The sequence below is a fragment of the Halobacteriovorax sp. HFRX-2_2 genome, assembly GCF_043196705.1.
Lineage (GTDB): Bacteria > Bdellovibrionota > Bacteriovoracia > Bacteriovoracales > Bacteriovoracaceae > Halobacteriovorax_A.
Map to the genome: position 1 here is coordinate 1,005,848 of NZ_JBEBMT010000002.1, position 57,178 is coordinate 1,063,025.

Annotated in this window: 57 protein-coding genes; 20 read left to right on the plus strand and 37 right to left on the minus strand. The window is 38.1% G+C overall.

The window, feature by feature from the left end; all coding sequences use genetic code 11:
* Window positions 1-31: 31 nt before the first annotated feature.
* Window positions 32-1,063 carry a small ribosomal subunit Rsm22 family protein gene (locus ABMA79_RS10150; RefSeq protein ID WP_393092350.1) on the plus strand — a complete coding sequence of 344 codons (1,032 nt, stop codon included), beginning with the start codon at window positions 32-34 and terminating at the stop codon, window positions 1,061-1,063.
* 43 nt (window positions 1,064-1,106) lie between these two features.
* On the opposite strand, the gene ABMA79_RS10155 is transcribed toward ABMA79_RS10150, so the two are convergent.
* Window positions 1,107-1,532 (minus strand): hypothetical protein, encoded by a 426-nt coding sequence (locus tag ABMA79_RS10155; RefSeq protein ID WP_392860119.1) that lies wholly within the window; start codon window positions 1,530-1,532, stop codon window positions 1,107-1,109.
* A 239-nt stretch (window positions 1,533-1,771) separates the two neighbouring features.
* Between ABMA79_RS10155 and ABMA79_RS10160 the strand changes: the two genes are divergently transcribed.
* Window positions 1,772-2,356: a hypothetical protein gene (locus tag ABMA79_RS10160; protein ID WP_393092353.1), complete on the plus strand. Its 585-nt coding sequence runs from the start codon at window positions 1,772-1,774 to the stop codon at window positions 2,354-2,356.
* Window positions 2,357-2,412: 56 nt separating this feature from the next.
* Here the strand turns inward: ABMA79_RS10160 and ABMA79_RS10165 are convergent, their stop codons facing one another.
* Together ABMA79_RS10165 and ABMA79_RS10170 are read right to left on the minus strand one after the other, a co-directional pair.
* Window positions 2,413-2,679 carry a type B 50S ribosomal protein L31 gene (locus ABMA79_RS10165; protein ID WP_392860122.1) on the minus strand — a complete coding sequence of 89 codons (267 nt, stop codon included), beginning with the start codon at window positions 2,677-2,679 and terminating at the stop codon, window positions 2,413-2,415.
* A 123-nt stretch (window positions 2,680-2,802) separates the two neighbouring features.
* The gene (locus ABMA79_RS10170) at window positions 2,803-3,099 is read right to left on the minus strand and encodes a hypothetical protein (RefSeq protein ID WP_392860124.1); all 297 of its coding nucleotides are present in this window, start codon (window positions 3,097-3,099) and stop codon (window positions 2,803-2,805) included.
* A 126-nt stretch (window positions 3,100-3,225) separates the two neighbouring features.
* Here ABMA79_RS10170 and rpmG point away from each other — a divergent pair, with 126 nt between their 5' ends.
* A complete protein-coding gene (gene rpmG, locus ABMA79_RS10175; RefSeq protein ID WP_021268365.1) occupies window positions 3,226-3,402 on the plus strand; it encodes a 50S ribosomal protein L33 in 177 nt (58 codons plus the stop codon).
* Window positions 3,403-3,463: 61 nt separating this feature from the next.
* Here the strand turns inward: rpmG and ABMA79_RS10180 are convergent, their stop codons facing one another.
* The 10 genes from ABMA79_RS10180 to ABMA79_RS10225 form a co-directional block, all read right to left on the minus strand.
* A complete protein-coding gene (locus tag ABMA79_RS10180) occupies window positions 3,464-3,964 on the minus strand; it encodes a hypothetical protein (RefSeq protein ID WP_392860126.1) in 501 nt (166 codons plus the stop codon).
* Window positions 3,965-3,980: 16 nt separating this feature from the next.
* Window positions 3,981-4,505, minus strand: a complete 525-nt coding sequence (locus ABMA79_RS10185) for a hypothetical protein (RefSeq protein ID WP_393092355.1) — start codon at window positions 4,503-4,505, stop codon at window positions 3,981-3,983.
* 123 nt (window positions 4,506-4,628) lie between these two features.
* A complete protein-coding gene (locus ABMA79_RS10190; protein WP_393092358.1) occupies window positions 4,629-5,570 on the minus strand; it encodes an ABC transporter ATP-binding protein in 942 nt (313 codons plus the stop codon).
* Window positions 5,571-5,586: 16 nt separating this feature from the next.
* Window positions 5,587-6,549, minus strand: a complete 963-nt coding sequence (locus ABMA79_RS10195) for an ABC transporter ATP-binding protein (protein ID WP_393092361.1) — start codon at window positions 6,547-6,549, stop codon at window positions 5,587-5,589.
* An 11-nt stretch (window positions 6,550-6,560) separates the two neighbouring features.
* On the minus strand, window positions 6,561-7,457 hold the full coding sequence (locus ABMA79_RS10200; protein WP_392860132.1) for an ABC transporter permease: 897 nt from the start codon (window positions 7,455-7,457) through the stop codon (window positions 6,561-6,563).
* Complete coding sequence (locus tag ABMA79_RS10205; RefSeq protein ID WP_393057769.1) at window positions 7,457-8,482, minus strand: ABC transporter permease; 1,026 nt, start codon at window positions 8,480-8,482, stop codon at window positions 7,457-7,459. The genes ABMA79_RS10200 and ABMA79_RS10205 overlap by 1 nt, the downstream gene beginning before the upstream one ends.
* 11 nt (window positions 8,483-8,493) lie before the next feature.
* Entirely contained in the window at window positions 8,494-10,095 is a 1,602-nt protein-coding gene (locus ABMA79_RS10210) for an ABC transporter substrate-binding protein (protein ID WP_393092364.1), read from the minus strand.
* Window positions 10,096-10,344: 249 nt separating this feature from the next.
* Window positions 10,345-11,586, minus strand: coding sequence for a hypothetical protein (locus tag ABMA79_RS10215; protein ID WP_393092366.1), 1,242 nt, complete (start codon window positions 11,584-11,586; stop codon window positions 10,345-10,347).
* Window positions 11,587-11,785: 199 nt separating this feature from the next.
* Window positions 11,786-12,895 (minus strand): alanine dehydrogenase, encoded by a 1,110-nt coding sequence (gene ald, locus ABMA79_RS10220; protein WP_392860138.1) that lies wholly within the window; start codon window positions 12,893-12,895, stop codon window positions 11,786-11,788.
* Window positions 12,896-12,980: 85 nt separating this feature from the next.
* Entirely contained in the window at window positions 12,981-13,769 is a 789-nt protein-coding gene (locus ABMA79_RS10225; protein WP_393092369.1) for an MBL fold metallo-hydrolase, read from the minus strand.
* Between the two features lie 66 nt (window positions 13,770-13,835).
* Here ABMA79_RS10225 and ABMA79_RS10230 point away from each other — a divergent pair, with 66 nt between their 5' ends.
* Together ABMA79_RS10230 and ABMA79_RS10235 are read left to right on the plus strand one after the other, a co-directional pair.
* Complete coding sequence (locus ABMA79_RS10230; RefSeq protein WP_392860141.1) at window positions 13,836-15,224, plus strand: M16 family metallopeptidase; 1,389 nt, start codon at window positions 13,836-13,838, stop codon at window positions 15,222-15,224.
* A 19-nt stretch (window positions 15,225-15,243) separates the two neighbouring features.
* Window positions 15,244-16,623: a M16 family metallopeptidase gene (locus ABMA79_RS10235; RefSeq protein WP_393092371.1), complete on the plus strand. Its 1,380-nt coding sequence runs from the start codon at window positions 15,244-15,246 to the stop codon at window positions 16,621-16,623.
* On the opposite strand, the gene ABMA79_RS10240 is transcribed toward ABMA79_RS10235, so the two are convergent.
* The gene (locus tag ABMA79_RS10240) at window positions 16,624-17,553 is read right to left on the minus strand and encodes a hypothetical protein (RefSeq protein WP_393092373.1); all 930 of its coding nucleotides are present in this window, start codon (window positions 17,551-17,553) and stop codon (window positions 16,624-16,626) included.
* 134 nt (window positions 17,554-17,687) lie between these two features.
* On the opposite strand from ABMA79_RS10240, the gene ABMA79_RS10245 reads away from it, so the two are divergent.
* Complete coding sequence (locus tag ABMA79_RS10245; protein WP_393092376.1) at window positions 17,688-18,290, plus strand: hypothetical protein; 603 nt, start codon at window positions 17,688-17,690, stop codon at window positions 18,288-18,290.
* Window positions 18,291-18,306: 16 nt separating this feature from the next.
* On the opposite strand, the gene ABMA79_RS10250 is transcribed toward ABMA79_RS10245, so the two are convergent.
* Genes ABMA79_RS10250 through ABMA79_RS10260 form a run of 3 tightly spaced genes read right to left on the minus strand, consistent with a single transcriptional unit; the run spans window position 18,307 to window position 20,465 of the window.
* Complete coding sequence (locus ABMA79_RS10250) at window positions 18,307-18,645, minus strand: polymer-forming cytoskeletal protein (RefSeq protein WP_021268087.1); 339 nt, start codon at window positions 18,643-18,645, stop codon at window positions 18,307-18,309.
* A 9-nt stretch (window positions 18,646-18,654) separates the two neighbouring features.
* Entirely contained in the window at window positions 18,655-19,392 is a 738-nt protein-coding gene (locus tag ABMA79_RS10255) for a hypothetical protein (RefSeq protein WP_392860146.1), read from the minus strand.
* 11 nt (window positions 19,393-19,403) lie between these two features.
* Window positions 19,404-20,465, minus strand: coding sequence for a L,D-transpeptidase family protein (locus tag ABMA79_RS10260; RefSeq protein ID WP_392860148.1), 1,062 nt, complete (start codon window positions 20,463-20,465; stop codon window positions 19,404-19,406).
* Window positions 20,466-20,691: 226 nt separating this feature from the next.
* On the opposite strand from ABMA79_RS10260, the gene ABMA79_RS10265 reads away from it, so the two are divergent.
* The 4 genes from ABMA79_RS10265 (at window position 20,692) to ABMA79_RS10280 (ending at window position 25,403) form a co-directional block, all read left to right on the plus strand.
* Window positions 20,692-22,350 carry a hypothetical protein gene (locus ABMA79_RS10265; RefSeq protein ID WP_393092379.1) on the plus strand — a complete coding sequence of 553 codons (1,659 nt, stop codon included), beginning with the start codon at window positions 20,692-20,694 and terminating at the stop codon, window positions 22,348-22,350.
* An 8-nt stretch (window positions 22,351-22,358) separates the two neighbouring features.
* Complete coding sequence (locus ABMA79_RS10270) at window positions 22,359-23,321, plus strand: GGDEF domain-containing protein (protein ID WP_392860150.1); 963 nt, start codon at window positions 22,359-22,361, stop codon at window positions 23,319-23,321.
* Window positions 23,322-23,323: 2 nt separating this feature from the next.
* A complete protein-coding gene (locus ABMA79_RS10275; RefSeq protein ID WP_392860152.1) occupies window positions 23,324-24,403 on the plus strand; it encodes a metallophosphoesterase in 1,080 nt (359 codons plus the stop codon).
* Window positions 24,404-24,794: 391 nt separating this feature from the next.
* Entirely contained in the window at window positions 24,795-25,403 is a 609-nt protein-coding gene (locus ABMA79_RS10280) for a sterol desaturase family protein (protein ID WP_392860154.1), read from the plus strand.
* A 1-nt stretch (window position 25,404) separates the two neighbouring features.
* Here the strand turns inward: ABMA79_RS10280 and ABMA79_RS10285 are convergent, their stop codons facing one another.
* From ABMA79_RS10285 to spt, 3 genes are read right to left on the minus strand one after another with little or no spacing between them, the layout of a single operon-like run.
* Window positions 25,405-26,379, minus strand: a complete 975-nt coding sequence (locus ABMA79_RS10285; protein ID WP_393092382.1) for an NAD-dependent epimerase/dehydratase family protein — start codon at window positions 26,377-26,379, stop codon at window positions 25,405-25,407.
* A complete protein-coding gene (locus ABMA79_RS10290; RefSeq protein WP_393057754.1) occupies window positions 26,379-27,506 on the minus strand; it encodes an N-acetyltransferase in 1,128 nt (375 codons plus the stop codon). The genes ABMA79_RS10285 and ABMA79_RS10290 overlap by 1 nt, the downstream gene beginning before the upstream one ends.
* 23 nt (window positions 27,507-27,529) lie before the next feature.
* Window positions 27,530-28,738, minus strand: a complete 1,209-nt coding sequence (gene spt / locus ABMA79_RS10295) for a serine palmitoyltransferase (protein ID WP_392860159.1) — start codon at window positions 28,736-28,738, stop codon at window positions 27,530-27,532.
* 122 nt (window positions 28,739-28,860) lie between these two features.
* On the opposite strand from spt, the gene ABMA79_RS10300 reads away from it, so the two are divergent.
* Window positions 28,861-29,814, plus strand: a complete 954-nt coding sequence (locus ABMA79_RS10300) for a hypothetical protein (protein ID WP_392860161.1) — start codon at window positions 28,861-28,863, stop codon at window positions 29,812-29,814.
* On the opposite strand, the gene ABMA79_RS10305 is transcribed toward ABMA79_RS10300, so the two are convergent.
* Window positions 29,780-30,511 carry a PilZ domain-containing protein gene (locus ABMA79_RS10305; RefSeq protein ID WP_392860162.1) on the minus strand — a complete coding sequence of 244 codons (732 nt, stop codon included), beginning with the start codon at window positions 30,509-30,511 and terminating at the stop codon, window positions 29,780-29,782. The two genes, ABMA79_RS10300 and ABMA79_RS10305, sit on opposite strands and share 35 nt — an antisense overlap.
* Before the next feature lie 139 nt (window positions 30,512-30,650).
* Here ABMA79_RS10305 and pepN point away from each other — a divergent pair, with 139 nt between their 5' ends.
* A complete protein-coding gene (gene pepN / locus ABMA79_RS10310; RefSeq protein ID WP_393092385.1) occupies window positions 30,651-33,266 on the plus strand; it encodes an aminopeptidase N in 2,616 nt (871 codons plus the stop codon).
* Between the two features lie 15 nt (window positions 33,267-33,281).
* Window positions 33,282-34,067, plus strand: coding sequence for a nitroreductase family protein (locus tag ABMA79_RS10315; protein ID WP_393057752.1), 786 nt, complete (start codon window positions 33,282-33,284; stop codon window positions 34,065-34,067).
* Between the two features lie 5 nt (window positions 34,068-34,072).
* Here the strand turns inward: ABMA79_RS10315 and ABMA79_RS10320 are convergent, their stop codons facing one another.
* The gene (locus ABMA79_RS10320) at window positions 34,073-34,264 is read right to left on the minus strand and encodes a hypothetical protein (RefSeq protein WP_393092387.1); all 192 of its coding nucleotides are present in this window, start codon (window positions 34,262-34,264) and stop codon (window positions 34,073-34,075) included.
* A gap of 83 nt (window positions 34,265-34,347) precedes the next feature.
* On the minus strand, window positions 34,348-34,878 hold the full coding sequence (locus tag ABMA79_RS10325; protein ID WP_393092390.1) for a hypothetical protein: 531 nt from the start codon (window positions 34,876-34,878) through the stop codon (window positions 34,348-34,350).
* A gap of 143 nt (window positions 34,879-35,021) precedes the next feature.
* Between ABMA79_RS10325 and ABMA79_RS10330 the strand changes: the two genes are divergently transcribed.
* Entirely contained in the window at window positions 35,022-35,534 is a 513-nt protein-coding gene (locus ABMA79_RS10330; protein WP_393092392.1) for a hypothetical protein, read from the plus strand.
* On the opposite strand, the gene ABMA79_RS10335 is transcribed toward ABMA79_RS10330, so the two are convergent.
* The 3 genes from ABMA79_RS10335 to fbaA all read right to left on the minus strand — a co-directional run bounded on the left by ABMA79_RS10335 (window position 35,521) and on the right by fbaA (window position 38,393).
* A complete protein-coding gene (locus tag ABMA79_RS10335; RefSeq protein ID WP_393092395.1) occupies window positions 35,521-36,291 on the minus strand; it encodes a sulfite exporter TauE/SafE family protein in 771 nt (256 codons plus the stop codon). The two genes, ABMA79_RS10330 and ABMA79_RS10335, sit on opposite strands and share 14 nt — an antisense overlap.
* Window positions 36,292-36,340: 49 nt before the next feature.
* Window positions 36,341-37,273, minus strand: coding sequence for a TIGR01777 family oxidoreductase (locus tag ABMA79_RS10340; RefSeq protein WP_393092397.1), 933 nt, complete (start codon window positions 37,271-37,273; stop codon window positions 36,341-36,343).
* Between the two features lie 94 nt (window positions 37,274-37,367).
* A complete protein-coding gene (gene fbaA / locus ABMA79_RS10345) occupies window positions 37,368-38,393 on the minus strand; it encodes a class II fructose-bisphosphate aldolase (protein WP_392860175.1) in 1,026 nt (341 codons plus the stop codon).
* Between the two features lie 58 nt (window positions 38,394-38,451).
* Between fbaA and adeD the strand changes: the two genes are divergently transcribed.
* The 3 genes from adeD (at window position 38,452) to ABMA79_RS10360 (ending at window position 42,857) form a co-directional block, all read left to right on the plus strand.
* The gene (gene adeD / locus ABMA79_RS10350; RefSeq protein ID WP_393092400.1) at window positions 38,452-40,215 is read left to right on the plus strand and encodes an adenine deaminase; all 1,764 of its coding nucleotides are present in this window, start codon (window positions 38,452-38,454) and stop codon (window positions 40,213-40,215) included.
* Window positions 40,202-40,708 (plus strand): hypothetical protein, encoded by a 507-nt coding sequence (locus tag ABMA79_RS10355; RefSeq protein WP_392860178.1) that lies wholly within the window; start codon window positions 40,202-40,204, stop codon window positions 40,706-40,708. The genes adeD and ABMA79_RS10355 overlap by 14 nt, the downstream gene beginning before the upstream one ends.
* 97 nt (window positions 40,709-40,805) lie before the next feature.
* Window positions 40,806-42,857: a thiamine pyrophosphate-dependent enzyme gene (locus ABMA79_RS10360; protein ID WP_393092403.1), complete on the plus strand. Its 2,052-nt coding sequence runs from the start codon at window positions 40,806-40,808 to the stop codon at window positions 42,855-42,857.
* 61 nt (window positions 42,858-42,918) lie between these two features.
* Here ABMA79_RS10360 and ABMA79_RS10365 read toward each other — a convergent pair whose 3' ends face one another.
* The 4 genes from ABMA79_RS10365 to ABMA79_RS10380 all read right to left on the minus strand — a co-directional run bounded on the left by ABMA79_RS10365 (window position 42,919) and on the right by ABMA79_RS10380 (window position 48,803).
* On the minus strand, window positions 42,919-45,192 hold the full coding sequence (locus tag ABMA79_RS10365) for a CHASE2 domain-containing protein (RefSeq protein WP_393092406.1): 2,274 nt from the start codon (window positions 45,190-45,192) through the stop codon (window positions 42,919-42,921).
* Between the two features lie 22 nt (window positions 45,193-45,214).
* The gene (locus ABMA79_RS10370; RefSeq protein ID WP_393092408.1) at window positions 45,215-46,795 is read right to left on the minus strand and encodes a hypothetical protein; all 1,581 of its coding nucleotides are present in this window, start codon (window positions 46,793-46,795) and stop codon (window positions 45,215-45,217) included.
* Window positions 46,796-46,930: 135 nt separating this feature from the next.
* Window positions 46,931-48,271 (minus strand): FecR domain-containing protein, encoded by a 1,341-nt coding sequence (locus tag ABMA79_RS10375; protein WP_393092411.1) that lies wholly within the window; start codon window positions 48,269-48,271, stop codon window positions 46,931-46,933.
* A gap of 172 nt (window positions 48,272-48,443) precedes the next feature.
* Window positions 48,444-48,803, minus strand: a complete 360-nt coding sequence (locus ABMA79_RS10380) for an ArsC/Spx/MgsR family protein (RefSeq protein WP_392860185.1) — start codon at window positions 48,801-48,803, stop codon at window positions 48,444-48,446.
* Between the two features lie 82 nt (window positions 48,804-48,885).
* Here ABMA79_RS10380 and hemF point away from each other — a divergent pair, with 82 nt between their 5' ends.
* Window positions 48,886-49,785, plus strand: a complete 900-nt coding sequence (gene hemF, locus ABMA79_RS10385; RefSeq protein ID WP_393092414.1) for an oxygen-dependent coproporphyrinogen oxidase — start codon at window positions 48,886-48,888, stop codon at window positions 49,783-49,785.
* Between the two features lie 3 nt (window positions 49,786-49,788).
* Here hemF and ABMA79_RS10390 read toward each other — a convergent pair whose 3' ends face one another.
* The gene (locus ABMA79_RS10390) at window positions 49,789-49,938 is read right to left on the minus strand and encodes a hypothetical protein (protein WP_158246941.1); all 150 of its coding nucleotides are present in this window, start codon (window positions 49,936-49,938) and stop codon (window positions 49,789-49,791) included.
* Between the two features lie 197 nt (window positions 49,939-50,135).
* On the opposite strand from ABMA79_RS10390, the gene ABMA79_RS10395 reads away from it, so the two are divergent.
* Entirely contained in the window at window positions 50,136-50,369 is a 234-nt protein-coding gene (locus ABMA79_RS10395; protein ID WP_392860187.1) for a hypothetical protein, read from the plus strand.
* 96 nt (window positions 50,370-50,465) lie between these two features.
* Window positions 50,466-51,104 (plus strand): hemolysin III family protein, encoded by a 639-nt coding sequence (locus tag ABMA79_RS10400; protein WP_393092417.1) that lies wholly within the window; start codon window positions 50,466-50,468, stop codon window positions 51,102-51,104.
* 218 nt (window positions 51,105-51,322) lie between these two features.
* Here the strand turns inward: ABMA79_RS10400 and ABMA79_RS10405 are convergent, their stop codons facing one another.
* From ABMA79_RS10405 to ABMA79_RS10430, 6 genes are read right to left on the minus strand one after another with little or no spacing between them, the layout of a single operon-like run.
* Complete coding sequence (locus tag ABMA79_RS10405; protein ID WP_103219034.1) at window positions 51,323-51,886, minus strand: NifU family protein; 564 nt, start codon at window positions 51,884-51,886, stop codon at window positions 51,323-51,325.
* 27 nt (window positions 51,887-51,913) lie between these two features.
* Window positions 51,914-53,134 carry an aminotransferase class V-fold PLP-dependent enzyme gene (locus ABMA79_RS10410; RefSeq protein WP_392860191.1) on the minus strand — a complete coding sequence of 407 codons (1,221 nt, stop codon included), beginning with the start codon at window positions 53,132-53,134 and terminating at the stop codon, window positions 51,914-51,916.
* The gene (gene sufD, locus ABMA79_RS10415) at window positions 53,134-54,375 is read right to left on the minus strand and encodes a Fe-S cluster assembly protein SufD (RefSeq protein WP_393092419.1); all 1,242 of its coding nucleotides are present in this window, start codon (window positions 54,373-54,375) and stop codon (window positions 53,134-53,136) included. The genes ABMA79_RS10410 and sufD overlap by 1 nt, the downstream gene beginning before the upstream one ends.
* A 15-nt stretch (window positions 54,376-54,390) precedes the next feature.
* Window positions 54,391-55,149, minus strand: coding sequence for a Fe-S cluster assembly ATPase SufC (gene sufC / locus ABMA79_RS10420; protein ID WP_021267803.1), 759 nt, complete (start codon window positions 55,147-55,149; stop codon window positions 54,391-54,393).
* Window positions 55,150-55,176: 27 nt separating this feature from the next.
* Complete coding sequence (gene sufB, locus ABMA79_RS10425; protein ID WP_393092421.1) at window positions 55,177-56,610, minus strand: Fe-S cluster assembly protein SufB; 1,434 nt, start codon at window positions 56,608-56,610, stop codon at window positions 55,177-55,179.
* Window positions 56,603-57,037, minus strand: coding sequence for an RrF2 family transcriptional regulator (locus tag ABMA79_RS10430; protein WP_392860195.1), 435 nt, complete (start codon window positions 57,035-57,037; stop codon window positions 56,603-56,605). The genes sufB and ABMA79_RS10430 overlap by 8 nt, the downstream gene beginning before the upstream one ends.
* Between the last annotated feature and the right edge of the window lie 141 nt (window positions 57,038-57,178).

The following is a 57,178-nucleotide window of genomic DNA, read 5'->3' on the forward strand; positions in this document are numbered from 1 at the left end:
GTTCTTGGGCCCTTTTTTTTAGGAAGTAGGAATGTTTGAATACGATAAAATTTTAAAGAGTCTTTTAAATCCAAATCTTAATAAGCAACAACTTGCAAAACTTATTGGGACTCAATCAACTCAATTTACAAGTGAGCGTACTAAGCTTAAGAATAATTACTCTGATGAAGATTTAATCAGCGCTTATACATCATTTTACTTTCCTACAAACGCTCTAAAACTTGAATTCTTAGTTGAGCATTTAAGTGAGCAAATGAAGGCAGAAATATCTAAAACTCATATCTTAGATATTGGAACTGGGCCTGGAACATATGCCTTTGCGGCCAGTGAGTTGTTTTCAGATGCTCTCTCATTTACGGGAGTTGATGAATCGAAGCTTATGATTGACCAGGCCAATAAACTAAACGATGAGTACTTTCAAAACTCTAAAATTAGTTTTTCACAGACTCTTCCAAATGTTGATGATGCCCCACGAACTCTTATCTTTGGAAACTCGATTAATGAGATGGGAATGCCGGCGGCCTTTAAAATCATTAAACGTTATAATCCTAAGTTCATTATCTGTATTGAGCCAGGAACAAAGGATGTTTTTAAGGACCTGCTAGCGCTTCGAAAGAAACTTCTTCTTATTGATTATAAAATTCAATATCCTTGCATGGGACAGGGGACTTGTCCTCTTGAAGGAATCGATGACTGGTGCCACCAGTCGATCAAAACATCCCTAGACTTCGAACTTGAGTCTCTTTCACAAGTTGCTAAATTAGACCGCAAGGTCATGCCTGCAACAATTCACTTCTATGCTCTTGAGCATGTTGAAGACAAGGCCGGACAAGCTAGAATCATTCGTCTTAAAAAGAATGTTAAGCATGCATTCCTTTGGGATGTTTGTGATGAAAATAATAAGTCACTTACTTTGGAAGTACCAAAGAAGCTCTTTAAAAAGAAAGTCGTTAAGCAACTAGAAGAAATCTCTTCTGGAATAAGTGTACGCTATACAATCGATAAAGTGCTAGAAAACGCTACCGTGCGAGTTAAGACTATTGAAGTTGAGGGTGTTGAGTAGAGGAACTGGAAGATCATCCAGTTTCTCTCAAAACTCTTTGAGCTTATTTACTTTTTAACTCTTTGACTTCGTAGATAATTTTTTCTTTATCCATTTTGAAGTGTGGCATCGTTAAAACTTTAGAGAGAACATCTTTAGCTAGTTTTCTCATCTCTTTCGTTTCGAGAATGGCCATAAGTCGATTTACTTCTTCTTCAGTGTAATTGGCCTTTATACGCTTTTTGATTTCTTCTTTGATATCAACGAAGCTTGTATTGTCATCAATAATCTTTTCGAGTTTCTTATTATCTAAACTCTTGGCAGACTTTTCTATCAATTGTCTTTTTACAAAATCCGCACGTTCTTTTGAGTCGTTGATTAAGTATTGTTCTTTGATAAGAATGTCGGCGATATAATTGATCTTATTATCAAGGTTTGCCAATGCCGAATTTGATAGTAGAAAAAATGAGAGAAATAAAATCTTACGCATAGAAGTCCTGTCTTTATATTTTTAAATTTTAACATGGAATAAATTTTTAACCATAAGTGTAACCAAAGTTTTTTTGTAGATGATTCCTTAAGCTTTGTTACGCAATCACTCAATTTTATATTATCTCCACTCTGATATGTTTAATGATATCAGTACGTTATGGATTTTCCTTCTCATCTTTTTATTTAGTCACGCCGAATAGTATTTGAGTGATTAACTAAGACAAAGGAGAGAGGGCCTTGAAGAAAATTATCATGTTACTTTTTATTCTAGCTACTATGACTAGTTGTGTGTCTGAGGATGATTTAGATACAGCACTAGCTTATTGTCCAACAGGTGAAGATATATCTGGCCCTGGATCAACGATAAATATTACATCTGGTCAGCGAGTTGCCCAGGAGTTATCGATGAACGGTATAATCGGCGCAACTGTTTATATGGACCGAATCAGGCTTTTTATGTCTTCTGAAAATTTAACTTCTGTAAGTGTTAAGGTTTATAAAGATACTGAAGTGCCACATTCTCATACCCCTGATGATGGAACTCTTGTGGGAAGTGCAACTTTAACTAGTGGGCTGGGGAGTGCTGATCCTGCAACGGAGCATGATCTTTATTTTTCTTCTCCCGTTCCTTTTCAAGTTGGGAAAACTTACTATCTTGTTGTTGATACTGCAGGAGGTGACTTTTCGATGTCTATTACGACTCCCGGGTATTTACCAACAAGTAGGATCAATATTTATAACGGGACAAATTGGACTTCACCATATGGTTATGATCCAAATATTTCATTTGATACGTACTACTCACACTGTACAGGTATCTAAAAAAAAAGCCTCGCATTGCGAGGCTTCTTTTATATTCGAAAAATTTAATTCGATAATTACTTTTTCTTCCCAAGTGAAGCGTAAGAAGTACCAAATTTCTTTCTGAACTTGTCAATACGACCTTCAGTATCAAGAACTTTAGTTTTCCCAGTATAGAATGGGTGAGAAAGGCTTGAGATATCAAGCTTTACGTATGGGTAAGTTTTCCCATCAAACTCTTCTTCTGAATCAGCTTTGATTGTTGATTTTACTACAAATTTAGTGTCTGCAGAGATGTCATGGAAAAGAACTTCTCTGTACTCTGGGTGAATACCTTTTTTCATTTTAAACCTCGTTATCTTTTGCATTGCTTGGTACAATGCTGATTTAGTATTAATTAGAGATTTGAGCAATTTCGCCCATATAGGACCATTTGTCAAGATCTAATGTAGTGCTTCCAGTACTTCCTAGTGAGCGCTACAAGAACCACAGCCTCCGCCAGACTTATCGGTAGGATCATTGAATTGCCAATGTCCATATTTTTCATTGATAAAGTCAATAGCGCTCTTTAAAGAGCTGAAATCTCGTTGGAATACCTCCATATCTTCACCGTCAACAACAGTAACTGAATAGAGGATGAGCTCTTTTATTTGCCCATCTACTTCCTGGACATCTCCAGTCATGCCAATGAATGACTTAAAGTGCTCGCTATTGAAGTGAGCAAAGTTCCAGTTCTTTAGATTTACAAGATTTTGTGTTTCCATGCTGTATTTTTAGCAGTTGGCCCTTGCCATGACAATGTATTTCTAGTAAGTTTCTAACCTACGAATTGTAATTTGTATCAATTAGAGAAAACAATTTTAAGGTTTTATATATTTTAGGAGGCAGTTATGGCAAAGGGGCCAAGAGTTATTATTACACTTGAGTGTACAGAAGCGAGAAAGAATGGACAAACTCCATCTCGTTACACAACGACTAAAAACAAAAAGACTCACCCAGAGAGACTTGAAGTTAAGAAGTACAATCCTTTCTTAAGAAAGCATACACTTCACAAAGAAATTAAGTAATTTGATCTTTCAAATTTACATATAAAAAAAGCCTCGCATTGCGAGGCTTTTTTTTTGCTTATTATTCAAACTGACATTCGTATTCGGCCGTTTCCAGTGACTTCTTTGAAAAGAATTTCTTTTTAAAGACATGGGCCTTCATTGAAGAAGGGTTATCAAGATTGAAGTCAACTTCTGTTGTGTAACCACGACTAGGATCTCTGAAAGAGAGGTGTGTCTCACCATTATCACTTACTAAAACCTTCGCTTTCTCAAACATTCTACCGTTTTCAAGAATTGTTGGGATAATACTTAGTCCCTCATAATTCTTTTCAGTATTCCAAAAAGACACTTTATAAGTTGTGTTCTTATAGTCTGAGTATTGATTCTTTATAATTCCAAAACAAGCGACTTCACCAAGTAGCATATTCTCTTCAAGAACGTATGACTTTGCTTTCACGCGATTACACTTAATTACATTTGAAATTTTGTTCTCTGGCCAGCTTGGGTCAAAGAGTGTCTCATTGGCACAGAAATTTGCAAATACAGAAGATGTTAGTGCTAGTAAAATAATTGCCTTCATATACTTATCCTTTTTCTTAAAGAGCTTTCTTTAGGTAGTTAACAACTTGATTTTGTGAAGGGGCCTTTACCGCCTTACTCTTTCTATTGTCGTTACGATGTCCACCAGTCATTGTGTAGAAAATAGATCCATCACAAAGAGCACCAGTCTCATTAAGCATCATAAGCTCATTAATAATTTCTTCTGTTGATACTTCAACACCTTTCTTTGCAAGCTTTGTTTGCAATTGTGCTGCTTGCTCTTGTTGAGATTCAGCACTATTAAAGAACTGAACATAACCTTTAAGCTTTTTCTGTTGTGATGTTAGGGCCAGTCCTACTAGTGGAAGGGCAAAGTATGCAGGAAATGCAGGAACACCGGCCAGGTATAGACCTATTGCTGTTACCGCATGGTAGGCCGACGTATTCTTTCTGAGTGATTTGATTAGCTTGTTATTATTATATGCAGTGATATCTGCTTGATATTGCTCAGAGCAAGTTGATGCTGCAGCAGTTGAGCATATTGTTGCAATAATTAGTGCTTTTGCGATGATTTTCTTCATCTGATCTCTCCTTCAAAATTTTTGTTTGAAGGCTTATATCAATTTTAGAGAGTAAATAAAAATCAGTTGAAAGAATTACAAAGAAGGCCCTCCAAAGGCCTGCAGGTGGAGGGCATAACATATCTATTTTTCAATAACTTCATGGCAGAAGACGTCTCTACTGTCGATGTGACGACACTTTGGAATTTTGCTCTTACAATGCTCTACTGCAAGAGGGCAGCGAGTATGGAAGTTACAGCCTGTCGGTGGATCAAGAGGTGAGGGAAGCTCCACATTCTTAAGTGGAGGGAATGTCTTAATCACTTCGTTTTCAACAGCATGAGCTGATTTTAAAAGTGTTTTCGTGTAAGGGTGTTGAGGAGTATTAAAAATAACGTCACTCTTTCCATACTCACAAACTTTTCCAAGGTACATGACTAGAACCTTATTTGCGATATAACGAACAACTGAAAGATCATGTGAAATAAAAATATAAGTGAGGTTAAACTCCTCTTGAAGATCTTTTAAGAGATTTAGAACTTGTGCCTGAACTGAAACATCAAGTGCCGATACTGGCTCATCAAGAATTAGAACTTTTGGTTTTAAGATAAGTGCTCTGGCTATTCCAATTCTTTGGCGCTGTCCTCCACTAAACATATGAGGGTACTTGTGAGCATGAGCTCGACGAAGGCCTACCGTTTCCATTAGTTCACAGGCGCGCTCAAAAGCTTCTTTCTTCGTTACCTTTTCATTAATAAGGAGTGGGTCTGCAATAATCTCCCATGCCTTCTTTCTTGGATTAAGTGATTCAAGAGGATTTTGAAAAACCATTTGGATGGACTTATATAATTCTTTTGATGAAAGAGTTGAGAAATCTTTTCCACCAATTGTAATACTCCCATCCGTTAACTGTTCAAGGGCCATGAGACATTTTGCAAGAGTTGATTTACCACAACCTGATTCTCCAACAATTCCAAGTGTCGTTCTTTCTTGTAGTGTGAAGCTAAGTCCATCAATGGCCTTGACGAATTTATCTCCAACTGGATAGTGCTTCTTTAAATTATTTACTGTAATCGTATTGATCATAATTTATACCTAATTCTTAATTTAATGGGTGAATACAACGAAGAGAACGATCACCGTGGATCACAAGCTTTGGTAATGTTTCACATTGTTGTGTCGCATACTCACATCGCTTTCTAAATTGGCAACCAGTTGGGCGGTCTCCTAAGTCTGGAACCATTCCTTTAATTGAGTAAAGAGGAGCGTTGATATCATTTGTAAATGATGGAATTGATTTTAAAAGCCCTGATGTATAAGGATGGCGAGGAGAGTTGATCACGGCCATGGTGGGGCCTCTTTCAATTACTTCTCCTGCATACATTACCTGTAAATTTTGTGTGAAGTCTTTAACAACTGCAAGGTCGTGGGAGATAAAGATAACGGCCATGCCAGTTTCTTTTTGAATCTCGTCTAAGAGTTCGAGGATTTGTTGTTGAACAGTAACATCAAGGGCCGTCGTTGGCTCATCCGCAATTAAAAGCTTTGGGCTTGAGGCGATGGCCATGGCAATCATTACTCTTTGGGCCATTCCTCCAGAAAGCTCATGTGGGTAGGCCTTCATACGCTCTTTTGGTGCAGGAATTCCAACTTGGATGAGTAGTCTTTCAACACGATCTTTTCGTTCTTGTTTTGAAAGCTTTGCTTCGTGAATCAGTAGAACTTCTTCAATTTGGTTCTCAACTGTATAACATGGGTTTAAACTACTCATGGCATCTTGGAAAATCATACTGATGTCACCACCGCGTATTTGTTGCCATGATTTCTCGTTAAGCTTTTGCAGGTCAACTCCGTTAAAGCTTAACTCATCAGCTGTTACAACTGCGTTATCATCAAGAAGACCCATGATGGCCATATTCGTGATACTCTTTCCACAGCCTGATTCACCAACAATTCCTAGTGTCTCACTTGCTTCAACTTCAAATGAAACATTACGGACAGCATGAATGAGTCCTTTTTTGGTTTTAAATTGTATATTTAGATTTTTTACTTTTAATAAGCTCATATATTATTTCTTTATCGTTTAAGTTTAGGGTCGAGGGCGTCTCTTAGTCCGTCTCCAAAAAGATTAAGACCTAGAACAACTGCTAGAATACAAAGACCAGGTAGTGTCACAAGCCAAGGAGCACTTTGAATATAAGGCCTTGCATCACTTAGCATAATTCCCCATTCTGGGGTAGGGGCCTGGACACCAAGTCCTAGAAAGCCTAGGGCCGCAGTAGAGAGAATCCCTTCTGATAGGCCAAGTGTTACTTGAACAATTAATGTCGCCATACAATTTGGTAAAATCTCTTTGAGCATGATGCGAATAGGAGAGGCACCAAATGTTTTCGCAGCTTGCACATACTGAAGATTTTTAATCTCCAAAACATTTGCACGAATAAGGCGTGTAAATGAAGGAATACTTACAAGAGCAACTGCAAAAACTGCATTCATAAGCCCAGGCCCAATAACTGAAACGACAATGATAGCAAGTAAGATGCTTGGATAGGCCATAAGGATATCAATGAATCTCATAATGACTGCATCCGTTTTGCCGCCAAAGTATCCTGCAATAAGGCCAAGCATTGTACCTACTAATGTTGAGATCAGAACAATTGAGATTCCAACAAAGAGGGAGATTTGAGCACCATAGATTAGACGGCTAAGAACATCTCGTCCTAGGTCATCTGTTCCTAAGATGAACTGGAATGACCCACCTTCTGCCCAAAATGGTGGCAGGCGCAATTGACCTGGAAAGATTTCACTTGCTCCATGTGGTGCAATTAGAGGTGCTAGAAGTGCGATAATAATAAAGCCTAGAACAAGTGCGAGACCAAAGACCGCTCCTTTATTATCACTGAAGTGATCAATAAATTCTTTGAGAATTTGAATATTTGTTACATTTGAGTTTTGAGTGTTTTGCGCTTCCATTATTTAGAACCTGAAATTTTTGGATTAACAATTGAGTAGATAATATCCACACACATATTGATGAAAATAACCATCAGAGCAATAAAGAGAATTCCTCCTTGGATGACTGGATAGTCGCGGGCGTGAATACTTGCCACAAGCCAGCGTCCAATCCCTGGCCAAGAAAAAATTGTCTCCGTTAGGATCGCCCCAGTGATGATACTCCCAAAAAGAAGGCCAATTACTGTTACAATTGGAATAAGGGCATTACGTACAGCATGCTTCCAAACAATCTTTTGATAGCTTTGCCCCTTGGCCTTGGCCGTTTGGATATAAGGTGCCTTTAATACTTCAAGAACACTTGATCTCGTCATACGAGAAATAACGGCAAGAGGAATTGTCCCCATAGCAATGGTTGGAAGTATGAGGTGTTTTAGCGCGGAAGTAAAAGGCGCAAATCCATCAAAGGAAATTACCTCTGGATTTAGTGTGTCGATTAACATCAGGCCTGTCACTCTTGGGACATCAAAGAGAACATCCATTCTTCCGGATACTGGTGTGATTCCCATATTAACTGAAAAGATAATGATAAGAATTAATCCCCACCAAAAAATTGGCATCGAATAACCAACAAGTGAGGTTCCCATCAGGAGGTAGTCCATAAAGGAGTTACGCTTTAAGGCCGCATAAACTCCGGCCGGTATTCCTATTAAGATGGCAAAGATCATGGCACAAATTCCAAGCTCTAAGGTCGCAGGAAAACGTGAGAAGAATTCATTAATAACTGTTTGTTTGGTGACAATGGAGATTCCAAAATCACCAGTGAAAATATTCTTCATATAAATGAAGTATTGCTCTAGGATTGGCCGATCAAGTCCTAAGGTTTTTTGCATGGCCGCATAGACTTTTGGATCTGCTCCACGCTCACCTAATAAAAGTAGAACTGGGTCACCAGGGACTAAGCGAACAACGATAAAGGAAAATAAGCTAATCCCAATGAGTGTTGGGATTAGCTGTAAAAAGCGTTTCTTTAAAAAATTTTTCATATTACTTCTAGTTACTCGAGTGAAACTTTATCGAAGATATCGTTTCCTAGAGGGTGAATCTTATATCCTTTCACATTACTTCTCATTGCACGGTGTACAGTTGAGTGGAATAAAGTGATCCAAGGAACTTCTTTTTTGAATACTTCTTGGGCCTTCATATAGTGGGCCGCTCTCTCTTTCTTATCACTTAAGCGCTTGGCCGCAATAACTTCGCGGTCATAATCTTTATTACACCAGTTCGCATAATTTGATCCGGCCTTCGCTCCTTCACAACTTAGAAGCATATAGAGAAAGTTATCAGGGTCTCCATTATCACCAGTCCAACCCATCTGTAGCATCGCATGTTCGCCTGCATGGGCCTTCTTTAGGTAAGTTGGCCAGTCGTAAGTAACTAGCTCTACTTTGATACCAATCTTAGCAAGGTCTTCTTGCATAAGTTCACCCATCTTCTTTCCATTTGGGTTATATGGGCGTGAAACAGGTAGTGTCCAAAGAGTTGTGCTAAAGCCATCAGGAAGTCCTGCTTTCTTTAACTCTTCTTTGGCCATCTCTATATTGTAGTCATAATCTTTGACGTCGCCATTATATCCCCAAATCGTCGGTGGCATTGGGTTCTTAGCAACTGTTGCATAACCAAGATAAATTGGCTCAATATATGTCTTGCGATTAAGTGCATAATTAATGGCACGTCTTACATGAATATTATCAAATGGCTTCTTTTGTGTATTTAGAGCAAGATAACCAACATTTAGCCCTGGGCCTGAAAGAACAGTAATGTCTTTATTGGCATCAAGTGCAGCAATATCTGTTGGTGCAGGTTGAGTTGCTAGGTGACATTCTCCGGCCACAAGTTTTTGCGTTCGAACAGAGGCATCAGGTGTGATTGAAAAAACCATACGCTTAATTTTTGGAACACCATTAAAGTACTCTTCATTTGCCACATAGCGGATCATTGTATCCTTCTGGTAAGACTTGAAGATAAATGGCCCTGTTCCAACAGGTTTACGATCCACAACTTCAGGAGTTTTGGCCGCTAACATCTTTTCACCGTATTCACGAGATAAAATACTCGTGAAGGCCATGGCAAAGTTTGCAAGTAGGGGAGCTTCTGGGTGATGTAATGAAATTTGGAGTTGATACTTATCTGTTTGCTCAATACTCTTGATGATATTACTCATTCCCATTCCATCCCAATACTCATAGATTCCTCCACTTACTTTGTGGTATGGGTGATCTTTCTTGAACATGCGGTTAAATGACCAAACGATATCGCTCGCATCAAGATTACGAGTTGGCTTGAATTCTTTTGTTGTGTGAAATTTTATATCTTTACGAATATTGAAAGTATAAGTTAGCTGGTCATCAGAAATGGTCCAGCTCTCTGCAATAGAGGGAATGATATTTGTCGATCCAGTTTCAAATTTAACTAGACGATTATAAAGAGGGTAGACTGCAGCATTATGTGATGGGCCATCTGTTAAAAACTGTGGGTTAAAGCCAGAAGGAGAGCCCTCTGAACAATAAACAAAAGTAGATTTATTGGCGCCGCCCTTTCCTGAACATGAGACAACAAGTGCGGCCATCATTAATATGGCCATTAAGCTTTTAAGCATTCTTCTCTCCCTTACTTAAAATAAATTAAATTAAATTTTGTTTAATCAAAATGATACGTAGCATTTTAGGCCTCGTAAACAACGCCTGGCGACAATTTGATTAAATATAACTTCATTTTACTAGATTATTGTGAGGAGAAAATAATAGAAGAACCCTCTACGTGGTAGTAGAGGGTTCTTTATTATAAGTGGCCTTCATCAATTCCCTAATATTGAAGAAGGCCCTTATTTTAAATAAGGGCCAATTTATTAAAACTTAGCTTTTGTATTTAATGTGTGTGTTACTGACTTTAGTTCTTGCCCTGGTACTTTTGATACTAATGGGAAGAATGTAAGTGTAACCTTAAGCTCACGTGCCTTTTCAAATGGCCCGAGTGGAAATTTCTTAATCTTTTCAAATCCATGCTTCTTTAACTCTTCTTTGAATAGAATATTTCCATTATCAAGTAGAGACTTATTGAAAGTTAGAAGATCAATTGTTTTCTTAAAGTGAATCTTCTTCTTTTCTTTGTCGTAAACAACGATTTCTGCTCTTAGCTGCTCCATTCCTTCTGTGAAGTTAGAAAGCTCTAATTCAAATTGACCTTTAATCCCAACTTTCACATTTTCTGGATTTACTAGAATCGGTGCTTTGGCCTCATCTAGGTCGAAGAACTCTACTTTAAGTGTTGACTCATAATTGTAGTCAGAAGCTCTTGTGAAGTCTGATACTTGGAAGTTAACTTGAGTCGCTTCCTGATTTAAGTTTTGTACAAGAGTATCAAAGCTCTTTAGTTCATCACTAAACTTAAGTGTGAAGTTAGCATCGGCCTTATCAATTGCACCAAGGTATTGTACTTTTACTTTGTGAGTTACATTTTCCATTTCTTTATAAGCAACTGTACGAGTCTTTGTACATGAGTATGGCTCTGAACGGTACTTTGTTACATCACGACATACATATTTTTGGTAAGGAACATTGTCACATACATTACGTCCTGGACGAGTGTGACATCTTCTAACTGGTACATTACGACAAACACGATCTTGGTATGGAACTGAACGACAAATTTCGCGTCCTGGTTTTGTCTCGCAAACACGACGGCTATCACGCTGACGACACTCTTGTCTGCCATTTACTGTACGGCAAACTCTCTGACCTGGAACAGTACGACATTCTTGTCTTGAAGGCCCTCTTGTACATTCGCGACGATATTTTGTTTCATAACGACATTGGTAATCGTAATCTGTTTCACAAATTTGACGACTTGGTTCCCAACGACATTCTCTACGATAGTCTGTTTCATATCCACACTCTGTGTCTTGGTATGGAATTTGGCGGTAACATGTCCCTTCGTATGGCTCTTCTTTGTACTTAGTAACTTCAACTTCCTTAGCTAGTACTTGTACATCATTATCACCACCATTGAATGAGAAGTTTAATTGATGATCGCTTGCATTCGCAGCGAGTGTGTAACATGCGAGCATAAGCCCGATTAGAATTTTTGACATTTCTCCCCCTTAAAAAATAACAGTTGAGAGTTTTTATCGAGATTTAAGTGAAATTGAAAAAAATACGGTGGTAAATTTTAAATTAACCTCAAAATGTAAGATATTTTGAGAAAAATGACAGTTATTTAGTGTGGATATTTAGGGGCCAAACGATTTTTGGTAAGAAAATGGCCCCAGGTCGGGGCCAATATTTTAAATCTTAGTTTAGATTAAGTGGAGTGTACTCAAGGTTTAGATCTTCAGCAACTTGCTTGTACACAAGCTTACCTTTATAGATATTGATCCCTTTCTTGAATGCGTCGTCCATCATTGCAGACTCTTCAACACCGTACTTAGCAATCATACGAGCATACTTAAGAGTTACGTTTGTCAGTGCATAAGTAGAAGTTTGAGCTACCGCACCTGGCATATTTGCTACACAGTAGTGGACTACACCATCAACTAGGAAAGTTGGATTCTGGTGAGTTGTTGGCTTACAAGTCTCAATACATCCACCTTGGTCAACAGCAATATCAACAACTACTGAACCTTTTTCCATCTTAGAGATCATCTCTCTTGTTACAAGCTTTGGTGCCTTTGCTCCTGGAACAAGAACTGCACCAATAACAAGGTCTGACTCTTGTACTGCTTTTTCAATATTATCGATATTAGAGAATAGAGTCGTGATTCTGTTATCAAATAGATCATCAAGTTCAGCAAGACGCTTAGTTGATAGATCGATAGCAGTAACATCTGCACCCATACCCATTGCCATCTTGATTGCGTTAGTTCCCGCAACACCACAACCGATAACAGTTACTTTTGCTCTTCTTGTACCAGGTACACCACCTAGAAGAACACCTTTTCCACCGTGGTCAATTTGTAGGTAAGCAGCACCAATTTGAGTTGCCATTCTTCCTGCAACTTCTGACATAGGAGTTAGAAGTGGAAGTGAACCATCTGCCGGTTGGATCGTTTCGTATGCAATACAAGTTGATCCTGATTCCATAAGACCTTTAGTTTGTGGCTCATCTGCCGCAAGGTGAAGGTATGTGTAAAGAATATGGTGAGGTTTTAAAAGAGCAATCTCTCTTGCTTGAGGCTCTTTAACCTTGATGATCATTGTTGATTTTTCAAATACTTCTTCAAGTGATGGAAGAATCTTTGCACCAGCTTGAATATATGCTTCGTCAGAAATACCAATTCCAACACCAGCATTAGTTTCTACGTAAACTTCGTGACCATCGTGGATAAGTTGTCTTACACCACCTGGAACTAGACCTACGCGATTTTCGTTATTTTTAATTTCCTTAGGAACACCAATAATCATAAAAACTCCATTGAATTGAAGGCGTTAAAATACTCATAAAATTTATGAGGCAAATATAATTGTTTTCATTTGCTATTACAATATATTAAACCTCGAATTTTAACCCGTCATAGGCAACTTTGACACTTCCATCTGGAAAGTGATGGTCACACTCTTTTTGCAAGCTGTCGTGATCCAGTTCATGGCCCATATGAGTAAGATAATTATGCTTAGCACCTATTTTTCTGATGTATTCAAAGCTTCGCTCCACGTAGAGATGGGCAGGATGTGGCTTGTGGCGCACGCAGTCAATGATTAAGGAGTCTAATTCATATGAACGCAGCTTATCGATCTCGGCCTGTGGAATCTCATGACAGTCTGAAATAATGGCCAGCTTTCCAATAATGAGGCCAAGTGTTATGCCATTTCCATGTGGGAGGTTTATGAATTCACAATCTAAATCACAGATCTTACTTACTGTATTCGGTTCAATTTCGTTGAGTAAAAGCCTCGGACTTGAGCCAATATGGCCAGGGTTATTTCCAAAAATATAACCAAATCTTATATTGATTATATCGGCACTATTTTGATCAGTGTAGAGGTTAATAGGGTGCTTAAATGTGAATGGCCTTATATCGTCGATGCCGTTCAAGTGGTCTGCATGGGCATGTGAAACAATCACCGCACTAACGTCCTTAACTCCCTCGCGCAATAATTGCGTGCGAAGATCTGGCCCCGTATCAAAGAGAATTGTGGTATCATCATGTTGGATTAAAAATGATGTTCGCATACGTTTATTGTGTTTATTAGAGCTCGTGCAAACTGGACAGCTGCAGCCTAACATTGGAATACCTGTACTTGTTCCGGTTCCTAGGAACGTAACTAATAAATTCATAACTTTATATTGCCAAGAAAATCATAAGTTTTTAAGCTATTTATATTAACTTTTATTGGAGATTTGATGTTTAAAGCAATTAATTTATTTGCCTTTATTACTGCAGCTCTTATTCTAAACTCATCATGTTCATCAACTAATGAAGCTAAGCATTCTGGCGACACTGATCTAGGGTCACTCGAGCTTAATATTGATGTTCAAAAGCACACTTTAGATAATGGCCTGCGCTTACTACTTGTTCGCGACTCGAAGTTACCGATTGCCTCAATTTACACTTTCTATGATGTTGGTGGCCGTTACGAAAGAAAGGGGACGACAGGAGCAACTCACTTTCTTGAGCACATGATGTTTAAGAAGACGAAGAATTTCCCAGCAGAGTATTTCTCTGACTACATTGAAACATATGGTGGGAATTCAAATGCCTACACAACATTTGATAACACGGTCTACTACGAGAATATTGCAGCTCCAACAGTTGAGAAAATGATTGAGCTTGAAGCTGAAAGAATGGCAAATCTCATGCTTGAAGAAGTACCTTTTGAAAAAGAAAGACAAGTTGTTCTTGAAGAAAGAAAGATGCGCTATGAAAATAGGCCAAGTGGAAAGATTCATCTTGCGATGATGAAAGCAATGTTTAAAGGAACTCCATATGGAGGATCTGTAATAGGGGACGCAAAGGACGTTAAGGATTTAGATCGCAAGCAAATGCTTGAGTTCTACCATGACTTCTATGCTCCAAATAATGCCATCATGGTTATTGTTGGAGATATCAATCCTTCTTCAACACTTTCTAAGGTTAAAGAGACAATTGGAAAAATTCCAATGAATAAGAATCTTGTAGCTAAGAAGGCAAAACTTGATGATGCTGGAAGATACAAGAGACAGGCAAAACTTCCTTATGTAAGAAGCCTTAAGGGACAATCTAAGAACCCAATGTTTAGACTAGCTTTTCCTGCTGTATCAGTTACTCATGAAGACTCATATGCTCTGGACTTCTTATCTGATATTTTAGGAACTGGAACAAGCTCTTACCTTGTTAAGAATTATGTTGTTTCAAAGTCGCCAAGACTATCAAAGGTTTACTCGTATAATTACGGCCTTAAAAATGGTGGGATCTTCGTCATTGGGGGAGAGCTTCTTCCAAAGAAAGGGATCAAGGATACTCGTCGTAGACTACTAAGATCACTTAAGCAGTCTTGTTCTAAAGCAATCACACCACGTGCGGTTCAAAAAACTAAGAATATGCTTCTTAAGCAATACTACGAAGCAATTTCAACAAATGATGGTTTAGCAAGTTTTCTAGGTTCATCAGAGTTCTTCAATGGTGACTATAAAGAATATAAAAAACAACTAAAGAGTTATAGTGAAATGACTGTTGATCAGGTACGTGATGTTTGTCATCGTTACATTTCTGGTAACGATTATGTTTTCTTATCAATTTGGGATCGTAACTAGAATGAAAGGATTAGTAGCTATGAATAAAATTTTAAAATCATTAATCATTGCATCCACATTCGTAAGTGTTGGTGCCAATGAACTTGTCGATAAAATTGAAAAATTTAAGTGGGATAATATTGATGTCACTTATATTCAAGATGATAAATTTCCAACTTATAATGTCACGATCTTCTTTGCTGACGGTGCCATTAAAGATGGACGTACTAAAGGTGTAACTAAGATGATGTTTGATCTACTGGAGAGTGGGACAAATCGTTTTAGCTTAAATGAAATTGCGGACAACTTAGAGTTCTATGGTGTTTCAACTTCTTCAAATGTAACACATGAATTCTCAAGCTATACTTATAGTGGACTTGCAAAAGATGTGATTCCAACGACAAAGAAAATTTGTCATATCTTTAGAGATGCTGTTTATCCAAATCAAGAATTGTCTAAGGCAAAGAAGTCTCTTATTGCACAAAGACAAAATCTTGTTTCAAATCACGGTGAACTTGCTTCAACGGCGTTTCGTTCAATTAGTTTAAAAGGAACTCCATATGTTTCAGATGTAAGAGGTAGGCTTCATGATATTAAGCGCATTAAGAGAAGCTACCTTCAAAGTCGCCTGAAGTATTTTAGAGATGATGTGAAGAAGAAAGTTTATATCACAGGGCCTCGCTCACTTCTTAAAGTAAAAAATATCATTACTGACGAATGTGGCTTCAATGCTAAGGCAAGCTTCATTAGAAGATTGGACACTGAGGTTAAAGAGATAAAGAAATTTAACCCTGAAAAACCTCTTATTCACTTTGTTGAAGTCCCTAAGGCAAACCAAGCACAGGTGAGAGCAGGGATTTATATTGCAAAGAAACAGGACCCAGGTTTTGAAAATCTTGAATTTATGTCTCAATACTTAGGTGGTGGATTCACATCGATTCTTGTTAAAGAATTAAGAACAAAAAGAGGTCTAACATATTCAGCGTGGGCAACAGCTGGTATGCAAAAAGATTACGGACGCTCGATACTTTCAACTTTTACAAAGGAAGAAACAGTAGGGCAGATGGTTCAAGAAGTCGTGAAGATTTTAAAAGACAACTCTGAGGCCACAAATATCTCAATGGAAGAAATTGAAAAGGTTAGAAAGGCCGTTAAGGGTGGATTTGCCTTTCAATTTCAAAAGCCTTCAAGCTTTATGAGACAGCTTGTAAGTCTTGATAACTCTCAAGTTGATATCAAGCGATTCCTTGAGTACACAGAGTCTGTTGATAAGATTTCACAAGAGGATGTTGCAAAGACTGTTTATGCGGCCTTCCCATATGATAAGGTACAAATCGTTGTTCTTGGCGATAAGTCCATGAAAAAGGCCTTAAGCAAGATCGGTAAGATTAAAACGTATTCTTATAAGAATTTTCTCTAATCAATACTCTGGGACAACCAGAACATGGGTAGGGCCGGAAAGGCCTTGCCCAATTGTCCTTACCAAAGAATAATCACTAATATCAATTTCCACTAAGTGATTATATGAATAATCAGAAACAATAATATTTCCACTATGCAGTTGTGCAACACCTCTTGGATTTGCAAGGTATGTCGTATTGCTATAACTCGCTCCTGTTGCGTTTAGAGTACTGTCATATTCGACAACTTGGTCGGTCGTTCCACTCCAAATTCCGACAATATCTCCATTATCTAACTCGATAGCAAAGTAGCCATCATTTGCACCAGCAGGACTTCCCACACTATTTTGTTGAACACCATCTTCATCATAAGTCCTAATCTGATCAGAGCCACGAGAGCTTATTAGAAATCCACCATTAGCTAGTGGTGCCATACCTTGTCCAGTATTAATAATATTTGTAATAGGAAAGCCTGAGGTCTCTCTTTGATGTCCATCTCCCAAAGGCGTAAATAGCTCCAGATTATTAGATTCAAGAACGGCGATATTTCCATTTGCTAATTCTGTCACACCTCTAAGGGCACCGTTTAGGCCAGAGTGAACAATCACATCAGAAACCTTTCCGGTATAGGCATTGACTCCTAGTACACGGTCATTACCATCAGTTGTAAAAAGAAGCTGATTATTCTCGCTTGACCAACCTAGGGCCAAAAGTAGAACACTATTACCAGTAGCCTGATAGATTGTTCTCTTAAAGACTCCATTACTATCAAGCTGAACAATTGAGTCGGCCGTATAATTCATAACTATGATATCTCCTGGCTCAAGATAATTCCCACTAGGTGCCGGCAGAGGCTCTGCTTTGATGACTGACTCGACTTCCTTACAAGAATTAAGGCCAAGGATTAAGGTGATAAAAAATATTAGCTGTCTTATTTTTAACTTTCTCATGCCTAAAGAATCGGGCCAGGCCTAAAATAAAGTTAGTTGTAGTCTTAAATAGATTCGATTGAGAAAAAACTTCCACTTATCTTGTTTCAGGAAATTTTATTTTCTTTTTGTTACAATAGGTTAGAGGTGGTTAATTGAGCTTAGCTAAATATTTAAAACTATTCACTTTACTTCTTCTTTGCCTAGAGGCAGGTGCCGACTTTTCTTTTCTAAAATTTGAAGGGGTCTTTGGAATTGGGACCAACGATAAAATGGACCAATATGATACGGCAACTTCTGGTATTGGCTACAATCTGTCTTATGGAGTGAGAAATCGTATAACTGGAATCGAGGCATTCTATACAAGAATAGATCTAAGTGGAGATATTAAACATAGTGGAGTTGATCGTGTCGCAGTACAATCACTTGCTATTTATGGCCTTGAACTTCATTTTTACCCAACCCAAAGACTTGCTATAAAGTTAGGATATGCCCTTGTTTCATTTAATGATTTTATTGAAGGTAACTCTGATGAGAATATCTTCGCTGGAGCGGCCAATACCTATGGACTAAAAAAAGATACAATTTTAGGGGGATTAAGAGTTGGGATTGGTTATGACTTTTTTCGTATAACGAGAAGAATCCATTTTCACACAAGCTACATTTATCAAGAAAACGGTGACGGACATGAAAATCTGATATCATTAGGACTCGTCTTTAAATTTGAGCGCGGTATAATTGATCGATTTTTACGCTAGTTTAGAAAAAACGTTTCTATGACTCTAAAGTATGCCCTTGCATATTAACCTTTGCTCCTGGAGCAATATTAATATTCTTAGCAACAATTTGACCTTTAACTGTTCCTGTAGGGAAGACCTTAACCTTTCCTTGTGCAGTAATATCACCACAAACAACGCCGTAGATATTTAAGTCACCACAGCGAATACGCCCTTTAACATTTCCTTGTGGTTCAATTGTGAGTTGATGTTTCTCATCAATTTGAATATCGCCTTCGATTGTTGAGCAAATATGTGAAGGTCCTGCTAGAACGATATCACCTTTTATCACTGAGCCAATACCAACAAATGTAAAATTTTGATCTCTTAAATCCATAATTGGCCCTTACTTAATCTCTTCTCTGAAAAGTTGTTGATGAACAATATCACCAAGACGGTTAAAGATTAGAATTTTAAACATAACAGTTTTGTTCTTTGGCATATCAAATTTAGCTGTTACTGGACGAAAGCGTGATGTCGCAAATGATTCACCCTTTGTGTAGTTAAGAGAGAAGTTTCTAATTGAGTCTCCACCTTCAGGATAGTGAAAGTAGTTATTTCCATCAAATAAGAAGATATGAATATAACCTGAAACCTTATTATTATCTTTAGTAATATTGATAATATTAAAGTTTAGCTCGGCCTTATCATCTTTCTTTGTGACCTTTAGATCTTCGATATTAATACTAGCTGGACTTGTTAGATCTTTCTGTCCCTTAACAGGAGCAATAATATTAAGTGAACTAGCACTAACTGCACTGATCGTCTCATTAGCAAGACGATTTGTTAGATCAAGATTAAGAGTTGTTAGTTCTGTATTCTTTTGTGCCAGAGTCGAGTTCTCGTCTCTTAAATTTTTGATAATAAGAGGTTCTTTGGCCTTAATAAGTTTTTCGATATTCTTCGTATAGAAGTAAGAGCCAGCTAGGGCAAAGATTGAAAAGACTGTTAGGACAACTGGTACATAAAGAATTGCTTTATACTCACGTGGAGAAAGCTGTAAGTATCTTGGTACTTTATTATTTTCATAAAGAATGAAAGACAAATTATTCTTTGCCTTTGAACTACTTGATGGTGTGGACATCCCGTTCCCTTTTAATTTTCGCTATATGGTCTCGTTAAAGTGAGATTCAATGTGAAAATTTGTTTTGGGTCTTGCGAAGTAAAGAACCTCTGTGATGGTTCGAAACTTAAGTGCTCCCTCTCGTTTGTAATATCCATTGGAATACGCTGCCATCTCTCTGCTACAATTTTCCATTTGTAGTAAGCATCACGTTTTAAATAGAGTGTTTTCTTTCCAATGTCATTAATTGTATTACTAGTGTAGTCTTGCTTAAACGTTACGACAACATAGTCATCAGCTTTTAGGACAGTAAGGTCCTTTAGTTGAATTGACGGTGTCCCTGGGTTTGCAAATACGGCCCTTTTATATTGAGCAAACGAATTATAGCTTCCACGTGTTGGGTCAACAAAGTCTGTGCGTGAATAGAAATTTAAGTAGTCTTTGATATTCTCTGTTGACCAAGCTGTTAGCCAACCATTAACAGTATCAAGAACTTCATTCTTTTCTTTTAACCATGTTTCTTTGTTAAAGAATTTCAGGTTGTGAACAACAACAATATTGGTCTTATTAATTTCAATAAACTTTGAAATATCAATGAGGTTGATATTGTGAGCAACTAGACATCCTTTTGAATCAAGGCCTTTATCAATTCTTGGCTCGTTATCTGTTGAGTGAAGCCAGATTCCGCCACCTGTTTTTCCTTGGGCCTTGTCAATTGGGTTAGGGTAGTTAAGAACAAATGCTCCAACTCCATATTGCGCACCAAGCTCTCCATGTCTTTTAATGAGATCCTTGTGGTCGATAAATTGATTAAAGAAGTAAACACCTTCTGGAGTTCTGCGGTCTCCTTGGAATGATTTATTTCCAACCTTCTGACCTGTGGCCATTTGATAAGTTTTAATTAATCGTGGTAGGCCATCGTTATTTTCATATAGGTAGAGAGTGTGAGTTGATTTCTCTGCAACGATCACATGGTGAGCGAAGTAATCATTTAATAAAAGCAGATTTGATGGATAGAACTCCTGAGCGACACTACTCATAGAAAAAATAGTCGATGTAATAATAGTCGATAAAAATAATAGTTTTTTAATCATGAAAAGCCTTTATATTTGATAACTACCTAATATTGTAGAACATTTTTTTACCACTACTCAAGTATTTATCCCCCAAAAAGCAAAATAACTTTCGACAAAATAACTTTACGAGTCGTAAATACTTAACTTTTTTCAAAAAAAGGCGAAAAGTAGAGGGTAAGGATTTAAGAAAAGGCCATATTTAAATAAATTTCATACGTTTTGCATGGCCGCGATGGGGAAAAATATGTCAGCAGAAAAGAAGCAACAAGAAGAGTTACTCGCTGAAAGTGAGAAAATTCAAAATGCAGTTGATGAAGTTCTTGGAAGCGATACTGAGGCAAACAGTGACGCACAGGAGAAAACTTCTTTAACGCTTGTTGACACAAATATTGACTTTTCTCAGCTAAACAATGAGGCCAGCTCCCCACTGGACGAAGGTATTGAGCTTAACTTTGATGATGTAAGTGCCATTGATCTTTGTGCTGAAGGGGATATTATTGAAAATGCCCCTGCCAATGCAGATTCTCCAAATGATCTCGATATGGACTTTTCATCAAGTATTAAGATCAATCTTACTCAGGAAGGGGATACCATTCCTAATGCATCAATTGATGCTGCTCGTGAGGATGATCTCGACCTTGATAACAATCCAATTATTGTTGAAGATAAAGTTGAGGAAGCACCTGAGGCCCAAGTAGAAGATGTTGAAGAGGCCGAAGAAATTGAAGCACATGCTTCTGAGGACGACTTCGAGGTGAGCCTAGGCGAGTTAGATAATCTGGATAATCTGGATGACGAACTAAGCGAAATGGAGATGTCATTAGGTGATGACCTAGATGACGATCTTGATGGTGAGCTTGGAGACTTAGGTGATCTTGATGACCTAGGGGATTTCGGGGATGTCGATGATTTAGGTGACCTCGACGACGTCGATGAAGACTTAGACGCAGACCTTGATATGTCTCTTGATGCTATTGAAGCGGAGGATATGACAGACGAAGTTGAAACTCCAGTGATGCAAGCTCCTCTTGAAGCTGAAGACACGATGGCACAACTTGATGGCATGGTTGAGACAAACCAAGAACACCATGAGGCGCCAGCAGTATCTTCAGAAGAAACATTAACTGTGACGGCAGTATCGCCAACAGAAGTAACTTCTAATTTTGATATGAATGACTATGAAGCAGTGGAGACACCGGCAGCAGAAATTGCACAAGACTTTACTTCTTCTGAGCATGGGACAACTCAAGCCTATGCCAGTGCAAATATTAATTTTCATCCTGGGCATATTTTAAGCTCCCTGAGTGAAGACCAGCTTCTTGATCTAAGAGTTACTGTTACTGAATTGAAAGAAGATCGAATCAATCTTCTGTCTGAGTTAAACGAACTTAAGACCATGATTGAACTCCTAAAAAGAGAATCACTTAACTTAAGAACTGAAGTAGATGAAAAAAATATTGAGCTATCAATTGCTAAAAAACGACATGCTATCGAAGTAGAGGAGACTAAGTCTCAGCTTGATAAGTATAAGCATGGCCTCGAGTTAAGTGAGGCGAAGAATAAGGCCATGAAGGAAGAAATGGCCGAAATTGGCACGCGCCTAAAGATTGACCATACAAGCATTAGAGCACGTGAACAGGAACTGGAAAGTCAATTAGAGCTAATGGCCATTGACAGTGATAATAAGATTAAAGCAAGAGATGAAAAGATCTTGGAGCTTAAGCGTAAAATAGATACTCTTGAGTTTAATATGGAAAATGTTGCAATCAACGAGAGACAAGCTAAGAAAGAAAGAATGTTAGCACAGCAAAAACTTGAACGCCTTATTACAAACTTAAGGGGATCTTTGAATGTAGTTGCTGATACATTAGAATTAGATGATGATTTAGGATTGGATGATTAATAATTAATATGCTGGAAAAACAATATAAAGCACTTTTAGATTTTATCTGTCAAAATGTTGAAGAACATAATTTCAATATCGTTTTGAAGTCCTTTCGTGACTTTATTAAGACAGAGTTTGATTCAAAAACGCCACTTGTTTTTGCAACACTTGATAATGATTCGGCAAATCCCATTATTCGTGACTTCTACAATAATAAAGTTATTGAAGAGTATCCAAGTAAGGTCTATCAAGAACTTATGGGGGCCTTAAAAACGCAGAAGCTTCACGTTGATATCGAAGGTGATAAGTACCGCTTTGTGGAAGTCGGCTTTAATGGTAGCCAAAGCTTATACCTAGTACTCAATGGAGAGTATTCGACAGATATATTTAAGCAAATAGAAAATTATATTCAATCGAAATTTAGAAGCCTTTTACAAGTCAAAGAGCTACAGCGCCTTCAGGCCTTAGCACATGTTGATGATGTCACAGGCCTATATAATCAAAGAAAGTTTAAAAGTGATATTGACGCTGCTATTAGAGAGTTTGAAGCATTAGAGCGCTCATTCTCTTTAATCTTCATTGATATTGATTATTTTAAAAGTATCAACGACGGCCATGGCCACTTAATTGGAACAAGCTTACTTCAACAGGTTGCTGAGACTATTCGTGCAACAGTGAGAGAGGATGATCTTTGTTATCGTTATGGGGGAGATGAATTTGTCGTCCTTGCTCCATACTCTTCACTAGAAGACGCTAAAATGATTGGTCAACGAATCCTTAACCGAGTTAAGTCGACTGTCTATAAGATTGAAGCTGATTTAGAAATCAATACTCACGAGGATGAAGATGTCCAGCTGAGTGTCTCAATTGGTGTTGCCAATTACCCAACTAACGCTTCTGGACGTAATGAAATCATCGGAATGGCCGATAGAATGATGTATGAAGCAAAAAAGTCTGGACGTGGCAAAGTCTGTGTAGCAGACTCATAAATATGAAGTATCTAATCTTATCTGATCTCCATTTAGGCAAAGGTAGTTACCTGCAAAACGGTGAATTTAATATCTTAGAAGATTTCTTCGAAGATAATCGTTTCTATGAATTCTGTGACTACTTCTCAACGAATGAATATTATTCAAAACCCGTCACAATCATTATGAATGGGGATATTCTAAATCTCATTCAAATTGATTCAGATGGTGTCTTTACTCATGTTGTTGATGAAGCAATGACAATCAAACAAATTGAAGACATTGCAAAAGGGCACCCTCGCTTCTTTGCCGGACTTAAAAAGTTTCTAAGGGCACCTCATAAACGTGTCGTCTATGTTGTTGGTAATCACGATGTAGGAATGCTTTTTAAAGGTGCACAAGAGAAGTTCTCTAAAATTTGTGGTGATAATATTTTCTTTACTGAAACCTTCTTAGAAAACGGTCTTCATGTGGAACACGGCCATCGTTTTGAGGCGGTTAACACTGTTCCAAAGGCCAAGCAATTCATTCGTGGACCTGGAGGAAAAGAGATTCTTAACTTTCCATGGGGCTCTCTGTTTTGCATCAATGTCCTACCAAAGCTCAAAAAAGAGCGTCCTTATATTGATAAGGTTAGGCCTATGTCTTCATATGTGAAGTGGTGTCTTTTTAATGACACGAGGTTTTTTTGGCGACTCTTTATGACTTGTATTAATTACGTCATCAAGACTCATTCAAATTATTACACACGTCAAAATTCAAATTTTAAAACCAATATCAAAATTCTCCAACAGATCACGATCTACCCACGTTATGAGCGTATGGCCAGGCGAATATTAGATCGTGATAGCTCGATTCATACCGTTGTTATGGGACACACTCATCTTCAGGAGTGGAGACGTTTTCCAGAAGGACGCTACTATTTTAATACTGGTACTTGGAATAATATCCCTTCTATTGATGCAGGAAAGCACCAGGATACGTTAAGTCTTACTTATTGCAGTGTTATTGTACATCCCGAGAGTAACTCATTAGTTAATGCGTCAATGAATCAGTGGATGGGGCAGTGGAAGCCTTATATCGAAGAGATTAGAACGAGTTAAAAATGTAATTGAAAGATAAAATGAAGTGATTTGTGGTAAAAAAAACGACGTTCCTAAAAAGTCCTTTCCCGAAACGCCGAAGTGTCTTTAATTTTTTGTCTCTGCTTATTAATAAGTTTATTCGATTTTACAGAAACCACAAGAGATTTTTTCTTACAGTAACTCGCACTAGAGATTAACTTAGTCCATTATTCTTATGCCCCTGCTATAGGGTATTTACACACTCTATAAAATATGTTTTTCTGTTTTCTGACATCACAAAAATTTGTTACTTTTGATTTCATATTTTGATGAAGAAGTGAAACGAAATTTAGATGCTCAAATGCTGGCCTGTGCTGACTTTTTCGAAAAGTTTTGGTAGAAATATGTGATATTTAATTAGGTAGAAGAAGTGAAGAAATACGAATCAATTAGAATATTTAAAAACCCTATTCTTGAGTCATTTACCCATGTCCATCCAATTGTTCCTTTGGTTTTATGGGCACCATTTATAGGCTTTCTAATTTATCGTTCATATTTTGAACTTGGTTATACTCATCTACAGATGCTTCTATGTGCAGTGAGTGGTCTCATCATCTGGACACTTACAGAGTACCTTCTACACCGCTTTGTTTTCCATTTAAGGCCGATTGGTCCTCTTACTGAGCGATTTGTCTTCCTATTTCATGGACTTCATCATGATGACCCAAATGACCCGACAAGGCTTGTTATGCCTCCTGTGCCGGCCATTCTTATTATGGCCTTGATTTGGTTATTCTTTTCACTATTTATCCCTGCTTTTTACATGCCAGGATTTATGGCCTTCTTCACGGTAGGCTATCTTTGCTATGACTATATTCACTATGCGACTCATCATTTTAAAATGACTGGAAGAGTTGGACGCTATTTAAAAAAGTTTCACCTTCAACACCACTTTAGACACGAAAAAGCGAAGTACGGTGTAAGTTCACCGCTATGGGATTATGTGTTTAGAACAGTGACAGGGCCAAAGGAAGACTAGACTAGAGCCAATTGCGCTCTTGGTAATCCTTAGCTGTCATTTCAATCGTATCTTTTAGGTTATAATTTGGAATAAAGCCAAGTGCCTTAATCTTTGAGTTGCTACAAAGCCAAGCATCTTGTTCTAATTCATTAATCTTATCTCCCGTAAGAGGTAAGTGAATTGGGAGAGTATAGATAATTCCCGCTACGATCCTAAGAAACCAAATAGGTAGTGCCATGAACATGACCTTTTTGATACCAAGAGCTCCTGAGATTTCATTGATTAATTCTTCAAAAGTTACTTCATCAACTGAAGTCACAAAGTAAGTTTCCTTCTTTGCTTGTTCTTGAGAAGCACAAAGGATAATGGCATCCACTAGATCAAAAACATTAACGACGCTATATCTTTTCTTTTTAAAATTAAGTCCAGGGCCAGTGACAATTCGACCTTTAACCATTTTAAAGACATCAAGAACTGCACTGTCACGCGGGCCAATAACCATTGGAGGGCGGATAATTGTCGTATTCCAACTCTCAGGTGCAAGCTCATTTACTGCATATTCTGCTGCTAGTTTTGAATGGCCATATGCTGAAACAGGAAGGCACTCAATACTTTCATCAACAAGTTGTGATGAAGGGCCAGCGGCCGCTTGAGAAGAGATAAGCATAAAGTGAAGATTTTCATATTTATCTTTTAAGGCCTTAATTAAAATTTCAGTTGCGAGATGATTTGTTTTAGCAAAGGTTAGGGAATGTTTTGCAGAAACAACTCCGGCCGTATGAATAACACAGTCGATGTCTTGTGGAAGTTTTCTTACCCAAGACTTAATTGATTCTTCTTCAAGATTGCCTTTGATATATTCACCAGGGAGCTCTAAAGACTCAGCCTTTTGAGGGCTTCTTACAAGAGCAAAAACCTCATGACCTTGTTGAGTTAATTTATCACATAGATGTGAGCCGACAAAACCTGTTGCACCAGTAACTAAAACTTTCATTATAACTCTTTTTGAAAAATTCGATATGTGCGATATGGAATCGCATTCATGCGAATGAGTGGTTTATTCATATTGAGATTATCTTCTAGAATCCAACTCATCTCTACATTCTTATATTTTTTATATTGCTTTATATTCTCATGGCATCTGTAATACAGAATTGATTCAAGTCCGTATAAACGGTATTTCTTTTTCACACCCATTGTAATGACACGAACACCGTCGATAAGTTTTGGCGCGCGTAGGACTTGAAAGATTCCCTTTGGAAATAACTTTCCATCTGGAATTTTGTGTAGGACTTGGTTGAAGTCGGGGAGGCATACGATAAAGCCGGCCACTTCGCCGTTAACTAGAGCAAAGAGAACGAGTTTTTCATCAGCAACAGTTTTAAGGTCTGCGGCCATGGCATAGAACTCATCTTTGGTCATTGGAACAAATCCCCAATTCTGTTCCCACGCATCGTTGTAGATGCTGTACATAAGATCAATTTCTTTCGTCCAATTCTTCTTTGAAACTGTTCGATAAGTAATATTGGCCTTCTCTTCAGCTCTTAGTGCGATTTTCTTGATTACCTCAGGCATCTCAAAATCACTCTTCATATGATAGGCCAAAAGATCTTTCGCTTTTGAGAACCCAAGCTCATTTAAGTATTGGTGATAGTACTCATAATTGTACATCATCATAAGGACTGGGACTTCATTATGTCCTTTAATCAGTGTTCCACACTCATAATTTGTCGATGGATTAAATGGCCCAACAAACTTTGCTAGACCTAGTGACTTTGTCCACTCCATTGCTGAATTAAAGAGGGCCTTAAAGACTTCGATATCCTCGATGGCCTCAAAAAAGCCCCAGTGGCCTTCTAGCGTCTTATGGAATTGATTATAATTGTGGTTATTGATGGCCATAATTCGGCCAACATCTTTTCCATCCTTAATTGCAATATAGAAAGCACATTGTGCTGTTTGGTAAAATGGATGCTTATGAGTAAAGAGCTTATTGAGTTCCATACGAAGTTGTGGAACCCAATACTTATCGTCTTTGTAGATATTAAATTGGACATCAATAAATCTTTTACGGGCCTTTTTATCGTTTAAGATATCAACTTTTTCGATATAAATGGCCATAGACTTATCTCCTTAAAATTTAACTATTGTCCCATTGTTGAAGGGATATCAAACTCTTTCTTTGCTCTTGCAAATACTTCTAGAACTTTTGTTAACTCACTCTTGTTATGAGTGGCCATATAGCTTGTTCTAATTAATGCTTCTCCCTTAGGAACTGCAGGTGGCACAACAGGAGTTGCAAAGACACCATTTTCACTTAGGAATTTTGTCACAAGCATTGATTTAACATCATCACCAATGAAGATCGGGATGATTGGAGTTTGTGAATTATAAGTATAGAAACCAATTTCTTGAAAACCGTTTCTCATAAATTTAACGTTATCCCAAAGACGCTCATGGATTGTGTCATCAGAATTGATAACATCAATACAGGCAGAAACAGTTGCGACTGCAGAAGGTGCCATTGAAGCAGAGAACATGAATGATCTTGCTAGGTGCTTCACATAGTTAATTGTTTCAGCATCACCTGAAAGAACTCCACCAATAGATGCGAATGACTTCGAGAAAGTACCCATATTTAAATGTACTTTATCAGTTACCCCAAAGTGGTTCATTGTTCCCGCGCCTTTATCTCCCATAACACCGATACCGTGAGCATCGTCGACGTAGATATAAGCACCATATTTTTCAGCAAGTCTAACCATCTCTGGGAGATTTGCGATATCACCAGTCATCGAGAAGACACCGTCAGCTACGATAATAACTTTTTGAAAGCGGTCGATATTTGCTTCTAGCTGTTCTTCTAAAGACTCCATATCGTTGTGACGATATTTGAAAGTCGTCCCCATCGCTAGGCGAGAGGCATCGATGATTGATGCATGATTTTCTGAATCAAAGAGCATACAGTCTCTTGGACCGCATACAGCTGAAAGAGCACCAAGGTTTGTTTGCATACCTGTAGAGAAGATAAGGGCCTTCTCATGTCCGAGATAGCGTGCAAGCTTCTCTTCAAGTTCTTCGTGTATCGTTAGGTTACCATTTAGGAATCGTGATCCTGTACAACCTGTTCCGTATTTTTCGATGGCCTTGATGGCCGCTTCTTTTACGTGTGGGTGATGTGTAAGGCCTAGGTAGTTATTTGAGCCGATCATGATTTGATCTTTTCCATCAATCTTTACTACTGTTCCTTCTGAGTCACCAATTTGGCGGAAGAAAGGGTAAAGATCTTTTGATTTTAGCATCGCTGCTTTGTCCATTAAACGGTCAGCTGCGCTAGAGAATTTAAGTGCCATATTTCACATCTCATTCGAATTGTATTAATAATAGAGGTAGGGTTGAATTTAGCCAGTATAGATTGACAAGTCAACAAATTATGCGCACAGTGACAGCACCTATGGTACTTAAATTATTCACTTTGAAAACATGCATCATGTTCATTCTGTTAACAATTAATGTCTCGTGTCAGAGCGAGGTTGATCAGAATGAAGGAACACAAGTTGAAGTTTCCGACTGGAAACCTCCGTGTGATTTGAACTCTCTATGTGGCCGAAAAGAAATTTTAAGTTCTTTAAATGGGCCAATAGAGTATCGTCAATCACTTGTAAGTATTCTAAATCGTTCAAAAGACGAGTTTCAAAAATACCAGGCACACTACGCAGATGATATCTTCTACATTTGTGGCAAGTTAATTTCGGTAGGCGGCTGTTCGTATCTTTCACTAAAAGAAGAGGATATGAATTCGACTCAAATTGAGCTCTACCTAAGTGCAATGGCCAATTGTCATCACTATAAGTGCTATGATTACTTTCAAAACCTAAGGGCCGACTTTCTTAAATTGGCCAATGCCTCCCAGTCTGATAAGGCCAAGAAGTCTTTCTATTTAATGGCCATTAAGCTTCCTAGGCCATGGTTTGAAAAATCTGGCGACTTAAGAATGTATATTCATTTACTTGAAAAGAATGAAAAGAGCATTGCCTATAAAGACCTTGGGGCCTTAATTAGCGCAATTCCTAACCATGAGGACTTAAAGGACTTTGTGGCAAAAAACTTCTTTAAAATTGATTCACATAAGTCAGGAGTCGCAGTTTATCTTGCACGCTACCTAGAGGGTTGGCATGATCGCAATTACAAAAGATTTCTAGTGAAAGATGTGAAGGTAGAAGATATCAATGCATTTATTCTTAGTATGCCGATTGGTTGTCCAAAACTTGAGACAATTTTAGCTTTTAAGGATCACTTCTCGAAGGACAATGAGAGGGTATTAAAAGATATTCTTAAGCAAGACGAGCTTAATACCTATTTTAAGGATTTAAAGCTTAAAGAGAATGAAGGCTCTAAGTGCCTTTCTTCATTGCCGCCTGCTTCCTAAGCTCTTCGCCACGTGCCTCTGAATTAATTGAAAGAACGAGATCTTCTTCAACTTCCTTATCCATATTCATAAAGGCGATTCCAATACCCATTGGCGTCTCTTCATTATTTTCAATAGGCCATGTTGCTGCAATTTTAACTTGTGGAATTTCAAATCTCTTTGAAGCAAGTCTTACGGTTGCATTGTCAAAGATTAATTCTTTCTTGAATTTATCAGCGAAATCTTTTGGACAATTAAAGCTAATTCCACCGGCAGAGATATCGTTGCAATCAAAGACATCTTCTTCGATTTTAATCTGAATAGGGATGTAAGCATTCGCATGCAAACGATAGTTAGATCTTTGCTGACTCTTATAAACTGGACGGTCAACTTTGAGCTTATAGACTTCTTCTGCTGGAAGAAAGCTTAAGAATGAACTTGAAAATAAAATAACTGACTTAAACTTAATTTTTAGAAGAACCTCGCTATCCTTGTTTTTTGAACCGGCCAGCTTGGCAATGAGACTTGCGTCAAAGTCGAGAGTGAATTCGAGTTCACTTTCATCAAAAGATTTAATTTTGAAGCTTTCTACTTTGTCTTTTTCCTGTCCTTTGCGCCAGATTTCAATGATTAATCCATCGCTTAGGGCCCTTTTTAGAAAACTTATCTTCTCTTCAAAGGGAATTTCTGAGAAATAAAATTTCTTATTCGCATCCATCAAGTTCTCACTTTAATAATATCTAAATTAATTTAAGTGTTTAATATTAAATATATTCTAATCAAAGTTTTCATTCAGTTCAAATTGTGGCAAATTCTACAAATAAATACTCAAAATTATAGGAAATAACGAGGTATATATGAAAAGCGAAACTCCTGTGGTCAAGTATTTGGCGGACTATAAAGCGCCAACTCACAAAATCGAAACTGTGGAACTAGAATTTCACTTAGACGATACAAAAACTCAAGTATATTCAAAGATGGAAGTTGTGCCAGTAAATGGTCAAACTCTTGAACTTAATGGTGAAGAATTAATTCTGAAGTCAGTTAAAGTTAACGGTGAAGAATTTAAAAACTTCAACGAAGAAAAAGAGATTCTAACTCTTTCAGCTCTTCCAACAGAAAAGTTTACTTTAGAAATTCACAATGAAATTAATCCAAAGGCCAACACTGCACTTGATGGTTTATATAAATCAGGTGGAATGTTTTGTACGCAAAACGAGCCAGAAGGTTTTAGAAGAATTACTTACTTTATCGATCGTCCAGATAACCTAAGTATTTTTACAACGAAGATCGTTGCAGATAAGAAAGACTATCCATTCCTTCTTTCTAACGGAAACTTAATTGAAAAAGGTGATCTTGATGGTGGAAAGCATTTTGCAATTTGGAATGATCCATTTGCAAAACCTGCATACCTTTATGCACTAGTGGCGGGGGATCTTGCACTGATCGAAGATACATTTAAAACAAAATCAGGTCGCGATGTTAAGCTTCAGGTATTTGTCGATAAAGGGAATGAAGATAAGTCTCACCACGCAATGGAATCTCTTAAGAAATCAATGAAGTGGGATGAAGACAGATTTAGACTTGAGTACGATCTTGATATCTACATGATTGTAGCAGTTGACTCATTCAATATGGGGGCAATGGAAAACAAAGGTTTAAATATCTTTAACTCTGCTTATGTTCTTGCTTCTAAAGAGACAGCAGAAGATCATAACTTCTTTGGTATTGAATCAGTTGTAGGACACGAGTACTTCCACAACTGGACAGGAAACCGTGTTACTTGTCGTGACTGGTTTCAACTTACTCTTAAAGAAGGTCTTACAGTATTTAGAGATCAAGAATTCTCAGCGGACTTAAACTCGAGATCAGTATGTCGTATTAATGACGTTATTAATCTTAGGGCAGCTCAGTTCCCAGAAGATGCAGGGCCTCAATCACACCCAATTCAGCCAAAGTCATATATTGAAATGAATAACTTCTATACAATGACAATTTATGAAAAAGGTTCTGAAGTTATTCGTATGTATCACACACTACTTGGTGAAGAAGGTTTCCAACGTGGTATGGATAAGTACTTTGAGCTTTATGATGGTCAGGCCGTAACAACAGCAGACTTCACAAATGCAATGAGTGTGGCAAACGATAACTACGACTTCTCACAATTTAGAAGATGGTATGACCAAGCAGGAACTCCAGTTCTTGATGTAACAACTAATTACGATGAAGAGGCAAAAGAGTTTACACTAACGGTTAATCAATCAACGCCTGCAACTCCTGGACAGCCAACAAAAGAGCCATTCCATATGCCATTTGTTATTGGACTACTTGATAGCAAAGGTGCTGATATGAAGCTTGCTCTTAAGAATAGAGACGATCAAGCTGATCTTAATAGAGGACTTTTACATATCAAAGCTGATACAGAAGTTTTTGTTTTTGAAGGTGTTTCTGAGAGACCTGTTGCTTCACTAAATAGAAACTTTAGTGCTCCAGTTGTTCTACGTTCAGATCTAACTGACAATGATTTCATTTTCTTAATGGCAAATGATAATGATGATTTTAATCGCTACGAAGCTGGACAAGCTCTAGCTCTTAAAAATATCCACGCTCTTCTTAAAGATGAGAGTTTCCAAGTTGATGAGAAATTTATTCAAGCTTGGGGAGCGATCCTTAAAGATCAAAATATTGATGAAGAATTTAAGGCCGTATGTCTTGGGCTTCCATCGATGACTGATGTTGCTTCGACTATCGATATTCCAAATTACCGTGCAATAGATGAAGTAAAAGAGAAGCTATATAAACTTCTAGCAAGTACTTTTGAACAAGAGCTTGTTGCAATTTATAATGATCTAAGTACTGAAAGAGATTTCAAGGTTGATGCAAAGGCAATGGGTGAGAGAAGACTAAGAGGATTTACTCTTGGTTGTCTGGCAAAAATTGATGGGCATCAAGAACTTGCTCGCAAGTGTTTTGAAGCTGCGACAAATATGACAGATATGATGAACTCTCTATCAGTTATGGTTCATGAAATGCTTCCTGGTGCAGATGAGTCTCTAAAAGAATTCTACGCACGCTTTAAGGATCAAACTCTTGTTATGCAAAAGTGGCTAAGTGTTCAAGCAAGCTCATGTGATGATACAACTTTTGATCGTGTTGGGGAGCTTATGAAAGATGAAGTCTTTGATATGAATGTTCCTAATCTTGTGTCTTCACTAATTGGAACTTTTGCACGCAATAAAGTTCAGTTCAATCACGAAAGTGGACGTGGACTTAAGTTCATCGCAGAAATGATTAGAAAGGTTGATGCAATTAACCCTCAGTCAGGATCAAGACTTGCTGGTGCATTCAATGACTACCGCAAGATGCCAGCTGACTTAAAAGAAATTGCTCGTGTTGAACTAGAAGCAATCGTTAATGACGAGAAGACTTCTAAGAACGTTTTTGAAAAACTTTCTAAAACATTAAATTCATAAATTACGGAGACTGGCGTGAGTGACAATATTTTTACAGAAGAACTTGAATTAAATTATACGGAGGTTGCTCCGGAAATTGATTTTAAGGAATTTGAAAAGGTTGTTACTTCACGTCGTTCTGTTCGTGTCTTCGGTGATGAAGAAGTGCCAGATGAAGTTGTCCAAAAGGCAATTGAACACGGTCTTCTTGCACCTAATTCTTCAAACCTTCAGCCCTGGGAATTTCATTGGGTAAAGTCTGAAGACAAAAGAAGTGCTCTCGCCAAAATGTGCTTTGGCCAAAATGGTGCAAAGACAGCAAAGCACTTAATCGTTTGTGTCGCAAAGACTGGAACTTGGAAGAAGAATTGTGAGCGCATGCTTGCTTCACTTGAGGCCGCTTCAAAGAAAGATGGTATTGAAGTGCCTAAGGCCGTAAAGGCATATTACGGAAAAATCGCTCCGATGGCCTATGGTTATATGGGACCATTTGGAATTCTTTCTCCTCTTAAGTGGGCCTTCTATAATACTATTGGCCTATTTCAAGTGATCTTTCGTGAACCAATGTTTCCATCTCAGCTTAAGACTTGGGCCCATAAGACAACGGCCCTTGCTTGTGAAAATATAATGCTTTCTATTCGCGCTCAAGGTTATGACACTCTTCCAATGGAAGGCTTTGATGCTAAGAGAGTTAAAAAGCTCTTAGGACTTGGATGTAAGGATCACGTTACAATGATTCTTGGAGTTGGGAAGAGATCTGCTAAGGGTGTGTATGGCCCGCAATTTCGTTTTCCAAAAGAAGACTTTATTATAAAACACTAAATTCACTAAGCAACCATGTAGCGTGGAATAAACGGAAAGTAGTACAAGCTTCTTCTTGTATGAAGTCGAATACGCGAGATTGAATCCGTTTGCTCTTGATTGTGCTTGATTTGATTTTCTTTTGGCCTATGTGTTTCATTACCGACATTGATCATAGATAAAGTTAGAGCAATGGTTAGAATTGAAAAATGTTTCATATACACATCCTTTGTATGTATTCATTCTATCTAGAGCGAATTTGAACGAGGTCAGGGCCTTGTAAACTTTTTGTTATTTATTCCTATAAAATTGGGATCAAATTTAAGGCTACCTCCGTATCGAGACATTTATTGCCACAAATGCCATTCTCAAGTTTGAAAATAAGAGTATCTCCATTAAATAATTCGACGGATAGATTTGGCGCTAGATTGGTATCAAGACTTGAGCTACAAGAATTAATGATATCTGTTGTTGAATGAATTAAGTTATAGATTAGTGATACTAGATTTATATTTTTAGAGTCACCCATATAGCAATAGCGTAAATTATCGATATCAAGTTGTAGCCAGCCTTGGCCAGCATTTCCAACCGCTGCCGAAATCATTGCCGGAATGGTATAGGTGGCCTGTTCACCCACGAGATAGGAATCTTCAGTAATAGTATTTGAGTTGTAGTCGATTGAAGATGTCAAAATGATCTCAGGAGGATTTGAAGGCACTCCATTAGGTGGCGTGTTTGTCGACTGTGCCGTAAGGAACTCAGGGGCGAGGGTCTTCTGATGACAAGAGGAGAAGACAAGCACGAATAGTGAAAGAATAGTCAACTTAAGCATAGTTGTATTTTAGTCGGATGAACCTTGTATGGTTTATAATTAATTCTTAAATTAATTTGCTAATGTAAGTTTTCATCATTTGCTCATAATTTGATTGTCACTTAAAATAGTAACTTAGAATCAATTACGAAAAGGATTTTCAAATGAAGTACTTACTAAGCTTACTCGTTGCTGCAAACTTATTTGCCATCACGCCACAGGATCTTTACGGGTGTTTTGAAACAATTGAACATAATCAGCAGTCGGTTCCTCATGGCCCAGATTACGAGAGAAATCTTTCAACTTATGAAGATTATAGCTTCTCACGAACTTATAAGAATGTTGAGACAAATCGCGTAGAACCAATAAATGTTTTCAACTTCTTTACTGGTGTGAGAGATGATGTTTACTACTCATATTCTCCAATTATTCTTTTTCAAGACCTAGGTGAATATAAGTGGGACAATAATTCTTTAAGCTATGAAATCGATGAAGATATTTACATGTACCGCTCTCAAAAAGAGATGTATGAGAAAGTTGATCATCGTCTAAAACTTTCAATTGAAAAAGTTGGACAATACTTTGAGGGAAGTGTTGAGCTTAAGTCATATGCTCGACGTATCAATCGCTCTTTTACTTTCAAGCTTAAGAAAGTTTCTTGTCCTACATCGTACTAATATCGTAAATAGACTTAAATAAAAGGCCCACAAGAACAACATTAAATGCTGTTGTTACTGTGGACTTATTTCCATTGATAACCTGACTTGATCCAAGATAATTTCCTAGAAGTCCCGCAGGTAGCGCAATAGCAACAACCTTCCACATGATGGCACCCTTTATTAGGAAAGTTATAAAGGCGGCAATATTACTAACGTAATTCATAAAGGCCGCATGAGGTGAGGCCTCAAGAATATCAAAATGAAGAAAGAACATCATTGAGATAATAAGAAATGTTCCCGTTCCTGGCCCAAAGAAGCCATCGTATCCACCAATAACAAGTCCAATAAGAACGGAGCGAAAGAGGACTTGCATCTTTTCAAGAGGCGAGTGATCCATTAACTCTCTTTTCTTCTTTAGGTGATTCATAAAGAAGATGATTGGAATGATGAGAATAAGAATATAGACCATATGCTTTGATTCAAGAATAGTACTAAGCTGAGCGCCAATTAATGATGCACTAAATGTTGCGATCGTTGGTGGCAGGATAAATTTAAAATCGATCTTACCTCGCTTTACATAGCGAAAGATCGAAAGTGACTTCGAAATGCAAGAAACACACTTATTTGTTCCAAGAAGTAGGTGAGCTGGAACTCCCGTTGCAATATATGTCGGGATCGTGATGAGTCCACCACCTCCGGCCATAGAGTCAATAAAACCTGCAAATGTTATGAGAGTAAAAATAGTGACAGCTTGAACTAATGTGAAATCTTCCATGAAGAGATTATCACTCTTTTTGAAATAGAAAGATAGTGGAGGATGAAATTTATTCGCTATGGTTTTTTAAGGTGTCTCTAAGAGCTGCCTCAAGAAAATTAAATGAGTACTCAAAGCCACAGGCCTTAGTCTCTTCACAAGATACTTTCTGACTTGCAAGCATGATTTGAGACATCTCACCAAAAATTGTTTTTGCTGCAAACTCAGGTAGTGGGATGAAAGTAGGGCGATGAAGGACTCTTCCCAGGGTTTGGGTGAAGTCAATATTTTCAATTGGGTTAGGTGCTACACCATTGATGACTTGCTTTTCAGTATCGTGTTCAATGAGAAAACGGTAGAGATCACAAAGGTCTCTTATGTGAATCCAGCTCATATACTGATGTCCGGTACCAATTCGTCCAGCAACTCCAAGGTTAAAGGCCGGTAACATTTTTGCGAGTGCACCACCGTCACTTGAGAGAACAATTCCGACACGAAGAATCTTCACATCAATTTCTAAGTTTTGAATTCTAAGGGCACTTGACTCCCAGTGTTCACACACTTCTGCCAAGAAGTCTCCACTAATACTACTGTCACTTGTAAGCTCTTCATCGGAGCGATCACCGTAAATTCCAATGGCCGAAGTGCTAACAAATTTTTTCGGAAGAGGAAGGCCTCTTGTTCCAAGCTCTTTCAATTTATCGTGGAGTAAGTTTGTTGCATTGATACGTGAGTTATAGATTTTATCTTTTTTCTCTTCACTCCAGCGAGAGTCTGCGATATTTTCTCCCGCGAGGTTAATAATAGCATCCACGCCCATTAGGGCGGCCATATCCATTTCGCCATTTTCCACATCCCACCTGAAGTACTTAACTTGCTCATTGCCTTGCTTGTTAGAAGTATCGCGAGTGAGAATGCGCACTTCCTCGTGGCCGTGTTCAAGCAAAGATTGTGTTAAATTTGTGCCAATAAAGCCTGAACCACCACTAATTAATACTTTCATGGTTTTAGTATATGGATGAATTGTGAAGAATTTATTAATGAAGTATGAGTAGGTACCACGAGTTTCGTGATACCCACTCTTTAGAATATTTTAATTAAAGATTGATCGACTTTCCGTCTGACTTTAGATCGCGACAAGCTTGTGCAATACGTTCAGTCATTGCGTTCTCAGCTTTCTTCATCCACGCTCTTGGATCGTATTGTTTCTTATTCCCAACTTCTCCCTCGATCTTAAGCATTTCATCATAGTGCTTGAACATGTGATCAACAACTGGGCGAGAGTAAGCATACTGAGTATCAGTATCGATATTCATTTTGATAACACCGTAGTTAAGTGTTTCATGAATTTCTGAAAGCTCACTTCCTGAACCACCGTGGAATACTAGCCAGTTTTCAGCATCTGCACCAAGCTCAGCAGTAACTGCGGCCTGTCCATCCTTAAGTACTTGTGGACGTAGCTTTACGTTACCTGGCTTATAGACACCGTGAACATTTCCAAAAGTTGCAGCATACATGAACTTTCCAAGTGGACGAAGTGCCTTTGTTACTTCAACCATTTCTTCTGGAGTTGTATAAAGTTTGTCAGCTGGTGTATCTTCGTTATTAACACCATCTTCTTCACCACCAACAACACCAGTTTCAATTTCAAGAATGATTTCACTCTTAGCACATCTCTCTAAAAGCTTCTTACTCATTTCAATATTTTCTTTCGTAGGTAAAACTGAACCATCAAACATGTGAGAATGGAATAGGTTCGGCTGACCAGCGGCTCTTCTTTTTTCCGTTTCTTCAATAAGTGGAATTAGGAAGCTATCAACTTTTTCAGGATGACAGTGGTCAGTGTGTAGAGCAATAAGGACATCGTACTTGGCCGCAACGAGGTGAACGTGTTGAGCTAGAGAGATTGCACCTAAGACTTCATCTTTTAGGGCCTGACCTGAAGCAAATGAACCACCACCAGTTGAAACCTGGATAATCCCATCAGACTTCATATCAGCGAAGGCCTTAATGGCAGCATTTGCTGTAGAAGTAGAAGTTACGTTAATGGCCGGATAAGCGTATCCGCCTTTTTTCGCGCTATCTAACATATCGCAGTATTGTTCATAAGTAGCTATTGGCATCCAGTGCTCCTTTTAGTTATAGTAGGATTAAGATTCCACAACATTATAGAGGTCAAAGATGTCACTTGCAAATAAGGAAACACAAAAATTATCACCAAAAGAACTTAGGGAAGTTTTAAAAACGGCTCGCGGCGATGGTGAGATTGATTTACTTATTAAGAATGTAAAGATTCTCGACCTTGTTAATGGGGAAGTTGTTGAGAGCTCAATTGCTATTTCTGGTAAAACAATTGCGGGAATTGGAAAAGAATACGATGACCAACCTGCTAAGCGTATTTACGATGCACAGGGCGCAACTGCTGTACCGGGCTTCATCGACGGCCACTTACATGTTGAATCTTCAATGATGCATCCATTTGAATTTGAAAGACTAACTCTACCTCTTGGAACAACGACGGCCATTTGTGACCCGCATGAAATTACAAATGTTATGGGAGACCGTGGTTTTTCTTGGTTTTTAAGATGTAGTGAGCTTATGGATCAGAACCTCTTTGTTCAGGTGAGCTCTTGTATTCCTGCGCTACCTGGTTTTGAAACTAACGGTGGGCAATTCGATATTATCGATATGAAAAAATACAAAGAGCATCCACGTGTTCTTGGCCTTGCTGAAATGATGAATTTCCCAGGCGTTATTAATGGTGTCGAAGGTGTTCTTGAAAAGGTCGAAGAGTTTGCGGAGTTAAACCTTGATGGCCACTCACCAATGCTTCGTGGAAAACAACTGAATGCCTATATCGCAGCAGGGATTCAAAATTGTCACGAGACAATCTTTGCAGATGAAGCAAAAGAAAAGCTCCAGAAGGGAATGGGGCTAATCATTCGTGAAGGTTCAGTTGCTAAGAACTTAAAGACCCTTGCTCCTGTTGTTAATGAATTTAACTCTTGTCAGTGCCTCTTATGTACAGACGATAGAAATCCATATGAAATTTTCAACGAAGGTCATATTAATTATATGATAAGAAAAATGATCAATGAACTAGGGACTCCAGCTCACATTGCTTATAGACTTTCTAGCTTTTCTGCAGCGAAACACTTTGGCCTAAAGAAGTTGGGATTAATCGCTCCAGGTAAACAAGCTGATATCGTGCTTGTTGGAAAGCTTGAAGATGTTGATGTGAAAGAAGTTTTCAAGAAAGGAAAGCTTGTAAGTGAATTAGACCTTCCTTCTAAAGTGGAGGCAAAGCTAGATGAGTCTCAGCCTCCAAAAGAAAATACAATAAAAAGAAACTTCTTAGCACCAACTGATTTTAATTATGATCTGACTGCTGGGACTTATAATGTGATGGAAATTGTAAAAGATGAAATCATCACAAATCACCTTAAAGTAAAATTTGATGGTGAAGATTTTGAACAGGACGATATTTCATATATCACTGTTATTGAAAGATACGGACAAAATCGCAAACCAAGCCTTGGACTTGTTAAAGGGATGGGCCTTACTCGTGGAGCGATTGCTTCGAGTGTTGCTCACGATTCTCACAATATTGTTGTCATCGGTAAAACTCCGCAGGACATCGCTACAGCTGCAAATGAAATCATTGAAAATGCTGGTGGTTTCTGTGTTGTGGATAAGGGGAGAGTAACTGCGTCTTTATCTCTGCCAATTGCAGGGCTTCTAAGCTTAGAGTCTGCTGAAACAATTAATGAGGGAATCATTCAGTTAAAAGCTGCTTGTAAAGAAATTGAAGTGGCCGTAAGTGAACCTTTCATTCAAATGGCATTCTTAGCTCTTCCTGTAATTCCTACTCTTAAGATTACGGATATGGGACTTGTGGATGTTACAAAATTTGAATTTATCGATCTAAAATGTGAAGAAGCTTAGTCAAATTATTGAAGCTATACCTGGGTGGCTATTTCTCACAATTTTCGTTGGAGTTGTGGCCGCCTTTCTTGATCCAATTATGGTGCTTTTACAAAAAAGAGTCGCTCAAGTTGAACGGGATAAGATAAGAGGTGAGGCCCATACTCTATGTTTTCGTGACGATTTTTCACGTGGGCGTCAACTTCAGGCCTGTCTCGATGGTAGAAAACTGGCGAAGACAGACAATAAAAAACAGCTAGAATTAAAATATTTAGAGAGGCTTTGTGCCATTGAAGACGCCTCATCTTGCTATGAGTTAAGTCAAGTCAATGCACAACTCTTGTCACCTTACGAGTATAAAAGCCTTTTAAATAAGGCCTGCAGGCAAGGTCGCGGTGGAAATATGCTGGCCTGTGGAAAGCTTGGAGAATTGATTAAATCTGATTCTCCTGCACTTTCAATAAAATACCAAGAATACGCTTGCGCGAGTGGTCATAAAAAGTATTGTCTTTAGTTACGACAGCGCCACTATTTCTTTCCAATTCCGTTAAATTATGGTTAAATTCCGTTTCACTTAAGATTTATAACTAGATGAAAATACGAGGTTGATAATGGCAACTGTTCTTAAGCCTAAGAAAAAGTACACTTGGAAAAACACAGATAAAGCAACACTTAAGCAGTGGTATGAACTACTGACACTTGGACGTATGTTAGATAACCGTGCGCCAAACTATCTTAAGCAAGCTATCGGTTGGTCTTACCACGCTCCATACGCTGGACACGATGGTATCCAACTAGCAATTGGTCAAACTTTCGAACTTGGAAAAGACCACTTATTCCCATACTACCGTGATATGTTAACGGCATTCTCAGCGGGACTTTCTGCAGAAGAGATCCTTCTAAATGGTATTTCTAAAGCAACTGACCTTGCTTCAGGTGGACGTCACATGTCTAACCACTTTGCAAAGCCAGAGTGGAATATTCATAACGTATCTTCTTGTACAGGTAACCACACGCTACACGCTGTAGGGACTGCAAGAGCATTTAATCGTTATAAGCACGATGGTGTTGTTTATTCTTCACAAGGTGAGTCTTCTGTTTCTGAAGGTTACTGTTATGAAGCGATCAACGGTGCTTCTCGTGAGAAACTTCCAGTTGTCTTCGTATTCCAAGATAATGGTTACGGTATTTCTGTTCCTAAATGTGATCAAACAGCTAACGAGTACGTTGCTGATAACTTCACAGGTTTCCTAAACCTTCACATTATTCACTGTGATGGAAAAGATATCTTTGATTCAATGAACGCTATGGCGACAGCTAGAGAGATTGCGGCAACTCAACAAGAGCCAGTAATCGTTCACGCTCGTTGTGTACGTATTCACTCTCACTCTAACTCTGATAAGCACGAGCTTTACCGTTCAGAAGAAGAAAGAGCAGAAGCTGCAGCACAAGATCCATTAGTAGCGTTTAGAAAAGAGCTAGTAACTAATAAAATCTTCACTGAAGCAGAACTTGATGAGATGGATGCAGTTGCAAAAGCTGAACTACTTGAAGCTCACAAGAAAGCAATGAAAGCACCAAACCCAACTCCAGAGTCTATCTTTGACTTTGTACTTCCTGAGCCACATAAGCCAGAAAAATATGTTGATGGTACTCACAACGAGTCTGGTGAAGAGACAAAGTTCATTGATGCAATCAACGGACAACTAAAGAAAGAATTCAGACATAACCCAAATACATTCATTTGGGGACAAGATATGGCCAACAAAGATAAGGGTGGTATCTTCAACGTATCTAAAGGGATGCAACAAGAGTTCGGTAAGGAGCGTGTATTTAACGGTCCAATCGCTGAAGACTATATCCTTGGTACAGCAAATGGTTTCTCACGTTTCAACAAAGACATTAGAGTTGTTGTTGAAGGTGCAGAATTCGCTGATTACTTCTGGCCAGCAATGGAACAATACGTAGAGTGTTCACATGACTACTGGAGATCAAATGGTGCATTCGCTCCAAATATTCTAATCAGACTTGCTTCTGGTGGATATATTGGTGGGGGACTTTACCACTCGCAAAACCTTGAAGGTAACCTAGCAGGTATCCCTGGTGTACGTATTGTATGCCCAGCTTTCGCTGACGATGCTGCTGGTCTTCTAAGAACTGCAATGAGAAGTGAAGGGCCAACTCTATACTTAGAGCCAAAATCTCTATACAACGCTAAACAAGCAATGACTGTTGTACCAGAGGACTTTGAAGTTCCTTTCGGTAAGTGTCGTGTAAGACGTGAAGGGACTGATCTTTCAATTATTACTTACGGAAACACAGTTCACCACTCACTTGAAGCAGCAGAGAAACTTTCTGCTCAAGGTTACAGTGTTGAAGTTGTTGACCTTAGATCAATTGCTCCTCTAGATGAAGAAGGTGTACTTGCTTCAATCAAGAAGACAAATAGAGCACTAGTTGTTCACGAAGATAAGGTATTTGGTGGATTCGGTGGTGAAGTAGCTGCCATGATCAATGATAAAGGATTTGAGCTTCTTGATGCTCCAGTTCAACGTGTTGGTTCGACTTTCACTCCTGTTGGTTTCAACAGAATCCTTGAAAAAGCTGTTCTTCCTAACACTGACCGTGTTGTAGAAGCTGCTCTTAAAGTTCTTAATTATTAAGCATCCGCGAAATTGAGATAAAGAGAAAGCCTGCATTATGCAGGCTTTTTTTATATCGATATTACTTACTAGTTAATGTGAAAACACCATCCCATTCTGGTGGAGGAGGAAGCTCCTTATAATCTTCACAACGCTTAATATAGATTTCAGATGGATTTGTTTTAACACCTTTTAAATCTGGATAGCGCATATATTCAAGTTCCAACGTTTGCTTAAATAACTCAAGGGCCTCATCCCATTTCTGATTCTTATATAAAAGAATCGCCTTAGAGAATTTATCTGCAAGCTCTTTTAAGTAATCAGGAGCTGTCGCCTTTAGACCTAATAGGTCATAACTTGTTACTGGAATTGATTTTCCCACAACACGAATTGTATCAAGCTCACGCCATAAGAATTCATCTCCTGCAAGTTCAACTGTTTCCTTGGCCACTTGTGTGAAAATTCCATATTGCTTTGCAGACTCTTCAAGACGAGCTGCTAGGTTTACAGAGTCTCCCATCATTGTATAGTTCATACGAGATGCAGAACCCATATTTCCTGTTACGATGTCTCCTGAGTTGATCCCAATTCTCATTCTCATATCGTGAACGATCTTAGGCCACTTATCTCCTTCTGAAACCCATTTCTTTCGAAGCTCTAAAAGTGACTCCTGCATCTTGTGTGCAACCATGCAGGCACGTTGGGCATGGTCAGGAAGCTCCATTGGGGCGCCAAAGAAGGCGATAATAGCATCACCCTCATACTTATCGAGAGTTCCTTTTTCTTCAAGAAGGATATCTGTCATGGCCGTTAGATATTCATTTAGAAGCTCAACAAGTTGAGTTGCTGAGAGCTTCTCTGAGAAACTTGAAAAGCCTTGGATATCTGTAAAGTATGCCGTTCGAATCCCTGAAGTACCACCAAGTGTTGGAGCAGAACCAGCTTCGTACATCTCATCAATAAGCTCTGGGGAGATATAACTTCCAAAGGCACTCTTTAGGAAGGCCTTGTCTTGATTGGCCATATAGAAGTTTACGATTGTATTCCATGAATAGCAGAGGACTAGGGCAAAGAAGCACCAGAATAATTTCGTTTCAAAACCCTGTGGAATAAAATAGTAAGTATCAGTGTAATAAAGACTTGAAACTAAGAGAACAAGTGTGAAGAGATCAAAAATAGGATTTTCTTTTAATTGCATTAAGAGAAGTAGAATGACCGATCCAACAAGTAGTGCCCAAGATAGTTTTGCTGAATCAATGAATTCCTTAAAGAAATGGCCGTCAATTAGCATTTGAACGAAGTTCATGTGAAAGAGAACTCCTGGTAGCATCGAATCAATTGGCGTGTTTCTTAAGTCGTGTGCTCCAAAAGCTGTCGCACCAACAAAGACAAGGGAGCCTTCAAATAATTTCTTAAACTCAGGATCATTTGGATCTTTTTCAATAATTTGATAGATAGGAATACGTGTATAAGCATCGGCACCACCAATCCAACGAACTTTTGTTTCACCACTAAGGTTTAATTCAACATCTCCCTTTTTGGTTTTTAAGATTGGAACACCACCTTGAGTACTTAGGTCTAGTTCTGTTTTAAAAATATTCTTATTTTCACCTTCCTCATTTTCATCAAACTCACCAATCCAGTGCATATAAGAAGATAGCCCATATGAAGGAACATGAACTTCTCGATATGGAAAGGCCAGTGCCTTGTAGTGTCTAATAACTCCGTCGTTGTCTGCACTTGCTTCAATAAAGCCTAAAGATGCTTCAGCATCAATAATACCCTGGATAGGATATACTGAATTTGAAATGATCGTTGGTTCCATGTCGTAATTAACCCCACCTGCTTTTGTATTAAGGGCAAAGAGGTATAAGTCTTCTGGTAAAGTAGGGTAGTGATCGGTTCCATAAACTTCAAGGTTATAAGGCATGATGACACGATTATTTGGAACTTCATGAAAATACTCAATGGCCGAAATTAATTCATCATCAGGATTAACTCCATTACAAGTCATGGATGCTTCAGAAAAGAAAACATCAAAGGCTATGACCTTTGCACCATAACCACGTAACTTCCTAATCATTGTTCCCCAATGGGAGCGAGTGATAGGCCAAGAGCCCAAGTTCTTGATCGAGTCATCATCTATATCGGCAAGAATTAGTTTTGGGTTTGGTGTATTTCTGTCCATTGTTTGCATCATTCTTAAATCATAGAAACGATTTTCAAAAAATGATGCATAAGCTGTGAGGTCCCTAAAATTTTTATCGTATGTTCGTGAATAAAGAGAAAAGAACACACTGGCACATGAAAATAATATGATAAAAAATAGTCCCGTGTATTTAATAATATTTTTCATAGCAATCCATGCTTCTTAGCGCTTAATAGTAATAAGAGAAATCAATGGCCGTTTGATGGGCCGTATAATTACTTGTGTCTTCGTCAGAGCTGTTATTTGTATAAATATACTCAAATCCAAATGAAAAGTGACGATTGATAATACGTGTAAGCTTTGCATTGAGTGATGTCGTCATTTCAAGCCCACGTGTTGCATCTGTTGCTGCGTCTTCATAACTTATGAAGTTTGTCGAAAGACCTGCATTAAAGCTTGTATTTGGAAATAGGCTTGGAACAATATAATCAACACGAAATAGGTGAGATGTCGTGTTTAGGTTTGGAGAGTTTGCATAATCACTACTATCAAATTGGTAGAGTAGAACAAAGATTCCGTAAGTCTTTTTGATTATTTGATCAGCAGATACAACCATCGAAGATCGATCAAGACTTTCTGTATAGTATGAATATGTTTGATACTTAAAAGTTAAAGTTGTATTACCAGCTTCAAAGAAAGGCATTTCACTACCTAATTCAAACTGTTGAGAGCGGTAGTTAAACTGCTTACTTTTTTGTGCGTTCACATCCTTGGCCTGATAGTCATAAACTAGGTTTGTAAATAAGCGAGCAGGCTTCTTGTTAATACGATAAGCAAAGTCGATATCCAACTCAGGTGTAATATTATAGCTATCATTTGAGTAAATTTCCGAATCAACGCGATCTGTATAGATTGTATTCTTAAGCTCTAGCGCAGGAGTAATCGTATATCTTCTCTTAAAATTAAAGGCCTTTTCAATATTGAGACGAGTTTGAGAAAAGAATGAATCCTTATTCGTTCCAGTCGAGCTTGGGAGATCGTCTGAAAGAGTAACGTTATTATCATATGTGATCTTTTCTTCAACACTTAGGCTTAGTCTTTCACTAGGTAGGGGATCACCATTAATTAATTTATTTTCTTCTAAGAAGAATTCTTTTTTTATTTCTTTTATTCGATTATCGATATCATCTGCAGTTGAGCTATTTGGGTCGATATCAATGGCCTTGTAGTAATCAGGAAGGATATATTTTTCGACAATCTCTCTTGTGCGACTCGTTTCTCTTGCAATCTCTAAATTCATATTAGCAATTTGAAAGTAGGAGATCTGCTTCATCTCTTTTGAAGTCTTTTTATTTTTTAAGAGCTTTCCAAAATAAACCTTCGCATTCTTCGGTTCTTCCTTAAGCTGATAAATATAGGCTATATAGTAATTTGATTGCTCGACTTTATACTTTGCTCTTTCAGATTTTTTGAAATTTTCAATAGCATCATCTAGGTTGTTGATAGCAAAGTTAGCCTGGCCCAATTCATAATTAAGCTCACTTGCTTTATTTCCTTTCTTTATCGCCGAATTAAAAGCATCAATGGCCTTGTTATATTCTTGAATACGAGAGTAGGAAATACCAAGAAGATAATCTCTTACCCCTGGGGATTTGGCGCTTTTAAAATTCTTATAATTTGGTGAGTTCAATAACTCGATAACTTTCTCATAATTCGAGTTTTCAAATGCACGGTAAACAGGAGTCATGCTCTGGGCAAGTCCCATTGATGTGATACTAGCGAATGCCAGTGCGATAAAAATCTTTTTCAAAGTCAGTCCTTTAACTTTTTATTAAAATCTAGGTATTTATAAATAATTTTACTGATAAATCGGACAATTGAATAGGGGGAATTTGGCCACAGAGCTTTTAAGCTGTGGCCATATTTGAATATTAAACTCGGTTATTTATTGACGATCGAGAATGACTTTTACACGCGCTCGATTTGTTGAAGTCGTATTTGTTTGATCAAGCATTTTGTCACGATCATTTATTGTTATATCTATAATATCTGGGCCATCAAGTGGCTTTGTATCGTCATCATTGATAGGTGGAAGCATTGGGTCTCCAAGTGGTTCTTCACCATCTTGATTGAAGACATTTATTGGTTCTTCGGGCATTATATCTGGTACTGTTCCACCTGAAGCCGGAATACGGTTTACACTAATTTGAGGCTTGTCCTTTGGAATCATGTCTCCATTTTCATTTACATCATAGAAGTCATTCTTATACTCACCAGTTTCCTTATCGAAACTACCCATTTGAACCGGTACAATTACTTCACTTGTCATTGGATCAACTGGAGCATTCTTCGGTGGTGGAATATAGAGAGCATTACTTGTGTCAACGTAGCCACCTTCTTGCATTGTTCCTTTAGGAGCGGCCGTTGTAATGGTAAGAGTTGGCGCTTGAGCTGTAGGCACTTTAAGATTAGAGTCGGCCTTGGCCATTTGTCCCATAATCTCAGAACCACCAGCACCACTAAATTTTGAGCTATCCATTCCTGGAGGAATGATATTTCGACTCATTTGTTTCTTTTCTGATTTATTCTTATCATCATTTGATGATGTCTTTGAACCATCATTTGCTTCAAGGGCCTTTAGCTGTTGCTTATTAATTTTAACTGGCTCCATTGGCTTTGAGTCAACCTTAGGCATAACCCCTGACAGTTGTCCTTGGCGAACCATAACTGAAGTAGGTGATGAAACAACCTTTTCAAGCCTGTCTTGTAGGAATCGACTCTTTTTAAAATTACTAAGAGAACCCATGGCAACGGCACCCTCGAATGTAATAAGTGTCGTATTATTATTGGCCGGGTTAAAGTTTACTTGGAAGTCTGTCCCACGAACACCCATGGCCGCAGTCTTTGTCTTAATAAAGAGCTTTGATTTCTTCTTATCAATTTGTAGGTAGTTCTTAGAAACTTTAGAGCGAAGTTGACCATTAATTAGATTGATAATTCCTGCTTTCTTTTTCGGGAATTGCTCGACTTCAACTTCTGAATTTGCACCTAGAGTTAGATTTGATTTGTCGATAAAGAGGAGCTTAACAAAGCTTCGGGCCTTCGTTGTGATCTTGGCTCCTTCTGGCACCCAGTCTCCCTTGGACAATGCTTTCTTTGTCTGGGAGTAAAAGACCTTTCCTCTTACTTTCATAACCTTTGCGACACCCTTTTCTGAGTTTGCATTCAAGGCCGAAATATTCGCTAAAATTGCTACAGATAAAATAATAAGTCTTAGTACCTTCATAATGAGTCCCCACAAAATCAATCTCATTTATACTTATCGTAGATCAAAGTAATTTCTTAAGCTGAAACTTGTGTAAATGACTAAAAACAAAGGGAGTTTGAGTTGGGGTAACTTTCTGATATGACAAGAACTTGTGGCAGGGTGAACTGCCACAATACGTAATTTAGGCTAGTTAGAGAATTGTATCGAAATTCTCTGTGGGTCTACCAATGGCAGCTTTTTTCTCGTCATTAACGAGAATTGGACGTTCTAGAAGCTTTGGGTTTTCGTGAACGATCTTGGCCCACTCAATATTTGATAACTCTTTTCCTGCAAGACCTAGATCTTTAAATAAGGCCTCTTTCGTACGAATTAAGCCTTCAAGTGGTGCTAGCCCCGTATACTTTACTAGATCGATAAATTCTTTTTCTTCAATGCCATCTTTCAGATATTCCTTAACTCTAAAGCCAATACCTTCTTGAATACCTTTTTGTTCTAAATATTCTAGACCTTGGCGGCTCTTAGAGCATCTTGGATTGTGATAATAAAGCATTTATTCTACTCCTGATAATTATCATATCAGTTCTTTTCTGATATATTGGGTTTTTAAAAAATAACTAACTAGGATTTTAGCCATGTCTTACGATATTGAAAATATCAAATCAGAATTTGCCGAACATGTTAAAACTTTACAGAATCAGATTAGTGACGAACTTAAGAGAATTGATACAAAAATTAACTTGAATGAAGATATATGGGAAAGAAAGGATTACGCCGGAAACCCTGGTGGTGGTGGGATCACACGTGCCTTTGAAGGCGAGATCTTTGAGAATGCTGGTGTTAATACATCACTTGTATTTGGAGAAGTTGATCCAAAATTTGCAGCCAATATTGGTGGTGATAATAACCAGATGTGGGCAACAGGAATTTCTCTCATCATTCACCCGACAAACCCAAAAGTTCCAACAACTCATGCGAATTTTCGCATGATTCAGGCCGGATCAAAAATTTGGTTTGGTGGTGGTGCCGACCTTACTCCTTACTTTCCACATGAAGAAGACTTTGAGTACTTTCACAAGGTTTGGAAAGATGCCTGTGAACCATATGGATATTGGGACGACTGGAAAAATCGTTGTGATAAGTACTTTGTTAATAAGCATCGTGCAGATGAAATGCGTGGAGTAGGTGGCTTCTTCTATGATCATTTCTTCTCGGGTGATCCATTAAAAGACCTGGCCATGTTTAAAGAGATTTCTTCAAACTTTATCAAGTCTTACTTCCCACTAGTTGAGAAGAGAATGAATGAGGCCTTTGATGATGAAGATGTGGACTTCCAACTACATCGCCGCGGGCGCTACGTTGAGTTTAACCTTCTTCACGATAGAGGAACTCACTTTGGACTTAAGTCTAATGGCCGTACCGATTCAATATTAATTTCACTTCCAAAGAGGGTGAAGTTCACTTATCGTTATGAGCCGACAAAGCCAGAACACAAGAAGATGATGGAATATTACTATCCAAAGGACTGGGCCTAGCTATTAGCTGGCCTGTGCCTTAATAAGGTCCTCTAAGATTTCATTGGCATCAATTTCAACTCCATGGGACTGGGCCACTGCTTGAATCTCTTCAAGTTTTTTCTCTAGTTTCGTGATTTCACAAAGTAGACGGTAGCAGTTGTTAATCATCATAAATTACCCCTTTGTTAGAGTTGTTAAATATAAGTTTGGCACATCAAACTATCGGTGTCCATAGGAAAATACTTAATGGTCATAGTTTTATTTGATTTGATCAATACAATTTATTTTAATTTTACACAGTTTAGGATTTTATGTAATGTGCCAGAATCCTAATTCGGATGCATTGCAAGATTAGTAAGAGGTAGAAAATGTCTAAGAGACTACAAGAATTATTAGAAGAAATGAAAGAGTACTCACCAAAGCAAATGAGAACTCTAAGAAATAATCTTAATAACAGATTACAAAGTTTTAAGAATGACTTTAAAGAGCCAAAAGAGCTTCAGCCTTCACATAAACTATATGGCCTTGAAGAAGGTGAGTGCCGTGAGCTTCTTGGTGTTGTTAAAAAAGAATTAATCAAAATGAAATTTTCTGATTTATAGAACATGCTCTACAACGAGTGTTGTAGCATTGTAATATAAATGTAAAAGCTTGGGCCTTGGCTTTAATTGAACGCTAATGGAGGGTATGCTTCCTATATGCAAAAAGCCAAGCAAAAGCCCATTCTAAGAGGTTGGTCTCATCAAGTCATGTTCTTCGTCGCACTTGGTGCCTGCACCCTTCTAATCGCAAAAAGTGTCAATTCCACTCAGTATATTTCAACTATTGTGTACTCTCTAGGTCTTCTTATGATGTTAGGAGTTAGTGCCTTTTATCATCGAATTCACTGGGAACCCAGAGCACGTGACCTTCTGGGCAGACTTGATCATAGCGCTATTTACGTCATGATTGCAGGAACTTGTACACCGATTACTCTTCTCGTTTTAAATGGAGAGTCTGGTTCAACATTTCTCATAAGTATTTGGACTGTGGCCGCAATTGGTATTTTGAAATCGATCTTCTTTCCTAATCTGCCAGAGAAGGTAAGTGCAATTATCTATCTTATTCCTGGCTACATGGTTCTTCCCTATGTATCGGAACTTCTTCCAAAACTTGGGATGACAAATATTTCGCTTCTAATTGCAGGTGGTATTCTCTATACAATCGGTGCAGTCTTTTATGGATTAAAGAAGCCTGGTAGGTATGCGAAGTGGTTTGGCTATCATGAGTTATTTCATCTATTCGTTTGTGTGGCAGCGACGTTGCACTTTATGATTATCTATTCGATTGTTGGGTAGATGATTTTTGAAATGGTAAAGGGTGCCATGCACCTTTGGTTTCGCATATGCACATAGCGACCAATGGACCTCGTACGATTCGCTAACTTTCCCATTGGCCCTGAGGCAACAAAGCCTGCATAAACGCAGGCTTTGTTGAATATAAATTTCATTTTATAAGTTGGGGGCCTAGCAACGCGAACCATAGTTTGCCTTAAGGGCAAACAATTTCGCGTATGCTACCAATCAGGGGCGATGTAAACATCAATCGCTGGGTTGTACTCTGCTCTCAGAGTTGACTTGATCGCCTCAAGTGTTCCAGTCGTTGATGATGGGCAAGTCCCACATGCACCTTGATAACGAACAAGTAGAATATTGTCCTCGTAAGAAACTGTTTGAATATCACCACCGTCAGCTTGTAGGTACTGTCTAACGGTACGATCAAGTACGGCCTCAATATCTTTTAGCTCTTGAGGTAGGTTTTCACGACGCTCTTTTTCTGGATCGAATTCTTCATATTCTGGATTATGATTTGGCAAATCATGCTTGATTGTTTCAAGGATCTTTGGCTCAATATCATCCCAGTCTTCATAGTTGAATTTTGTTACCGTAATAACATTTTCAAAAAAGTGTAATTGGTCAATTCCACGAATGGTAAAAAGGTTAACACCTAGGTTCACCTCTCCACATTCCATTGGCGTTCTAAAAGTTGAAGAACCAGATGCTTTTACATTTTGATTTAAAATGAATTTTAAAGCATTTGGATTTGGTGTTGGTTGAATGTCGATTGTTACTTCACTCATATATCTTACCTTTGTTGCCCTAACTTCTTATAGGAAGTTAATGGCCTTATGTAGTGCTTTGATAAAATTATCTATTTCTTCTTTTGTATTATACAACGAGAATGAGGCCCTTGCAGTCGCACTGATTTCGAACCTTTTCATTAAAGGCTGTGTACAGTGGTGGCCAGTTCTAATTGCAACACCTTGGCGATCTAAGAGTGTTCCAAGGTCGTGTGGGTGAGCACCTTCAACAACGAATGATAAAACCGAGGCCTTCTCTTTTGCTGTTCCAATTAAACGAACTTTTTCAACTTCTAAAATTTGCTTAGTAGCATAATCAAGAAGCTCTTTCTCGTAGCTTTTAATTACATCAAGATCACAATTTACAATGAAGTCAATTGCTGGCTTAAGGCCAATCCCACCTGCGATATGAGGAGTACCTGCTTCAAACTTATGTGGAAGATCGTTATATGTTGTCTTTTCAATTGTGACAACATCGATCATATCTCCACCACCTTGATAAGGAGGCATAGATTCAAGAAGTTTCTCTTTACCATAAAGAGCTCCGATTCCTGTTGGCCCAAACATCTTGTGTGAAGAAAAGGCGAGGAAGTCGCAGTTTAGGTCTTGAACATCAATTTTCTCATGAGCAATTGATTGGGCAGCATCAACGCAGAAGTAAGCTCCATTGTCGTGTGCTAACTTAATATATTTTTTGATATTGTTAACTGTTCCAAGGCTGTTTGAAATATGGGCCATGGAAACAAGTTTTACATTACCTTCTTCTAGAAGCTTCACATAAGCTTCTTCATTGATGTCACCTTCATCCGTAATAGGGATCTCTCTTACTTTTGCACCAATCTTTTCGGCCTGAATTTGCCAAGGAACAATATTTGAGTGGTGCTCCATTGTCGAGATTAGGATGACATCATCCTTTTTCAAGTAGTGAGGAACGAAAGAGCTTGCAACTAAGTTTAAGCTGTCTGTTGTTCCTTTTGTGAAGATGATCTCACATCTCGAATTTGCATTAATTAGAGATTGTATCGCGTCGCGAGTTTCTTCATACTTAATTGTTCCAAATTCGCTTAGGTAGTGAACACCTCTGTGAATATTGGCAACATCATGTGTGTAGTGCTCATTTAGAGCATTGATCACATTGATATGCTTAAGAGTTGATGCAGCATTATCTAAGTAGATAAGTGGCTTATCATGTACTCTTCTTTCTAATTGTGGAAATTGCGCTCTAATAGCGTTAATTTCAAAGGCCATTAAGATTCCTTTTCCATTTCATCAAATGCATTTTTTTCAAATGATTCAAATAGAATATCACTTAAGAATTTTTCAATTTTCTCATCTTCAATCTTTGTAATCGCATCTGAACAGAATGCGTGAATTAGTAGCTTTTGCACGCGCTCTTTTGAAAGTCCACGAGACTGAAGATAGAAAGCTTCTTCGTCACTCATTTGTCCTACAGTTGCACCGTGGGCACATTTAACATCGTCAGCATAAACTTCAAGTTGTGGACGAGTATCGACGTGGGCCCCTTTAGATAGAAGTAGGTTCTTATTTAACTGCTCTGAGTTTACAAGTTGAGCATCACGACAAACAAGAACTTTACCAGTGAAAACACCACGGGCCTTATTGTCTAGAACTCCCTTGAAAAGCTGCGAGCTATCAGTTCTTTCTTTAATATGTGAAATTAGTGAGAAGTTGTCAGTGTGCTGATCTCCTCTAAGAGCATATAGGCCATCAACACTTGCTGTTGCTCCGATTCCATTTAGACGAACTCTCATCTCGTTACGAGATTTCTTAGCACCTGTTGTGAAAGTAAATGACTTAAAGTGTGCGTCTTTTGCAATGTCAGCATTTACACTACTTACGTGGAATGCATTAGCACCATCAGTTTGAACTTTTACGTGACTTACATTTGCACCATCTGCAATTTTGAAATTTGAAACAGCGTTAATATTGTATGCCTTATCACTTCCAGTAAAGATCTCAACAAAGCTCACCTTAGAGAATTGTTCAACGTTTACGTGAATACGAGGAAGAGCAAATTCTCCATCAAAGTCTGAAATGTGAACAATTGAGATAATATCATCAACGCTTACATTCTTAGGTACATTGATTTCAATGATGTTTTCAACCGCAGATGCATTGAGCATCGCAAAGATATCTGTTTGATCACAATTTGCTTCATTTGCGATAAGTGCTTTTTGTTCTACTGTTACTTCTTCTGGAAAGAATGAATCAGCTTTCGAGTATTGGCCATTTAGAAGTACGACTTGATACTTGCCAGCAACTTTAACATTCTTAAGCATTGCTTTTTGTGTTGTTACAGCAAATTTTTCAGGTAGCACATCTGTAAGCTTAGTATAGATCCAGTCTTCCATTTTTGTATGTGGAAGTCCGCGGGCCTTAAAATTCCCTAGGGCCTCTTTATTTGAATCTGACTTTGCGTATCCCGCTAGGTCATTTAAATATTGGTCTGTTAATTCTTGGATATTCATTATTAATCCTAGTCCTTATTTTGTTAACCAGTCGTAACCTTTTTCTTCAAGCTCAAGAGCTAGCTCTTTTCCACCTGATTTAATAATTTTTCCGCCACTTAGTACGTGAACATAATCAGGAACGATATAGTCTAGAAGTCTTTGGTAGTGAGTTACAAGAACGATTCCATTGTACTTAGACTTAATTGCGTTAACACCTTTTGCAACAATTTTAAGAGCGTCGATATCAAGACCTGAGTCTGTTTCATCTAGTAGGGCGATCTTTGGATTAAGAACGGCCATTTGAAGAATTTCATTCTTCTTCTTTTCTCCACCAGAAAAACCTGTGTTTACTGGACGGTCTAAGAATTCTTCTCTCATCTCTAATAGCTCTAGTTTTGGCTTTAGGAATTCTCTGAATTCTTCTTTTTTCATTTCTGCAGCACCTTGAGATTTCGATACTTCGTTAAATGACTCAAGAAGAAAGTCAATATTTGATACACCTGGAACTTCAATAGGGTATTGAAAGCCTAGGAAGATACCATTTTTTGCTCTTTCATCTGGCTCAAGCTCTAGAAGGTCTGTTTGCTTTCCATTGATATTGTAATCAATTGATCCGCTTGTTACTTCAAATGATGGGTGACCAGCGATTACTTTTGATAGTGTACTCTTTCCTGAACCATTAGGTCCCATGATTGCGTGAACTTCACCTGGTTTAACTTCAATAGAAATCCCTTTTAGAATTTCTTTTTCTTCAACTCTTGCGTGAACATCTTTAACTGTAAGTAAGCTCATTTTTTTCCCTTTATATAAATCTAAATTTTATCCGATTGAATTTTCTAATTTCATCTCAATTAACTTTACGGCCTCAACTGAGAACTCTAGTGGAAGCTCTTTGAAAACTTCACTACAGAAACCATTTACGATCATTGAGATACATTTTTCCATATCCATTCCACGTTGCTGTAGGTAGAAAAGCTGATCTTCAGAAATCTTTGAAGTCGAAGCCTCGTGCTCTACAGTTGCCGTATTATTCTTAACGTCAATATATGGGAATGTGTTTGCAGAACACTTAGAACCAACAAGCATTGAATCACATTGAGAGTAGTTCTTTGCACCAATAGCTGATGGCATAACCTTAACAAGTCCACGATAATTATTTTCAGAAGCTTCTGCTGAGATACCCTTTGAAATAATTGTCGACTTAGTATTCTTTCCGATGTGAACCATTTTAGTTCCTGTATCGGCCTGCATTTTATTATTCGTTAGTGCTACTGAGTAGAAAGCACCCTGTGAGTTTTCACCAATTAAGTTACATGAAGGATACTTCCAAGTGATAGCAGATCCTGCTTCAACTTGTGTCCATGAAATCTTAGAATTCTTTCCAAGGCAGTTACCACGCTTTGTTACGAAGTTGTAAATACCACCCTTTCCTTGCTCATCTCCGGCGTACCAGTTTTGAACAGTTGAGTACTTAATTTCTGCATCATCAAGAGCAATAAGCTCAACGATAGCAGCGTGAAGTTGATTTTCATCTCGTTGTGGAGCTGTACAACCCTCAAGGTAGTTTACGTAACTTCCTTTATCGGCAACTACAAGTGTTCTTTCAAACTGACCTGTCTCTTTTGCATTGATTCTAAAGTATGTTGAAAGATCCATTGGACAAGTTACACCTTCAGGGATGTAAACGAATGATCCATCAGAGAATACTGCCGCATTTAGTGCTGCATAGAAATTGTCTGCAGGAGGAACAACTGTTCCTAGGTACTTCTTAACTAGTTCTGGGTGCTCTTGTACTGCTTCTGAAATTGAGCAGAAAATAACTCCAACTTTTTCTAGTTCTTCTTTATATGTTGTCCCAACAGAAACTGAATCAAATACTGCATCTACAGCAACACCTGAAATTCTTTTTTGCTCTGATAGAGGAATTCCTAGTTTTTCAAAAGTCGCTAAAAGCTCTGGATCAAGATCATCAAGGCTCTTTGGTGCACTCTCTGTCGACTTTGGGGCCGCATAATAGTACAGATCCTCAAAATCAATCTCTGGAATTTCTAGTTTTGCCCAATTTGGCATTGGCATTTGTTTCCAAAGACGAAATGCCTTTAGACGATATTCAAGTAACCATTCAGGCTCATTCTTCTTTGCTGAAATCATCCTTACGATGTCTTCATTTAAACCCTTTGGGAACTCTTGAGTTTCAATGTCTGTAAAGAAGCCATACTTATATTCTGACTTTGTTAATTGTGTATCACTCATGTGTGAATCCTGCCTTATTTATTAATAACTCTTCAAGCGACAAGTTAATCAGCTGGTGATTAACGTGAGAGTTAAGCTTTTCTATTGGTGTAATTAATTCGCAATTTAAATATTTCGTACATTTGCCCTTAAGAGCATCACAATCAGATTCTGTAATCTTTCCTTCAATTGAATTACTTACTTCAAAGAGATTGATTTCAGATAGGGGACGGCTAAGATAGTAGCCTCCTTTTATACCCTTGATTGATGAGAGCACTCCGTATCCATTTAGCTTTTGCATAACTTTAGATACTGGATCAAAAGGCATCTTGTGTATGTCACAGATCTCTCTGGCCGAAGTGAGATTTTCGGCACATGTGTGTCCGTGCTCTTGCATATGCTTTAGAGCTGTCAGGGCATATTCTGTTTTTTTACTAACCTTAAACATGCTTAACACACCTATATTGTGACGAGTTAAATACCTTAGGTATCGCCTTTTATTAATAATTTACGTTATGACTTTTAAATAACGTAAAATAAGTCAAAAAACAACTTATTTAACTCCATCTTAGCAAATATATAGGTCGAA

What these genes read in the sequence shown, in the direction of transcription:
- ABMA79_RS10290 (WP_393057754.1), bottom strand. Translation starts at nt 27,506, where the DNA reads ATGGCCATTTATATCGAAAAAGTTGATATCTTAAACGATAAAAAGGCC.
- ABMA79_RS10195 (WP_393092361.1), bottom strand. Translation starts at nt 6,549, where the DNA reads ATGAGCTTATTAAAAGTAAAAAATCTAAATATACAATTTAAAACCAAA.
- ABMA79_RS10375 (WP_393092411.1), bottom strand. Translation starts at nt 48,271, where the DNA reads ATGAAGGTACTAAGACTTATTATTTTATCTGTAGCAATTTTAGCGAAT.
- ABMA79_RS10320 (WP_393092387.1), bottom strand. Translation starts at nt 34,264, where the DNA reads ATGAAACATTTTTCAATTCTAACCATTGCTCTAACTTTATCTATGATC.
- sufB (WP_393092421.1), bottom strand. Translation starts at nt 56,610, where the DNA reads ATGAGTGATACACAATTAACAAAGTCAGAATATAAGTATGGCTTCTTT.
- ABMA79_RS10335 (WP_393092395.1), bottom strand. Translation starts at nt 36,291, where the DNA reads ATGGAAGATTTCACATTAGTTCAAGCTGTCACTATTTTTACTCTCATA.
- ABMA79_RS10305 (WP_392860162.1), bottom strand. Translation starts at nt 30,511, where the DNA reads ATGGATGCGAATAAGAAATTTTATTTCTCAGAAATTCCCTTTGAAGAG.
- ABMA79_RS10260 (WP_392860148.1), bottom strand. Translation starts at nt 20,465, where the DNA reads ATGATTAAAAAACTATTATTTTTATCGACTATTATTACATCGACTATT.
- ABMA79_RS10225 (WP_393092369.1), bottom strand. Translation starts at nt 13,769, where the DNA reads ATGAATTTATTAGTTACGTTCCTAGGAACCGGAACAAGTACAGGTATT.
- ABMA79_RS10165 (WP_392860122.1), bottom strand. Translation starts at nt 2,679, where the DNA reads ATGAAAAAAGGTATTCACCCAGAGTACAGAGAAGTTCTTTTCCATGAC.
- ABMA79_RS10380 (WP_392860185.1), bottom strand. Translation starts at nt 48,803, where the DNA reads ATGCTTTATTATCACAATCCAAGATGCTCTAAGAGCCGCCAAGGTCTA.
- ABMA79_RS10395 (WP_392860187.1), top strand. Translation starts at nt 50,136, where the DNA reads ATGTCTAAGAGACTACAAGAATTATTAGAAGAAATGAAAGAGTACTCA.
- ABMA79_RS10285 (WP_393092382.1), bottom strand. Translation starts at nt 26,379, where the DNA reads ATGAAAGTTTTAGTTACTGGTGCAACAGGTTTTGTCGGCTCACATCTA.
- pepN (WP_393092385.1), top strand. Translation starts at nt 30,651, where the DNA reads ATGAAAAGCGAAACTCCTGTGGTCAAGTATTTGGCGGACTATAAAGCG.
- ABMA79_RS10390 (WP_158246941.1), bottom strand. Translation starts at nt 49,938, where the DNA reads ATGATGATTAACAACTGCTACCGTCTACTTTGTGAAATCACGAAACTA.
- ABMA79_RS10150 (WP_393092350.1), top strand. Translation starts at nt 32, where the DNA reads ATGTTTGAATACGATAAAATTTTAAAGAGTCTTTTAAATCCAAATCTT.
- ABMA79_RS10430 (WP_392860195.1), bottom strand. Translation starts at nt 57,037, where the DNA reads ATGTTTAAGGTTAGTAAAAAAACAGAATATGCCCTGACAGCTCTAAAG.
- ABMA79_RS10170 (WP_392860124.1), bottom strand. Translation starts at nt 3,099, where the DNA reads ATGGAAACACAAAATCTTGTAAATCTAAAGAACTGGAACTTTGCTCAC.
- ABMA79_RS10185 (WP_393092355.1), bottom strand. Translation starts at nt 4,505, where the DNA reads ATGAAGAAAATCATCGCAAAAGCACTAATTATTGCAACAATATGCTCA.
- ABMA79_RS10230 (WP_392860141.1), top strand. Translation starts at nt 13,836, where the DNA reads ATGTTTAAAGCAATTAATTTATTTGCCTTTATTACTGCAGCTCTTATT.
- ABMA79_RS10275 (WP_392860152.1), top strand. Translation starts at nt 23,324, where the DNA reads ATGAAGTATCTAATCTTATCTGATCTCCATTTAGGCAAAGGTAGTTAC.
- ABMA79_RS10155 (WP_392860119.1), bottom strand. Translation starts at nt 1,532, where the DNA reads ATGCGTAAGATTTTATTTCTCTCATTTTTTCTACTATCAAATTCGGCA.
- ABMA79_RS10180 (WP_392860126.1), bottom strand. Translation starts at nt 3,964, where the DNA reads ATGAAGGCAATTATTTTACTAGCACTAACATCTTCTGTATTTGCAAAT.
- ABMA79_RS10330 (WP_393092392.1), top strand. Translation starts at nt 35,022, where the DNA reads ATGAAGTACTTACTAAGCTTACTCGTTGCTGCAAACTTATTTGCCATC.
- spt (WP_392860159.1), bottom strand. Translation starts at nt 28,738, where the DNA reads ATGGCACTTAAATTCTCTAGCGCAGCTGACCGTTTAATGGACAAAGCA.
- hemF (WP_393092414.1), top strand. Translation starts at nt 48,886, where the DNA reads ATGTCTTACGATATTGAAAATATCAAATCAGAATTTGCCGAACATGTT.
- ABMA79_RS10340 (WP_393092397.1), bottom strand. Translation starts at nt 37,273, where the DNA reads ATGAAAGTATTAATTAGTGGTGGTTCAGGCTTTATTGGCACAAATTTA.
- ABMA79_RS10255 (WP_392860146.1), bottom strand. Translation starts at nt 19,392, where the DNA reads ATGTCCACACCATCAAGTAGTTCAAAGGCAAAGAATAATTTGTCTTTC.
- sufC (WP_021267803.1), bottom strand. Translation starts at nt 55,149, where the DNA reads ATGAGCTTACTTACAGTTAAAGATGTTCACGCAAGAGTTGAAGAAAAA.
- ABMA79_RS10410 (WP_392860191.1), bottom strand. Translation starts at nt 53,134, where the DNA reads ATGGCCTTTGAAATTAACGCTATTAGAGCGCAATTTCCACAATTAGAA.
- ABMA79_RS10265 (WP_393092379.1), top strand. Translation starts at nt 20,692, where the DNA reads ATGTCAGCAGAAAAGAAGCAACAAGAAGAGTTACTCGCTGAAAGTGAG.
- ABMA79_RS10215 (WP_393092366.1), bottom strand. Translation starts at nt 11,586, where the DNA reads ATGTCAAAAATTCTAATCGGGCTTATGCTCGCATGTTACACACTCGCT.
- ABMA79_RS10365 (WP_393092406.1), bottom strand. Translation starts at nt 45,192, where the DNA reads ATGAAAAATATTATTAAATACACGGGACTATTTTTTATCATATTATTT.
- sufD (WP_393092419.1), bottom strand. Translation starts at nt 54,375, where the DNA reads ATGAATATCCAAGAATTAACAGACCAATATTTAAATGACCTAGCGGGA.
- ABMA79_RS10400 (WP_393092417.1), top strand. Translation starts at nt 50,466, where the DNA reads ATGCAAAAAGCCAAGCAAAAGCCCATTCTAAGAGGTTGGTCTCATCAA.
- ABMA79_RS10405 (WP_103219034.1), bottom strand. Translation starts at nt 51,886, where the DNA reads ATGAGTGAAGTAACAATCGACATTCAACCAACACCAAATCCAAATGCT.
- ABMA79_RS10240 (WP_393092373.1), bottom strand. Translation starts at nt 17,553, where the DNA reads ATGAGAAAGTTAAAAATAAGACAGCTAATATTTTTTATCACCTTAATC.
- ald (WP_392860138.1), bottom strand. Translation starts at nt 12,895, where the DNA reads ATGATTATTGGTGTTCCTAAGGAAATTAAAAATAACGAAAATCGCGTA.
- ABMA79_RS10325 (WP_393092390.1), bottom strand. Translation starts at nt 34,878, where the DNA reads ATGCTTAAGTTGACTATTCTTTCACTATTCGTGCTTGTCTTCTCCTCT.
- fbaA (WP_392860175.1), bottom strand. Translation starts at nt 38,393, where the DNA reads ATGCCAATAGCTACTTATGAACAATACTGCGATATGTTAGATAGCGCG.
- adeD (WP_393092400.1), top strand. Translation starts at nt 38,452, where the DNA reads ATGTCACTTGCAAATAAGGAAACACAAAAATTATCACCAAAAGAACTT.
- ABMA79_RS10190 (WP_393092358.1), bottom strand. Translation starts at nt 5,570, where the DNA reads ATGATCAATACGATTACAGTAAATAATTTAAAGAAGCACTATCCAGTT.
- ABMA79_RS10210 (WP_393092364.1), bottom strand. Translation starts at nt 10,095, where the DNA reads ATGCTTAAAAGCTTAATGGCCATATTAATGATGGCCGCACTTGTTGTC.
- ABMA79_RS10205 (WP_393057769.1), bottom strand. Translation starts at nt 8,482, where the DNA reads ATGAAAAATTTTTTAAAGAAACGCTTTTTACAGCTAATCCCAACACTC.
- rpmG (WP_021268365.1), top strand. Translation starts at nt 3,226, where the DNA reads ATGGCAAAGGGGCCAAGAGTTATTATTACACTTGAGTGTACAGAAGCG.
- ABMA79_RS10360 (WP_393092403.1), top strand. Translation starts at nt 40,806, where the DNA reads ATGGCAACTGTTCTTAAGCCTAAGAAAAAGTACACTTGGAAAAACACA.
- ABMA79_RS10235 (WP_393092371.1), top strand. Translation starts at nt 15,244, where the DNA reads ATGAATAAAATTTTAAAATCATTAATCATTGCATCCACATTCGTAAGT.
- ABMA79_RS10270 (WP_392860150.1), top strand. Translation starts at nt 22,359, where the DNA reads ATGCTGGAAAAACAATATAAAGCACTTTTAGATTTTATCTGTCAAAAT.
- ABMA79_RS10200 (WP_392860132.1), bottom strand. Translation starts at nt 7,457, where the DNA reads ATGGAAGCGCAAAACACTCAAAACTCAAATGTAACAAATATTCAAATT.
- ABMA79_RS10250 (WP_021268087.1), bottom strand. Translation starts at nt 18,645, where the DNA reads ATGGATTTAAGAGATCAAAATTTTACATTTGTTGGTATTGGCTCAGTG.